The 48,555-nt window shown below is 72.6% G+C and carries 49 protein-coding genes; 28 read left to right on the forward strand and 21 right to left on the reverse strand.

The features are described from left to right. From RBJ77_RS01410 to RBJ77_RS01420, 3 genes are all read left to right on the forward strand, one after another. Positions 1-424 (forward strand): PucR family transcriptional regulator (locus RBJ77_RS01410; RefSeq protein ID WP_372343274.1); only part of this gene is annotated, 424 nt, incomplete at its 5' end. 90 nt (positions 425-514) lie between these two features. Then, entirely contained in the window at positions 515-1,129 is a 615-nt protein-coding gene (locus RBJ77_RS01415; protein WP_372343275.1) for an ArsR/SmtB family transcription factor, read from the forward strand. A gap of 37 nt (positions 1,130-1,166) precedes the next feature. Next, the gene (locus RBJ77_RS01420; protein ID WP_372343276.1) at positions 1,167-2,411 is read left to right on the forward strand and encodes an MFS transporter; all 1,245 of its coding nucleotides are present in this window, start codon (positions 1,167-1,169) and stop codon (positions 2,409-2,411) included. Between the two features lie 8 nt (positions 2,412-2,419). Here the strand turns inward: RBJ77_RS01420 and RBJ77_RS01425 are convergent, their stop codons facing one another. Together RBJ77_RS01425 and RBJ77_RS01430 are read right to left on the reverse strand one after the other, a co-directional pair. Then, entirely contained in the window at positions 2,420-2,815 is a 396-nt protein-coding gene (locus RBJ77_RS01425; protein ID WP_372343277.1) for a VOC family protein, read from the reverse strand. Positions 2,816-2,846: 31 nt separating this feature from the next. After that, positions 2,847-3,482 carry a TIGR03085 family metal-binding protein gene (locus RBJ77_RS01430; RefSeq protein WP_372343278.1) on the reverse strand — a complete coding sequence of 212 codons (636 nt, stop codon included), beginning with the start codon at positions 3,480-3,482 and terminating at the stop codon, positions 2,847-2,849. Positions 3,483-3,565: 83 nt separating this feature from the next. On the opposite strand from RBJ77_RS01430, the gene hisI reads away from it, so the two are divergent. From hisI to lgt, 11 genes are all read left to right on the forward strand, one after another. Beyond that, the gene (gene hisI / locus RBJ77_RS01435) at positions 3,566-3,952 is read left to right on the forward strand and encodes a phosphoribosyl-AMP cyclohydrolase (protein WP_372343279.1); all 387 of its coding nucleotides are present in this window, start codon (positions 3,566-3,568) and stop codon (positions 3,950-3,952) included. A 19-nt stretch (positions 3,953-3,971) separates the two neighbouring features. After that, positions 3,972-5,462: an anthranilate synthase component I gene (locus tag RBJ77_RS01440; protein ID WP_372343280.1), complete on the forward strand. Its 1,491-nt coding sequence runs from the start codon at positions 3,972-3,974 to the stop codon at positions 5,460-5,462. Between the two features lie 64 nt (positions 5,463-5,526). Then, positions 5,527-6,180, forward strand: a complete 654-nt coding sequence (locus tag RBJ77_RS01445; RefSeq protein ID WP_372343281.1) for a TIGR02234 family membrane protein — start codon at positions 5,527-5,529, stop codon at positions 6,178-6,180. A 95-nt stretch (positions 6,181-6,275) separates the two neighbouring features. Then, complete coding sequence (locus RBJ77_RS01450) at positions 6,276-6,527, forward strand: HGxxPAAW family protein (RefSeq protein WP_372343282.1); 252 nt, start codon at positions 6,276-6,278, stop codon at positions 6,525-6,527. Between the two features lie 179 nt (positions 6,528-6,706). Beyond that, a complete protein-coding gene (locus tag RBJ77_RS01455) occupies positions 6,707-7,099 on the forward strand; it encodes a DUF2752 domain-containing protein (protein ID WP_372343319.1) in 393 nt (130 codons plus the stop codon). Positions 7,100-7,229: 130 nt separating this feature from the next. After that, complete coding sequence (gene trpC, locus RBJ77_RS01460; protein WP_255966291.1) at positions 7,230-8,039, forward strand: indole-3-glycerol phosphate synthase TrpC; 810 nt, start codon at positions 7,230-7,232, stop codon at positions 8,037-8,039. 8 nt (positions 8,040-8,047) lie between these two features. Beyond that, positions 8,048-8,236 (forward strand): tryptophan biosynthesis modulator TrpM, encoded by a 189-nt coding sequence (gene trpM, locus RBJ77_RS01465; protein ID WP_372343283.1) that lies wholly within the window; start codon positions 8,048-8,050, stop codon positions 8,234-8,236. Between the two features lie 63 nt (positions 8,237-8,299). Then, positions 8,300-9,589: a tryptophan synthase subunit beta gene (gene trpB, locus RBJ77_RS01470; protein ID WP_372343284.1), complete on the forward strand. Its 1,290-nt coding sequence runs from the start codon at positions 8,300-8,302 to the stop codon at positions 9,587-9,589. Next, positions 9,586-10,401 (forward strand): tryptophan synthase subunit alpha, encoded by an 816-nt coding sequence (trpA, locus tag RBJ77_RS01475; protein ID WP_372343285.1) that lies wholly within the window; start codon positions 9,586-9,588, stop codon positions 10,399-10,401. Before trpB ends, trpA begins: the two co-directional genes overlap by 4 nt. A 72-nt stretch (positions 10,402-10,473) precedes the next feature. Then, positions 10,474-11,250 (forward strand): DsbA family protein, encoded by a 777-nt coding sequence (locus tag RBJ77_RS01480; protein ID WP_372343286.1) that lies wholly within the window; start codon positions 10,474-10,476, stop codon positions 11,248-11,250. Positions 11,251-11,311: 61 nt separating this feature from the next. Continuing rightward, positions 11,312-12,262 carry a prolipoprotein diacylglyceryl transferase gene (gene lgt, locus RBJ77_RS01485; protein WP_372343287.1) on the forward strand — a complete coding sequence of 317 codons (951 nt, stop codon included), beginning with the start codon at positions 11,312-11,314 and terminating at the stop codon, positions 12,260-12,262. Between the two features lie 91 nt (positions 12,263-12,353). On the opposite strand, the gene RBJ77_RS01490 is transcribed toward lgt, so the two are convergent. The 10 genes from RBJ77_RS01490 to RBJ77_RS01535 are packed head-to-tail and all read right to left on the reverse strand — an operon-like array spanning position 12,354 to position 23,544. Further along, entirely contained in the window at positions 12,354-13,229 is an 876-nt protein-coding gene (locus tag RBJ77_RS01490) for a CoA ester lyase (RefSeq protein WP_372343320.1), read from the reverse strand. A 5-nt stretch (positions 13,230-13,234) separates the two neighbouring features. Beyond that, complete coding sequence (locus tag RBJ77_RS01495; protein WP_372343288.1) at positions 13,235-14,446, reverse strand: CaiB/BaiF CoA transferase family protein; 1,212 nt, start codon at positions 14,444-14,446, stop codon at positions 13,235-13,237. Beyond that, the gene (locus RBJ77_RS01500; RefSeq protein WP_372343289.1) at positions 14,443-15,798 is read right to left on the reverse strand and encodes an ADP-ribosylglycohydrolase family protein; all 1,356 of its coding nucleotides are present in this window, start codon (positions 15,796-15,798) and stop codon (positions 14,443-14,445) included. The genes RBJ77_RS01495 and RBJ77_RS01500 overlap by 4 nt, the downstream gene beginning before the upstream one ends. Further along, complete coding sequence (locus RBJ77_RS01505) at positions 15,798-16,946, reverse strand: ADP-ribosylglycohydrolase family protein (RefSeq protein WP_372343290.1); 1,149 nt, start codon at positions 16,944-16,946, stop codon at positions 15,798-15,800. The genes RBJ77_RS01500 and RBJ77_RS01505 overlap by 1 nt, the downstream gene beginning before the upstream one ends. After that, positions 16,943-18,244 (reverse strand): ADP-ribosylglycohydrolase family protein, encoded by a 1,302-nt coding sequence (locus RBJ77_RS01510; protein WP_372343291.1) that lies wholly within the window; start codon positions 18,242-18,244, stop codon positions 16,943-16,945. Before RBJ77_RS01510 ends, RBJ77_RS01505 begins: the two co-directional genes overlap by 4 nt. Further along, on the reverse strand, positions 18,241-19,341 hold the full coding sequence (locus RBJ77_RS01515) for an ADP-ribosylglycohydrolase family protein (RefSeq protein ID WP_372343292.1): 1,101 nt from the start codon (positions 19,339-19,341) through the stop codon (positions 18,241-18,243). Before RBJ77_RS01515 ends, RBJ77_RS01510 begins: the two co-directional genes overlap by 4 nt. A gap of 49 nt (positions 19,342-19,390) precedes the next feature. Beyond that, complete coding sequence (locus tag RBJ77_RS01520; RefSeq protein WP_372343293.1) at positions 19,391-20,704, reverse strand: sugar ABC transporter substrate-binding protein; 1,314 nt, start codon at positions 20,702-20,704, stop codon at positions 19,391-19,393. Next, on the reverse strand, positions 20,704-21,552 hold the full coding sequence (locus RBJ77_RS01525; RefSeq protein WP_372343294.1) for a carbohydrate ABC transporter permease: 849 nt from the start codon (positions 21,550-21,552) through the stop codon (positions 20,704-20,706). Before RBJ77_RS01525 ends, RBJ77_RS01520 begins: the two co-directional genes overlap by 1 nt. Next, complete coding sequence (locus RBJ77_RS01530) at positions 21,549-22,508, reverse strand: carbohydrate ABC transporter permease (RefSeq protein WP_372343295.1); 960 nt, start codon at positions 22,506-22,508, stop codon at positions 21,549-21,551. Before RBJ77_RS01530 ends, RBJ77_RS01525 begins: the two co-directional genes overlap by 4 nt. A 19-nt stretch (positions 22,509-22,527) precedes the next feature. Further along, positions 22,528-23,544, reverse strand: coding sequence for a LacI family DNA-binding transcriptional regulator (locus RBJ77_RS01535; protein WP_372343296.1), 1,017 nt, complete (start codon positions 23,542-23,544; stop codon positions 22,528-22,530). Positions 23,545-23,834: 290 nt separating this feature from the next. Here RBJ77_RS01535 and RBJ77_RS01540 point away from each other — a divergent pair, with 290 nt between their 5' ends. The 3 genes from RBJ77_RS01540 to RBJ77_RS01550 all read left to right on the forward strand — a co-directional run bounded on the left by RBJ77_RS01540 (position 23,835) and on the right by RBJ77_RS01550 (position 30,978). Next, positions 23,835-24,566 (forward strand): VIT1/CCC1 transporter family protein, encoded by a 732-nt coding sequence (locus tag RBJ77_RS01540; protein ID WP_372343297.1) that lies wholly within the window; start codon positions 23,835-23,837, stop codon positions 24,564-24,566. A gap of 342 nt (positions 24,567-24,908) precedes the next feature. After that, positions 24,909-29,522: a glutamate synthase large subunit gene (gene gltB, locus RBJ77_RS01545; RefSeq protein WP_372343298.1), complete on the forward strand. Its 4,614-nt coding sequence runs from the start codon at positions 24,909-24,911 to the stop codon at positions 29,520-29,522. Beyond that, positions 29,515-30,978 (forward strand): glutamate synthase subunit beta, encoded by a 1,464-nt coding sequence (locus tag RBJ77_RS01550; protein WP_372343299.1) that lies wholly within the window; start codon positions 29,515-29,517, stop codon positions 30,976-30,978. Before gltB ends, RBJ77_RS01550 begins: the two co-directional genes overlap by 8 nt. Positions 30,979-31,099: 121 nt before the next feature. Here RBJ77_RS01550 and RBJ77_RS01555 read toward each other — a convergent pair whose 3' ends face one another. The 5 genes from RBJ77_RS01555 to RBJ77_RS01575 all read right to left on the reverse strand — a co-directional run bounded on the left by RBJ77_RS01555 (position 31,100) and on the right by RBJ77_RS01575 (position 35,463). Further along, positions 31,100-31,780: a histone-like nucleoid-structuring protein Lsr2 gene (locus RBJ77_RS01555; RefSeq protein ID WP_372343300.1), complete on the reverse strand. Its 681-nt coding sequence runs from the start codon at positions 31,778-31,780 to the stop codon at positions 31,100-31,102. Between the two features lie 111 nt (positions 31,781-31,891). Beyond that, a complete protein-coding gene (locus RBJ77_RS01560) occupies positions 31,892-32,893 on the reverse strand; it encodes a hypothetical protein (protein WP_372343301.1) in 1,002 nt (333 codons plus the stop codon). Between the two features lie 31 nt (positions 32,894-32,924). After that, positions 32,925-33,434 carry a lamin tail domain-containing protein gene (locus RBJ77_RS01565; RefSeq protein WP_372343302.1) on the reverse strand — a complete coding sequence of 170 codons (510 nt, stop codon included), beginning with the start codon at positions 33,432-33,434 and terminating at the stop codon, positions 32,925-32,927. 101 nt (positions 33,435-33,535) lie between these two features. After that, a complete protein-coding gene (locus RBJ77_RS01570; protein WP_372343303.1) occupies positions 33,536-34,441 on the reverse strand; it encodes a chitosanase in 906 nt (301 codons plus the stop codon). Between the two features lie 107 nt (positions 34,442-34,548). Next, on the reverse strand, positions 34,549-35,463 hold the full coding sequence (locus tag RBJ77_RS01575) for a rhomboid family intramembrane serine protease (RefSeq protein ID WP_372343304.1): 915 nt from the start codon (positions 35,461-35,463) through the stop codon (positions 34,549-34,551). A gap of 140 nt (positions 35,464-35,603) precedes the next feature. On the opposite strand from RBJ77_RS01575, the gene RBJ77_RS01580 reads away from it, so the two are divergent. From RBJ77_RS01580 to RBJ77_RS01590, 3 genes are all read left to right on the forward strand, one after another. After that, positions 35,604-36,155 carry a HutD family protein gene (locus RBJ77_RS01580; protein WP_372343305.1) on the forward strand — a complete coding sequence of 184 codons (552 nt, stop codon included), beginning with the start codon at positions 35,604-35,606 and terminating at the stop codon, positions 36,153-36,155. Between the two features lie 87 nt (positions 36,156-36,242). Beyond that, positions 36,243-37,166, forward strand: coding sequence for an NAD-dependent epimerase/dehydratase family protein (locus tag RBJ77_RS01585; protein ID WP_372343306.1), 924 nt, complete (start codon positions 36,243-36,245; stop codon positions 37,164-37,166). A gap of 4 nt (positions 37,167-37,170) precedes the next feature. Further along, on the forward strand, positions 37,171-38,157 hold the full coding sequence (locus RBJ77_RS01590; protein WP_372343307.1) for an RNA polymerase sigma-70 factor: 987 nt from the start codon (positions 37,171-37,173) through the stop codon (positions 38,155-38,157). Here the strand turns inward: RBJ77_RS01590 and RBJ77_RS01595 are convergent. After that, a complete protein-coding gene (locus RBJ77_RS01595) occupies positions 38,138-39,031 on the reverse strand; it encodes an aldo/keto reductase (RefSeq protein WP_372343308.1) in 894 nt (297 codons plus the stop codon). The two genes, RBJ77_RS01590 and RBJ77_RS01595, sit on opposite strands and share 20 nt — an antisense overlap. Before the next feature lie 76 nt (positions 39,032-39,107). On the opposite strand from RBJ77_RS01595, the gene RBJ77_RS01600 reads away from it, so the two are divergent. Next, positions 39,108-39,509, forward strand: a complete 402-nt coding sequence (locus RBJ77_RS01600; RefSeq protein WP_372343309.1) for a MerR family transcriptional regulator — start codon at positions 39,108-39,110, stop codon at positions 39,507-39,509. On the opposite strand, the gene RBJ77_RS01605 is transcribed toward RBJ77_RS01600, so the two are convergent. Genes RBJ77_RS01605 through RBJ77_RS01615 form a run of 3 tightly spaced genes read right to left on the reverse strand, consistent with a single transcriptional unit; the run spans position 39,433 to position 42,427 of the window. Further along, positions 39,433-40,398 (reverse strand): acyl-CoA dehydrogenase family protein, encoded by a 966-nt coding sequence (locus tag RBJ77_RS01605; protein WP_372343310.1) that lies wholly within the window; start codon positions 40,396-40,398, stop codon positions 39,433-39,435. The two genes, RBJ77_RS01600 and RBJ77_RS01605, sit on opposite strands and share 77 nt — an antisense overlap. Next, complete coding sequence (locus tag RBJ77_RS01610) at positions 40,398-41,537, reverse strand: acyl-CoA dehydrogenase family protein (RefSeq protein ID WP_372343311.1); 1,140 nt, start codon at positions 41,535-41,537, stop codon at positions 40,398-40,400. Before RBJ77_RS01610 ends, RBJ77_RS01605 begins: the two co-directional genes overlap by 1 nt. Then, complete coding sequence (locus tag RBJ77_RS01615) at positions 41,534-42,427, reverse strand: enoyl-CoA hydratase (protein WP_372343312.1); 894 nt, start codon at positions 42,425-42,427, stop codon at positions 41,534-41,536. Before RBJ77_RS01615 ends, RBJ77_RS01610 begins: the two co-directional genes overlap by 4 nt. A gap of 142 nt (positions 42,428-42,569) precedes the next feature. Between RBJ77_RS01615 and RBJ77_RS01620 the strand changes: the two genes are divergently transcribed. From RBJ77_RS01620 to RBJ77_RS01650, 7 genes are all read left to right on the forward strand, one after another. Beyond that, positions 42,570-43,361 (forward strand): SDR family oxidoreductase, encoded by a 792-nt coding sequence (locus tag RBJ77_RS01620; protein ID WP_372343313.1) that lies wholly within the window; start codon positions 42,570-42,572, stop codon positions 43,359-43,361. Then, complete coding sequence (locus RBJ77_RS01625) at positions 43,358-43,966, forward strand: TetR/AcrR family transcriptional regulator (protein ID WP_372343314.1); 609 nt, start codon at positions 43,358-43,360, stop codon at positions 43,964-43,966. The genes RBJ77_RS01620 and RBJ77_RS01625 overlap by 4 nt, the downstream gene beginning before the upstream one ends. Before the next feature lie 6 nt (positions 43,967-43,972). Continuing rightward, the gene (locus RBJ77_RS01630) at positions 43,973-45,130 is read left to right on the forward strand and encodes an acetyl-CoA C-acetyltransferase (protein ID WP_372343315.1); all 1,158 of its coding nucleotides are present in this window, start codon (positions 43,973-43,975) and stop codon (positions 45,128-45,130) included. 49 nt (positions 45,131-45,179) lie between these two features. Then, complete coding sequence (locus tag RBJ77_RS01635) at positions 45,180-46,028, forward strand: SDR family oxidoreductase (RefSeq protein ID WP_372343316.1); 849 nt, start codon at positions 45,180-45,182, stop codon at positions 46,026-46,028. 103 nt (positions 46,029-46,131) lie between these two features. Continuing rightward, positions 46,132-46,761: a TetR/AcrR family transcriptional regulator gene (locus RBJ77_RS01640; RefSeq protein ID WP_372343317.1), complete on the forward strand. Its 630-nt coding sequence runs from the start codon at positions 46,132-46,134 to the stop codon at positions 46,759-46,761. Between the two features lie 144 nt (positions 46,762-46,905). Beyond that, positions 46,906-47,109 (forward strand): cold-shock protein, encoded by a 204-nt coding sequence (locus RBJ77_RS01645; RefSeq protein WP_005318814.1) that lies wholly within the window; start codon positions 46,906-46,908, stop codon positions 47,107-47,109. Between the two features lie 94 nt (positions 47,110-47,203). Next, the coding region (locus RBJ77_RS01650; protein WP_372343318.1) for a DEAD/DEAH box helicase at positions 47,204-48,555 on the forward strand (1,352 nt) is incomplete at its 3' end.

The raw sequence follows: 48,555 nt of genomic DNA on the forward strand, positions 1-48,555 counted from the left end.
GGCGCGGATCGGCGTCAGTCCGGCCGTCGACGGGCTCGCCGCGGTCGGCGGCGCCCGGCGCCTCGCCGAGACCGCCCTGCGCATCTGCCCGGCGGCGGGCGGCACCGTCCTCCTGGACGAGGAACTGCCCGCGGCCCTCGTCGCGGCGGCCCCCGTGCTCGGCGGTCTCCTCGCCGACCAGGTCCTCGGGCCGCTGCTCGCCCTGTCGCCCGCCGACCGGACACTGCTGCTCGACACCCTGGACGCCTGGCTGGACTGCGACGGCTCGGCGCAGCGCGCCGCGGCCCGCCTCTACTGCCACCGCAACACCGTCCTCAACCGCCTGCGCCGCTGCGAACAGCTCACCGGCCGCAGCCTCACCCGCCCCACCGATCTGGTGGAGCTCGCCCTCGCCCTGAGCGCGCACCGGCTGCGCCACGGCTGACCCGCACCGTTCGCGGGGCCGCCGAAGACCCGAAAGAAAGGTTGCGCAATTTATATTGCGCAACTTTTCTTTTCTGTCTACGGTCGAGACATGGCAGGCAAAGAAGCAGACAAAGAAGCAGGCAAAGAGAGAGACCGCCGCATCACCGACGTGGGCACGCTCAAGGCGCTCGCCCACCCCGTCCGCGCCCAGCTCTACCGCGAGCTGACCCTGCGCCGCGTCGCGACCGCGTCACAGCTCGCCGACCAGGTCGACGAGGCCGTCGCCCTGGTCAGCTACCACCTGCGCAAACTCGCCGAGCACGGCCTCATCGAAGAGGCCGAGCCGCAGGGCACCGACGGCCGCGAGCGCTGGTGGCAGCCCTCGTCCGACGGCGTGCAGATCCGCGACGCGGACTTCCGCGACGCCCCCGAGAAGGCCGCCGCGCACACCGCGGCCAGCCGCCTCTTCCTGGAGCAGCGCGTCGCCATGTACCGCCGCTTCCTGGACGAGCGGATCACCTGGACCGACGCCTGGGCCACGGCCCACGAGTCCTCCGAGTCGATGCTGCGCCTGACCGCGGGCGAACTCACCGAACTGGTGGGGGAGATGCGCGAACTGCTGCGCCGCTACGACGAGCGGGGCCGGGCCGCCGAAGCCGCCGGCGACACCGAGGGCCGGGAGAACGTCGCGGTGCACACGTACGCGTTCCCCTTCCACGACTGATTCCACGACTGATTCCACGACTGAGGAGGTGGCGACCATGGCGGAAACCGTCGTACGGGGAAGGACCGCCGGGCCCCCCGCCCCCGCCCACCGGGACGGCAACGTCCTGCGCTGGCTCGGCGCCTACGTCTCGTCGGCCGTCGGCGACAACGTCTACTACTTCGCCCTGTCCTGGGCCGCCGTGCAGAGCGGCACCCCCGCCCAGGCCGGCGTCGTCACCGCGGTCAGCGCCGTGCCGCGCGCCGTCCTCATGCTCGGCGGCGGCGTGCTCGCCGACCGGTACGGGCCGCGCCGGGTGGTCATCGGCAGCAGCGCCGTGCGCGCCCTGCTCGTCGTCGCGGCCGCCGCCCTGCTCCTCGCGACCAGCCCGGGACTGTGGGCGCTCGGCGCCGTGGCCGTCGTCTTCGGCGTCGTCGACGCCGTCTTCCTGCCCGCCGCCGGAGCACTGCCCGCCCGCATCACCACGCCAGGACAGCTCGCCCGCGTCCAGGGCCTGCGCGCCCTCGCGACCCGGCTCGCCAACGTGCTGGGCGGACCGCTCGGCGGCCTCGGCATCGCGCTCGGCGGCACCGCGGGCGCCTTCGGCTGCGCGGCCCTCCTGATCGGCATCTCCCTGCCCCTGCTGCTCGCCGTGCGGGTGGGCGAGCTGCCGCCCGACCAGCGGCAGGAGCGCGGCGCCGTCGTCGCCGAACTCCGGGACGGACTGCGGCACATCGCCCGCCACCCCGTCCTGCGCCCCCTCGTGCTCTGCATCGCCCTCGGCGACCTCGGCTTCGTCGGCCCGATGAACCTCGGCCTCACCCTCCTCGCCCGGGACCGCGGCTGGGGCTCCGCCGGAATGGGCCTGGTCCTCGCCGGATTCGGCGTCGGCGCCGGACTCGCCGCCCTGCTGCTCACCGTGCGCGGCCGGGTGCCCCGGGCGGGCCTGGTCACCGGCTGCGTGGCCGTCGCCGGGTCGGTGGCGATCGGGGCGCTCGCCCGGGTGCCGTCCATGGCGGGCGCCGCCGCGGTGGCCCTCGCGATCGGCCTGCTCGTCGGGCTCGCCGGAACGCTGAGCGGGGCCCTGCTCCAGGCGCACGCGGGCCCCGCCTACATCGGCCGGGTCACCTCCGCCGCCACCCTGGTCAGCTTCGGCGTCGCACCGCTGACCTTCCCGGTGGTCGGGTGGGCGGTGCAGCAGTGGGGGACGGGGCCGGTGTTCGCGGTGTGCGCGGCGGTCTGTGCCTCGGGCGGCGCGGTGGCCCTCGCCTCCCGCGCCCTGCGCACCGCCGAACTCCCTTGACGGGAGCGCTACTTGACCGTCTGCATCAGCTGCACGTAGTTGCCCACGGTGTCGTCGAGCACCGCCGTGATCACCGGCCCCTCCTCCTGCGGGCCCTGAGTGAACCGCACCCCCGCCGCGACCAGCCGCTCGTGCTCGACGGCCACGTCGTCCACCGAGAAGACGACCACCGGCAGCCCCGCCTCGCGCAGGGCCGCACGGTACGGCTCCGCGATCGGGCCCTGGCCCGGCTCCAGGAGGAGCTCCACGTCCTCCTGGGCCCCGGCCGCACCCACCGTCACGAACAGCGTGCCGTCGCCCAGGTCGATGTGCGTACGGGTCTCGAAGCCGAGCAGGTCCGTGTAGAACGCGTGGGCCGCGGCCACGTCGTCGACGTACACGCTGGTCATGGCGAGCTTGATCATGCGGGCCTTTCCGTGGTGCGTGCGCCGGGGCCTACAGGCCCAGCGCCCTGGTCTCACCGAGCCGCTCGATCGCGGCCTTGTCGCCTTCCATCTCCACGTCCGCCGCGTCCTGCCGGCCGAACGCGAACATCAGCAGTTCCGCCGGCTCACCGGTGACCGTGACCACCGGGGCGCCGCGATGGGCCACCGCCGTCTGCCCGTCGGGCCGGCGGAGCACCAGGCCGACGGGCGCCTTGCGGCCCATCACCCGCGCCATCCGCTCCAGCCGCGACCACAGCACGTCGGAGAAGACCGGATCGAGCTCGCGCGGCGTCCAGTCGGGCTGCGCGCGCCGCACGTCCTCCGTGTGGACGTAGAACTCGACGGTGTTGGCCGCCTCGTCCAGCTGCTTCAGGGAGAACGGCGAGAACCGCGGCGGGCCGGTACGGATCAGCTGGATCAGCTCTTCGTACGGCTTGTCGGCGAACTCGCCCTGCACCCGTTCCAGACGTCCGGCGAGCTGCTTGACGAGGGTGCCGCCCGCCGCGTCCGGGCGGCGCTCGCGCACCACCACGTGGGCCGCGAGATCGCGGGTGGTCCAGCCCTCGCACAGAGTGGGGGCCTCCGGGCCCGTCGCCTCCAGGAGATCGGCGAGGAGAAGTCGTTCACGCTTGGCATGGGTCGACATGGCCGCCAGCCTACGACCGCCCCCGCCGTCCGGACAGTGGACGGCGGCCGAAGTGACAGGACCGGCGCGGCACAATGGCACCCATGACCAGCGTGCCCCCGCCCCCCTCCGCCGACAGCAGCCTCGACCCGGCCATCGCCGCCCGCCTCAAGCGCGGCGCCGACGGCCTGATCCCCGCCGTCGCCCAGCAGTACGACACCGGCGAGGTGCTCATGCTCGGCTGGATGGACGACGAGGCGCTGCACCGCACCCTCACCACGGGCCGCTGCACCTACTGGTCGCGCAGCCGCCAGGAGTACTGGGTCAAGGGCGACACCTCCGGGCACTTCCAGTACGTCAAGTCGGTCGCCCTCGACTGCGACGCGGACACGCTGCTCGTGAAGGTCGACCAGATCGGTCCCGCCTGCCACACCGGCACCCGGACCTGCTTCGACGCCGACCGGCTGCCCGTCACCGGCCCCGCCGCCTGACCCCCTAGGCTTCCTCCTCATGGATCTCGAGACCTTCCGCAAGCTCGCGACCGACCGCCGAGTGATCCCCGTCAGCCGCAAGCTCCTCGCGGACGGTGACACACCCGTCGGTCTGTACCGCAAGCTCGCCGCAGAGCGGCCCGGCACGTTCCTCCTGGAGTCCGCGGAGAACGGCCGCGCCGGGTTCCTGTGGTCTCGCTATTCGTTCGTCGGCGTCCGCTCGGCCGGCACCCTCACCGAGCGCGACGGACGGGCCCACTGGCTGGGCACGCCGCCGGTCGGCGTCCCCGTCGACGGCGACCCGCTCGCCGCCCTGCGCGCCACCGTCGAGACGCTGCACACCCCGCGCTACGAGGGCCTGCCGCCGTTCACCGGCGGCATGGTCGGCTACCTCGGCTACGACATCGTGCGCCGCCTGGAGAAGATCGGCCCCGGCGAGCGCGACGACCTCAAGCTCCCCGAGCTGACGATGCTGCTCACCAGCGACCTCGCCGTCCTCGACCACTGGGACGGCTCGGTCCTCCTGATCGCGAACGCGATCAACCACAACGACCTCGACACCGGCGTCGACGAGGCCTACGCCGACGCCGTGGCGCGGCTGGACGCCATGGAGGCGGACCTCGGCAAGCCGGTCCAGTCCACCCCGGCCGCGCTCCCGGCCTCCGAGCTCCCGGAGTTCACCGCCCTGTGGGGCGGCAAGGACTACCAGGCCGCCGTCGACGACATCAAGGAGCGCATCCGCGCGGGCGAGGCCTTCCAGGTCGTCCCCTCCCAGCGCTTCGAAACCCCGTGCCACGCAAGCGCGTTGGACGTGTACCGGGTGCTGCGGGCCACCAACCCGTCGCCGTACATGTACCTGTTCCGCTTCGACGGGTTCGACGTCGTCGGCTCCTCGCCCGAGGCCCTCGTCAAGGTCGAGGACGGGCACGCCATGGTCCACCCCATCGCGGGCACCCGGCCGCGCGGCGCCACCCCGCAGGAGGACCAGGCCCTCGCCGACGAACTGCTCGCCGACCCCAAGGAGCGCGCCGAGCACCTCATGCTCGTCGACCTCGGGCGCAACGACCTGGGCCGGGTCTGCGAGCCGGGCTCCGTCGAGGTCGTCGACTTCATGTCCGTCGAGAAGTACTCGCACGTCATGCACATCGTCTCGACCGTCACCGGCCGGGTCGCCGAGGGCAGGACCGCGTACGACGTGCTCACCGCCTGCTTCCCCGCCGGCACCCTCTCCGGGGCGCCCAAGCCCCGCGCGATGCAGATCATCGACGAGCTGGAGCCGTCCCGGCGCGGCCTGTACGGCGGCTGCGTCGGCTACCTCGACTTCGCCGGGGACTCCGACACCGCCATCGCCATCCGCACCGCGCTGCTGCGCGACGGCACCGCGTACGTGCAGGCGGGCGCGGGCGTCGTCGCCGACTCCGACCCGGTCGCCGAGGACACCGAGTGCCGCAACAAGGCGGCCGCGGTGCTGCGCGCCGTCCACACGGCGAACCGGCTGCGGACGACGTGACGCACCGTGAAGTGACGCACGCCTCCGGCCCCCGGGGCACACACACCTGTACAGACAGGCGATAGTGGAGTACGTGACTGCCGTACCGCATCCCCGTACCGATGCCGCCGCCGACTCCGCCGGTTCCGCCAAGGGCGGCCGGCGCAGCCTCGCCGTCGCCCTGTTCTTCGGCGCCGTGGGAGCCGCGGTCGCGCTGCTCGCGTCCCGCCAGGAGTGGTGCTCGGGCGTCGCCGCCGTCGCGGGCGGCAAGCTGCCGCTGACCGCGAAGGGCAGCGACGTCACGGGCGTCCCCGCCGCCCTCGCCATAGTGGGCCTTGCCGCCCTCGTCGCCGTGTTCGCGGTGCGCAGGGCCGGCCGGATCCTGGTCGCCGCGCTGCTCGCGCTCAGCGGCGCGGGCGCCGTCGCCGCCGCCGTGCTCGGCGCGGGCGACAGCGCCGCCCTCGACGAGAAGGCGGCCGAGGCCTCCGGCGACGCGTCCACCACCATCGACGCGCTCACCCACACCGCCTGGCCGTACGTCGCGGCCGCCGGCGGCGCGCTGATCCTGATCGCCGGGATCCTCGCCGTCGTCTACGGCGCCGCCTGGCCCTCCATGGGCGGCCGCTACGAGCGCTCCGGCGCCCCGCGCGCCCGCCGGGCCAAGCCTGTCGACCCGGACCGCCCGGAGGACCTGTGGAAGGCCCTCGACCGCGGCGAGGACCCGACGGGCACCGCCTGACCCCGGGGTCATCGCCCACGGGCGAGTACGGGACAATGGAAACGAACGCCGTACGCCCTGCGTACGCATAGGCCATAAGCAACGAGGAGCAAGCCATGGCGGACAGCAGCCACGGACACACCCCGGCCGCCTGGACCGGTGTCATCATCGCCTTCATCGGGTTCATCGTCGCGGGCACCTTCATGGTGATGGTGAAGCCGGCCGGCTTCTGGGTCGGCATGGCTCTGCTCGCCATCGCCCCGATCGTCGGCGGCGCCATGAGCGCGGCCGGCCTCGGCAAGCCGAAGCGTGCCGAGCTGAAGCTGCCGGCCAAGGCGACCGCCCAGACGGTCGGCTCGGAGGCCTGACCGTCCCGGCATCGACCGTGTGAGGTGAAAGGGGCGGGGCGGCGACGGGATCGCCGCCCCGCCCCTTTCGCGCGTCCGGAAGGGCGGAGCGGGCGGCACCGGGGGAGAATCCACGGGTGACTGTCGACACGACCGACACCGCCCCCACCGCGCCCGCCGCACCCACGGCCAGGGCCGGCCTGCTGCGCCGGACCGCCGTCCCGCTCGGCGTCCTCGGCGGCGTCGCGGTCGCCTTCGCCTACGTCGGCGCCGTCGACCCGAACGAACCGGGCCACTACCCGGCCTGCCCCCTGCTGCGCGCGACCGGCCTGTACTGCCCCGGCTGCGGCGGACTGCGCAGCGCCCACGCGATCGTGCACGGCGACCTCACGGCGGCGCTCGGCGCCAACGCCCTCGCGGTCGCCGGCTACGCGCTCTTCGCGGTGCTCTGGACGGTGTGGGCGGTCCGCGCGGCGCGCGGCAGACCGCTCGGCGCCGGCCTGGGACGCGCCCATCTGTGGGTGCTCGGCACGGTCGTCCTGACCTTCACCGTCGTCCGGAACCTGCCCTTCGGTGGCTTCCTGCACCCTTGACGGACGGACCCGGCGGCTGTCCACGGAATGGGATCACCGTCAACCGGATGCGGAGCCTTCGCCCACCTCCGGATACCATCACAGTGACCAGTCGGTTGCCCAGTGAACTGTCAGAAGGGAGTCCGCTCGCGTGAGTGTGCTCGACGAGATCATCGACGGAGTCCGTGCCGACCTCGCGGAACGGCAGGCGCGCGTCAGCCTCGACGAGCTCAAGGAGCGCGCGGCCAAGGCTCCCGCGGCCAAGGACGGGGTCGCGGCCCTGCGCGGCGACGGCGTCAAGGTCATCTGCGAGGTCAAGCGGTCCAGCCCCTCCAAGGGCGCCCTCGCCATGATCGCCGACCCGGCCGCCCTCGCCGCGGACTACGAGGCGGGCGGCGCGGCCGTCATCTCGGTCCTGACCGAGCAGCGCCGGTTCGGCGGCTCCCTCGCCGACCTCGAAGCGGTCCGCGCCAAGGTCGACATCCCGGTCCTGCGCAAGGACTTCATCGTCACCTCGTACCAGCTGTGGGAGGCCCGCGCGTACGGCGCCGACCTCGCCCTGCTGATCGTGGCCGCCCTGGACCAGCCCGCCCTGGAGTCCCTCATCGAGCGCGCCGAGTCCATCGGCCTCACGCCGCTCGTCGAGGCGCACGACGAGGACGAGGTGGAGCGCGCGGTCGACGCCGGGGCCAAGGTCATCGGCGTCAACACCCGCAACCTCAAGGATCTCACCGTCGACCGCGGCACCTTCGAGCGCGTCGCCCCGGACATCCCGGACCACATCGTCAAGGTCGCCGAGTCCGGCGTGCGCGGCCCGCACGACCTGATCGCGTACGCCAACGCGGGCGCGGACGCCGTCCTCGTCGGCGAGTCCCTCGTCACCGGCCGCGACCCGAAGTCGGCCGTCTCCGACCTGGTCGCCGCGGGCGCCCACCCGGCCCTGCGCCACGGGCGGAGCTGACCCGACCCATGCCGATCTCCGCCCGCCTCGCCCCCGGCTGCCGCCCCCGCGGCTGCCGGGCTCCGGCGCGGCGCGTGCGGGGCCGCAGGGTGCGGTACCACATCGGCGCGGAGCCCGGCCAGATCAACGGCATGCGATGGCAAGCGCCCCTTCAGGGGGCGCGGAGCACGGCGCGAGCGACGACACCCAGCTGGTAGCCGAGTCACCACAGGCGCCCCACGGCGATGAGTCAGCATCCGATCCCACCGTGAGGTTCACGCATGCCCAGCGACTACTTCATCCCTGACCCGGACGGTCAGATCCCGAGCGCCGACGGCTACTTCGGCGCGTTCGGCGGCAAGTTCATCCCGGAGGCCCTCGTCGCCGCCGTGGACGAGGTCGCCGTCGAGTACGACAAGGCCAAGAACGACCCCGAGTTCGCCCGCGAGCTCGACGACCTCCTGGTCCACTACACCGGCCGCCCGAGCAGCCTCACCGAGGTGCCCCGGTTCGCCGAGCACGCCGGCGGCGCCCGGATCTTCCTCAAGCGCGAGGACCTGAACCACACCGGCTCGCACAAGATCAACAACGTGCTCGGCCAGGCCCTGCTCACCAAGCGCATGGGCAAGACCCGCGTCATCGCCGAGACCGGCGCGGGCCAGCACGGCGTCGCCACGGCCACGGCCTGCGCGCTGTTCGGCCTCGACTGCACCATCTACATGGGCGAGATCGACACCCAGCGCCAGGCCCTGAACGTGGCCCGGATGCGGATGCTGGGCGCCGAGGTCATCGCCGTGAAGTCCGGCAGCCGCACCCTCAAGGACGCCATCAACGAGGCGTTCCGCGACTGGGTCGCCAACGTGGACAGGACCCACTACCTGTTCGGCACGGTGGCCGGGCCGCACCCCTTCCCGGCCATGGTCCGCGACTTCCACCGGGTCATCGGTGTCGAGGCCCGCCGGCAGATCCTGGAGCGCGCCGGACGGCTGCCCGACGCGGCGATCGCCTGCGTCGGCGGCGGCTCGAACGCCATCGGCCTGTTCCACGCGTTCATCCCGGACGCCGACGTCCGCCTCGTCGGCTGCGAGCCGGCCGGCCACGGCATCGAGACCGGCGAGCACGCCGCGACGCTGAGCGCGGGCAACCCGGGCATCCTGCACGGCTCCCGCTCCTACGTCCTCCAGGACGAGGAGGGCCAGATCACCGAGCCTTACTCGATCTCGGCCGGTCTGGACTACCCCGGCATCGGCCCCGAGCACGCCTACCTCAAGGACAGCGGCCGCGGCGAGTACCGGGCGGTCACCGACGACGCGGCGATGCAGGCCCTGCGCCTGCTCTCCCGCACGGAGGGCATCATCCCGGCGATCGAGTCCGCGCACGCCCTCGCGGGTGCGCTGGAGGTCGGCAAGGAGCTGGGCAAGGACGGGCTGATCGTCGTCAACCTCTCCGGGCGCGGCGACAAGGACATGGACACGGCCGCGCGCTACTTCGGCCTGTACGACGAGGGCACCGACGCCGAGGTGGCGGCCGACTCCGCCGACCTCGCCGAGATCGAGGGGGACGCCAAGTGAGCGGCAACATCCAGCTGTTGAACGACACCCTGGCGAACGCCAGGGCCGAGGGCCGCGCCGCCCTCATCGCCTACCTGCCCGCGGGCTTCCCGTCCGTGGACGGCGGCATCGAGGCCGTCAAGGCCGCCTTCGACGGCGGCGCCGACGTCGTCGAGGTGGGCCTGCCGCACTCCGACCCCGTCCTCGACGGCCCGGTCATCCAGACCGCCGACGACATCGCGCTGCGCGGCGGCCTGAAGATCAAGGACGTCATGCGCACGGTGCGCGAGGCGCACGAGGCCACCGGCAAGCCGGTCCTCGTCATGACGTACTGGAACCCGATCTACATCTACGGCGTCGAGCGGTTCACGACCGAGCTCGCCGAGGCGGGCGGCGCGGGCTGCATCCTGCCCGACCTGCCGGTGCAGGAGTCCGCCGAATGGCGCCGGCACGCCGAGAAGAACGGCCTGGGGACGGTCTTCGTCGTCGCCCCCAGCAGCCGGGACGAGCGCCTGGTCACCATCACGGCGGCCGGTTCCGGCTTCGTCTACGCCGCGTCCCTGATGGGCGTCACCGGCACCCGCGAGTCCGTCGGCAACCAGGCGCAGGACCTCGTCCGCCGCACCAAGGCCACCACGGACCTGCCGGTCTGCGTCGGCCTCGGCGTCTCGAACGCCGTGCAGGCCAAGGAGGTCGCCGGCTTCGCGGACGGCGTCATCGTCGGCTCCGCGTTCGTGAAGCGGATCCTGGACGCCGAGGACGAGAAGGCGGGCCTCGCCGCCGTCCGCGAGCTCGCCGCCGAACTGGCCCAAGGGGTCAGGGGTAACGCTTAGTCACGTAACCCATATGGGTGGTATGTGGACCGGGGAGGCACGCTCGTGCCTCCCCGGTTCGTTGGCGCGGGTGTGAGTGAGAAGAACCGTGAGGGAAAGCGCGCGGCCCGCGAGCGGCTTGCCGTGGAGCGCGAGAAGCAGAAGGCCGCGGAGAAGCGGCGCCGGACACTGATCGTGGGCGCGGCCGTCGTCTGCGTGCTCGGCCTGGCCGCCGTGATCGGCGTCGTCGCGGCCAATTCCGGCGACGACAGTTCCAGCGACACGTCGGGCGAGGTCGTCCCCCCGAAGGGAGCGACCGGCAAGGACGACCTGGCGATCCCCGTCGGCAAGGACAGCGCCAAGTCGACGCTCACGGTGTGGGAGGACTTCCGCTGCCCCGCGTGCAAGTCCTTCGAGGACACGTACCGGCCGACGATCAACGAGCTGACCGACTCCGGAGCGCTGCGGGTCGAGTACCACACGGTCACCCTGATCGACGGGAACATGGGCGGCAGCGGCTCCCTGCACGCGGGGAACGCGGCGGCGTGCGCGCAGACCGCCGGCAAGTTCCGCGACTACCACGACGTGCTGTTCGAGAACCAGCCGGAGGAGACGGACGACGCCTTCGCCAAGAACAGCAAGCTGATCGAGCTCGCCGGGAAGGTCGACGGCCTCGTCACCGACACCTTCACGTCATGCGTCGACGACGGCACGCACAACAGCTGGATCGCCAAGTCCTACAAGGCGTTCCAGGACGCCGGCCACTCGGGCACGCCGACCGTCCTGCTCAACGGGAAGAACATCCTGGGCGACAACACCCTGACCCCGGACAAGCTGAAGAAGATGGTCGAGGACGCGAACAAGTCGTAATGGAGCCGTTGCCGGGCTGCCCGTCGTCCCCGTGGCCCGGCACGGTAGCGTCGACCCTGCCATGGAACTTGCCTACATTCCCAGCCCGTCGCGCGGGGTCATCCATCTCGGACCGATCCCGCTGCGCGGCTACGCGTTCTGCATCATCATCGGCGTCTTCGTGGCCGTCTGGCTCGGCAACAAGCGCTGGATCGCCCGCGGCGGGCGAGCGGGCACGGTCGCCGACATCGCGGTCTGGGCGGTGCCGTTCGGCCTGGTCGGCGGTCGGCTCTACCACGTGATCACGGACTACGAGCTGTACTTCAGCGCGGGCCGTGACTGGGTGGACGCCTTCAAGATCTGGGAGGGCGGCCTCGGCATCTGGGGCGCCATCGCGCTCGGCGCGGTCGGCGCCTGGATCGGCTGCCGCCGGCGCGGCATCCCGCTGCCGGCGTGGGCCGACGCCCTGGCACCCGGCATCGCCCTCGCGCAGGCCGTGGGCCGCTGGGGCAACTGGTTCAACCAGGAGCTGTACGGCCGCGAGACCGACGTGCCGTGGGCCCTGAAGATCACCTCGGACACGGACGGGCGGGTGCCGGGCCTCTACCACCCGACCTTCCTGTACGAGTCGCTGTGGTGCATCGGCGTCGCGCTGCTCGTCATCTGGGCGGACCGCAGGTTCAAGCTCGGGCACGGGCGGGCCTTCGCGCTGTACGTCGCGTCGTACTGCGCGGGCCGGTTCTGGATCGAGTACATGCGCGTCGACGACGCGCACCACATCCTCGGCCTGCGGCTGAACAACTGGACGGCGCTGCTGGTCTTCGTGCTCGCCGTGGTCTACCTGGTGGTGTCGGCGAAGGTGCGGCCGGGCCGCGAGGAGATCGTGGAGCCGGTCCCCGCCGGGGAGGCGCAGGAGGAATCCGCCGCGGCGGATGGTTCCGGCGACGGTGAGGATGACGGTGCCGTGAAGTTGGACAAGTCCGAGGACGCGGATACCGGGGCCAAGGACGAGGCCGGGGCCAAGAAGACCTGAGGGTTTGTGGTCGTACGGGGACGAGGGCGCTGAACCAGTTGGTTCGGCGCCCTCGCTTCGTGCAGAGGGCAGGACGTGCCGCCCGGGGCCGTCAGCCGACTGCGAGTCCGTTGTGGCTGGTCGCGCAGTTCCCCGCGCCCCCTGCAAGCCCACCCGGCCTGGAGGCCAGCGCCAGCGTCCGCTCTGCGGCCGCGACCACGGCCGCGTCCACGAAGCGGCCGTCCGGGAGTGCCAGCGCACCCGCGTCGGTGGCCGCCGCTGCGACGATCTCCTCGGCCGCCGTGATCTCGGCCGCCGTCGGGCGGAACGCCTCCTCGATCACCGGGAGCTGGCGCGGGTGGATCGCCGTGCGGCCCAGGAAGCCGAGGGCGCGGCCCTCGGCGCAGGAGCGGGCCAGGCCCGCCGTGTCCCGGACGTCCGGGTAGACGGACTGCGGCGGCGGAGGCAGCCGGGCCGCACGGGCGGCGACCACCGCGCGGCCGCGCACCCAGGCGAGGCCCGCCGCGTCCGCGATGCCGAGGTCGGCCCGGAGGTCCGCCTCGCCGAGCGCGATGCCGTGCACGGACGGGTGGGAGGCGATCGCGTAGGCCTGCTCGATGCCGAGGGCCGACTCCAGCAGGGCGTACAGAGGCGGCACTTCGACGGCCCAGTCGGCGACCCCGGCCAGGTCGGACGGGTCGTGGACCTTGGGCAGGCGCAGTGCGTCGAGGCCGGGGAGCGGGGCGAGGCGGCGTACCTCGTGCTCGGCGAGGGGGCCGTCGAGCGCGTTCACCCGGACGTGCACCGGCACGCCGTGCCGGTCGGCGAGCAGGTCGGCCGTCGCGTCGAGCGCGTACGCCTTGCGGTCGGGGGCGACCGCGTCCTCCAGGTCGACCAGCACCACGTCGGCGCCCGAGCCGAGGGCCTTGGCGACCACGTCGGGGCGGTCCCCCGGCACGTACAGCCAGGTGACCCGCACAGCATCCATGGTGCTCATACCGCACCAGCCTCCCTCAGCGCGGCGATGTCCGCCTCCGACAGACCCAGGCCGTGGAGGATCTCGTCGGTGTCCGCGCCGTGCGGGCGGCCCGTCCAGGCGATGGCGCCCGGGGTCTCGGAGAGGCGGAAGAGCACGTTCTGCATCTTCACCGTGCCGAAGTCGGGGTCGGGGACCTCGGTGACCGAGTCCAGGGCCCGGTACTGCTCGTCGCGCAGCACGTCCCGGATGTCGTAGATCGGGGCGATGGCCGCCTCCGCCTTCTCGAAGGCCGTCACCACCTCGTCCCGGGTGTGGGCCGCGATCCAGCTGCCGACCGCCTCGTCCAGCTCGTCCGCGTGACCGGCCCGGCCCGAGCCCGTCGCGAACCACTCCTCGTCGATGAACTCGGGGCGGCCCACCAGGCGCATCACCCGCTCCGCGATCGACTGGGCCGAGGTGGAGACGGCGACCCACTTGCCGTCGCCGGTGCGGTACGTGTTGCGGGGCGCGTTGTTCGTGGAGCGGTTGCCGGTGCGCGGCTGGACGTAGCCGAGCTGGTCGTACCAGGTGGCCTGCGGGCCGAGGATCGCCAGCATCGGCTCGATGATCGCCATGTCGACGACCTGGCCGCGGCCCGTCGCGTCCCGGCCGCGCAGGGCCGCCATCACCGCGTACGAGGTGGCCAGGGCCGCGATGGAGTCGGCCAGTCCGAACGGCGGCAGCGTCGGCGGTCCGTCGGGCTGCCCGGTGATCGCGGCGAACCCGCTCATCGCCTCGGCGAGCGTGCCGAACCCGGGGCGGTGCGCGTACGGGCCGAACTGGCCGAAGCCGGTGATCCGGGCCAGCACGAGGCGGGGGTTGGCGGCGCTCAGCTCGTCCCAGCCGAGGCCCCACTTCTCCAGGGTGCCGGGGCGGAAGTTCTCGATGACGACGTCCGCGTCCGCCACGAGCCGGAGCAGGACGTCACGGCCGCCGGGGGAGGAGAGGTCGAGCGTGAGGTTCTTCTTGTTGCGGCCGAGCGTCTTCCACCACAGGCCGACGCCGTCCTTCGACGGGCCGTGGCCGCGGGACGGGTCGGGCCTGCGCGGGTGCTCGACCTTGACGACCTCGGCGCCGAAGTCACCGAGCATCGTGGCGCACAGCGGGCCCGCGAAGAGGGTGGCCAGGTCGAGGACGCGCAGTCCGGTCAACGGGCCCTGCGGTGGGATTGATCGAGGGGTCGTCATGTGCGGGCCTCCAGGGTGAGCCGGGCCAGTTCGTCGAAGCCGATGCCGTCGAAGCCGGCCACCGTCGTGGCGAGCCGGTTCTTCAGCGGAGCCGTCCACCGCTCGCCCAGCGCGTCCGGGTGCCCGGCGAGCAGGCCGGCGATCGAGCCCGCCGTCGCCCCGTTGGAGTCGGTGTCCCAGCCGCCGCTCACCGCACGGCAGACGGAGCCCGAGAAGTCGCCGTCGGCGTGCGTGAGGGCGGCGGCCAGCAGCGCGGCGTTCGGCAGTACGTGCACCCAGTGGTGGTCGGCGTACTCGGCGTGCAGGGCGTCGACGACGGTGTCGAAGTCCTCGTGCGCACGGGCCAGTTCGACGCCGGTCCGGACGGCCCGCGCGTAGCGCGAGCGGGGCGGTACGACGGTCAGGCCCGCCTCGATCGCACCGTGCACGTCCACCGTGCCGGAGGCGGCGGCCGCGACGGCGGCGGCCGTGAACATCGCCCCGTACACGCCGTTGGCGGTGTGGGTCAGCACGGCGTCGCGGTGGGCCTGCTCCGCGGCGCGCGCCGGGTCGCCCGGGTTGGTCCAGCCGAAGACGTCGGCGCGGATCTGCGCGCCGATCCACTCCCGGAACGGGTTGCGGTGCACGGCCGCCGCGGGCGGCTCCAGGCCGTCGAGCAGATTGCGGTACGCGACCCGCTCGGCGGTGAAGGTGCGGCCTGCGGGCAGCTCGTCGAGCCAGAGCCGCGCCACGTCCTGCGTGGTGAAGCCGGGGCCGTACCGCTGGAGCAGCAGCAGGGCGAGCAGCGGGTAGTTGAGGTCGTCGTCCTCCGGCATCCCGTCGATGTTCTCGGCGAGCGAGGTGGGCGCGCTGCGCCTGTTCCACGGGTACGCGGCGGCGAGTTCCGGGTCGAGGCCGATCTCCGTGAACCAGCCGGCGAGCGGCCAGTTGCCGGTCGACCGGGCGAGGGCGCGGATGCCGGCGAGGGGCAGCTTCTCGACCGGCTTGCCGAGGAGACAGCCGGCGGCCCGGCCCAGCCACGCCGCGTGCAGGGCGTCGTACGAGGCGGGGCGCGGCCTGCCGGCGTGGTGCGGCCAGGTCGCCCTGATCGCGGCCGGATCGGTGGGCTCGTCGGCGGCGAGCGGCGACGGCAGCGCCGCCAGCTCGTCGAGCAACTCCCCGGCCAGCGCCCGCAGTTCGGGCGTCGCCGGTGTCGCCGACGCCCCGGCCCGGTCCGGCGCCAGATGGCCGCCCGCGGCCACCCAGCGCCGCTCGACCGCACCGACCGCCGCCGCGTCGCGGCCGTCCTGGGCCGCCTGCCGCAGCTCGTGGCCGATCAGGTCCTCGGCCTGGACCCAGGTCAGACGCAGCATCACAGCCCCGCGACCGACGCGAACGCGGCCTCGTGGGCGCGGCGGCGCTCCAGGTCGCGGCCGTACACCTCGCGCGTGACCCGCGCGAGCGACGTCGCGGGGCCGTGCAGATCCAGCTTGCTGGCCCGCGCGATCTCGGCGCTCCACTCCTTGGGCACCGCGCCCTCCCCGTACAGCGCCCCCACGATCGCGCCGCTCATCGTGGCGATCGAGTCGCAGTCGCGGCCGTAGTTGACCGAGCCGAGCACCGTGTGCCGGAAGTCGCCGCGGCCCACGAGCAGCATGCCGAGCGCGACCGGGAGCTCCTCGATGGAGTGCAGCCGCGAGGGGCGGCGGGCGCCCAGCGACGGCTTGCGGTACTCCGGGCCGACCGTGTCGAAGGGGGCCACCGCCTCGCGCAGCGGCTTGAGTGCGTCCTCGAAGTCGTCGTACCGGGCGGCCACTTCGCAGACCGCCTCGATCGCCGCCTTCGTGCCGTCCTTGGCCAGCTCCAGCACGTCGTCGACGACCGACTCGGGCGTGGCACCCGGCTTGTACGCCGCCGCGACCGCCGCCGCGAACACTCCGGCGGCCTCGCGGCCGTACGAGCTCTGGTGCGCGCCGGCCACGTCCAGGGCCTCTTCGTACGCCTTGAGCGGGTTGCCCGCGTTGACCGCGCCGACCGGCGCCATGTACATCGCCGCACCGCAGTTGACGATGTTGCCGACGCCCGCCTCGCGCGGGTCGACGTGCCCGTAGTGGATGCGGGCGACGATCCACTTCTCGGCGAGGAAGATCCGCTGGAGGGGGAGGGCCTCCGCCTCCAGCTCCGGGATCCAGCGCGGTGTCGTGATCAGGTCGGGGACCAGGTGGTCGGCGACGGAGTACGCGTCGAGGTGGTCGCGGACCTTCTCGTAGACGCGGACCAGCGCGTGCGTCATGAGGGTGTCGTCGGTGACGTGCCCGTCGCCCTTGTGGTACGGCGCGATCGGGCGGGCGGTCTTCCAGTCGTCCTTGTAGAACGGCTCCACGATGCCGCGGACCCGGCCGCCGTGCCGCTCCGCGATGGCCTCAGGCGTCCAGCCCTCGACCGGTCCGCCCAGCGCGTCGCCCACGGCCGCGCCGACCAGGGCGCCGGTGGTGCGGTCTTCCAGTGAAACGGTGCTCATGCCGAAGTTCCTTCCGTGGCGGGGGAGTTCGAGGTGGTGCGGGCGAGCCGGTCGGCCAGCTCGGTGAGGTCGGTGCCGGCCAGCCGCGGCAGGGCGCAGCCCGCGAGGGTCCGGCAGGCGTCCCGCCAGGTCTGCGGCAGGGCCTCCGCGCCGCCGAGCGCGCCGGTCAGCGCGCCGGCCAGGGCGGGGGCGCTGTCCGCGACGCGGGAGAGGCAGGCCGCGGTGGGCACCGCCTCGGTGACGGCGCCCGCGGCGGCCGTCGCCACGGCGAGCGCCACGGGCACGGTCTCGGCCGCCGCGATGCCGTAGCTGTAGACGTGGTCGACGATCTCGTGCTCCAGGACGGGCACGAGGGCGAACGCGTTGCCCGGCAGGCCCGGGCGGGCCGCGGCCGTGGTGCGGCCGAGCTCCACCGCGCGGTGCGCGTTGCGGTGGATCTCCGTGCCGGGCGGGAGCTGGGCGAGCGCCGCGTCCACGCAGGCGTCGACGGGGGACCCGCCGAGCGCCGCGGCGATCGCCGCCGCCATCGCCCGCGCGCCGTGCACGCCGTCGCCGTCCTGGGTGTAGCGGGCGTCGAACTCGGCCAGTTCCGCGGCGAGTTCGGGCTCGCCGGGGTGGACGATCGCAAGCACGGCGGCCCGTACGCAGGCGGCGTCGTCGAAGTAGTGCGGGTTGTCGTGGCCGGTCGCGGGCGGGCGCAGGCCCGCCGCGAGGTTGCCGAGGCCCGCGCGTACGGAGATCCGGGCGCGCAGCGGGATCCGGGCGGACTCGATCTCGTCGGCGCGGGCCGCCGCCGCGGCGATCTCGTCGGCCAGGGTGTTCCAGGCGAGGGCGAGGGCCGAGCGGACGCGCTGGTCAGGGGGGAGGTCGCCGAGGCCGTCGGCGTAGGCGTCGAGCACGGCGTGCGCGGTGAACGCGGCCCACTCGGCGTCGTCGGACGGGCCGAGGCGCAGCGGCTCCGGCGGCTGGTTCAGGGCGATCGGGACGGGGAGGGTGGTCGTCGCGTTCTGTTCGGCGAACGTGTCCAGTTCGCGGGTGAGGCGGCGGGTCCAGTCAGGGAGGCGGGCCGCGCGGTGTCGTCCCGACGGCCACCCGGCCGCGTCTCCCGCGGCGATTCCCAGGAGGAGGCCCTCGATGCGGGTGGGGGGTGCCGTTGCCGGGGCTGGTGCTGTTGCGGCGGATGGTGCTGCGGTCGCGGGGCTCTGCCCCGGGCCCCGCTCCTCAATCGCCGGAGGGGCTTGGTGTGCGCGGGTGTCTGCCGTGCGCGGGTTCGCCCCCGGGGGTTGTCCGTTTCTCATGCGACCGCTCCCGTTCGGTCCGGTGGGGGTGGGGTCAGGCAGTCCGCCACGTCCAGGACGTGGCGGCCCGCCATGGAGGGGAGGCAGCTGCCCCGGACCGGGCCGATCGCCGAGGCCCAGGCCCCGGGGATCGCCGTCTCGCCGCACAGGGCTCCCGCCAGGGCGCCCGCGACCGCCGCCGTGGTGTCCGCGTCGCGGCCCATGTTGACCGCGGTGAGGACCGATTCGCGGAAGTCGCCGCGGGCCACCGCGAACGCGCCGAACGCCAGGCCGACCGCCTCGGGCGCCAGGTCCGTCCACGGGTAGCCGCCGATCACGACCGCCTTGCGGACCGCGCGCTCCATGGAGAGCTGGGTGCCGTCGGGGTCGCGGCGGGCCAGCCGGGCCGCCGACACCGCGCGGTGCAGGGAGCGCGCCGTCCAGGAGTCGTCGGGCACCACGGACAGCGCGGCCTGCACGACCGCGTCCGGGTTGTGGCTGACCATCGCGGCCGCCACTCCCGCGGCCACCGCCCGGCCGCCGTGGATGCCCTCGCCGTCGTGCGACACGGTGCCGTCGATCGCGACGAGCCGGGCCGCCTCGGCGGGCCGCCCGGCCGCGTGGACCCCGAAGGGCGCCGCGCGCATGGCGAGTCCGTCGCTCCAGGCGTGGCGGTGCTGGGCGGAGATGGGGGCGGCGAGGCCGCGGCGGAGGTTCTCCAGGGTGCCGCGCTCGCTGAAGCCCGCACCCTTGAACGGGCCCTCGTCGCGGTCGGCGATCCAGGTGTGCCAGGCCGACTCGACGTGCTCGACCGTCAGGGCGGCGCCGTGCTCCGCGAGCAGCAGGCCGGAGAAGATCGCGTACTCGGTGTCGTCCGTGCCGGCCGGGTCGGCGGAGACGAACCCCTCGATGCGGCCCCACCGTTCGCGGATCTGGGACGGCTTCATGTTCTCGGCGGGCGCGCCGAGCGCGTCGCCGACGGCGAGTCCGAGGAGCGCGCCGCGGGCGCGGTCCCGCAGGGAGATCATGCCCGGCGGCTGGGGGCACGGGACCGTGCGGAGTCTGCGGGGGCCCGCGGTGCCGTCCGCGGGAGGATCCGGGTCGACGCTGACGCTCATGGTGTGCTCGTGCTCTTTTCTGGGGTTGTGCGTGGGGCTCGCGCCCGGTTCAGCGCTGGTAGCGGTCGAGGATGCGGTTGCCGTCGCCCGCGAGCCGCTTGCGGAGTTCGGCGACGCCGAACGCGCCGTTGTAGTACTCCTGGTAGGCCGGAGTGGCGATCTTGTCCTTCCACTCCGCGTAGCCGCGCACCCCGAGCACGGGGGACGGGCGCAGCGCCGCCGCTATGTCGGCGCCGGTCTTCCAGCCGTACTCGTCCGTGGTGAGTGACGGGTCCTTGAGGGCCTTGGTGCTCGTGGGCAACAGCCAGTCGCCGCGCGCCAGTTGCACCTGGTGCTCGGCCTGGGTGAGGTACGCGATGAAGTCGGCCGCCTGCTGTTTGTGCCGGCTGTCCTGGGACACCGAGAGGGTCTGCGGGGCGGTGCCCTGCGCCGATCCGCCGGCGCCGGACGGCATCGGCAGGACCGACCACTCGAAGCCCTCGGGCGCCTGCTGCCGCACCTGCTGGCGGTAGGAGAAGTTGAGCGGCAGCATGGCGTAGCGGCCCGCGAAGAAGCCGGGCAGGGTGTCCGAACCCGACATGCCCAGGCCGGACTTGGGGGCGGTGCGGTCCTTGTTGACCTGCCGGTTGATGAGCTGCGCCACCGCGGAGTCCGCGGCGCCGTACCGGATGTCGTTCTTGCCGTCGGCGTCCTTGTAGAAGATCCGGCCGCCGGTCGACAGGGACAGGTTCACCGACTGGCTCACCGGTTCCTTCATCGACCAGGCGACGCCGTACTGATCGGTCCTGCCGTCCTTGTCCTTGTCCCGCGTCAGCTTCTTGCTGACGCGCTCGAACTCGTCCCAGGACCACGGGTGTTCGGCCGTCGGGATGCGGACGCCGGCCGCCTTGAGCAGCTTGGTGTCGGCGATGAGGACCCGCGGCTCCTGGAGGAAGGGGACGCCGTACGTCTTCCCCTCGTACGCCGTGGTGTCCCACGACGCCTTCGGGATGTCCGCCTTCAGGGACGCGGGCAGGTACGGGGAGAGGTCGGCGAGGTAGCCGCCGTTGGCGAAGTCCGTGAGGTCGGAGGCGTCGTCGTGGAAGATGTCCGGCGCCTCACCGCCCTCGAAGGAGGTGAGGAGCTGGTCGTGGATGTTGTCCCAGCTCCCCTGCACGTACTTGACCTTGACGTGGGGGTGGGTGTCGTTCCACTGCTTCACCAGCGCCTTGTTGGCGTCGACGGACTCCTTCTGCCAGGCGAGGCTGAGGAATTCGAGGGTGACCGTGCCGTCGGCGGCGTCGGAGTCCGGGCCGCCGCAGCCCGCGACGAGGGCGAGGGAGAGGGCCGCGGCGGCGCTCGCGACGATTCGGCGGGTGCGCATCAGCCCTTCACCGCCCCGCTGAGCATGCCGCCCACGAGCCGGCGCTGGAGCAGCGCGAAGAAGACGAGGCTGGGGATCGTGGCGAGGACCGAGGCGGCCGCGAGCGGGCCCAGGTCGGCGACGCCCTCGGCGCCGAGGAAGCGGGTGAGGATGACCGACATCGTCTGGTTCTCCGGGGACTTGAGGAGGACGAGGGCGAAGAAGAACTCGTTCCAGGCCGTCACGAAGCTGAACATCAGGGTCGCCACCAGGCCGGGTGCCAGCAGCGGCAGCACCACGCCGGTGAGCGTGCGCAGCCGGCCCGCGCCGTCCATCGCCGCGGCCTCCTCCAGGGAGCGCGGCACCGACTTGACGTAGCCCTGGAGCATCCAGAGGGAGAAGGGCAGGTTCCAGACGACGTACACGATGATCAGGCCGAGCAGGCTGTCGATCATGTGCAGGTTCTTCAGGACCAGGAACAGCGGGATGATCACCAGGACGAACGGGAACATCTGGCTGACCAGGATCCAGACCGTGCCCGCCTGGCTGACCCGCGACCGGTACCGGACCATCACGTACGCCGCGGGGACCGCGATCGCCACCGAGATCACCGAGGCGCTGACCGCGACGACCAGGCTGTTGAGCGCCGAGTGGAGCAGCGGCTGCGCGTCGAAGGCCGCCCGGTAGTTGTCCAGGCTCGGGTGCCGGGGCAGCCACGTCGGATCGATCGAGCCGAGCTCCTGCGGGGACTTGAACGACGTCGAGACCAGCCACAGGAGCGGGAAGGCCAGGAAGACCAGGTAGCCGAGGAGCGCCAGGTACTGGCCCGCCCGGCCCGCGGCGCGGGGGAGTGCGGTGCTCGCGCTCATGCGGTGTCCTCCTTGAGCTTGTTGCGCAGGAACAGCGTCAGCAGCACGGCGATCACCGCGACCATGACGAGCCCCATCGCGGCGGCGTAGCCGAACTGGCCGTACTTGAAGGCCTCTTCGTAGGCGAAGAGCATCGGCAGCCGGGTCTGGCCGCCGGGGCCGCCCTGCGTGAGGACGTAGACCAGGCCGAAGGAATTGAAGTTCCAGATGAAGTTGAGCGCGGTGACGGCCAGGACCACCGGCTTCAGCGCCGGCCAGGTGACCGTCGTGAAGCGCCGCCACAGTCCCGCACCGTCCAGCTGGGCGGCCTCGCGCAGCTCGTGCGGCACGTTCTGCAGTCCGGCCAGCAGCACCACCGTGGTCTGCGGCATGCCCGCCCAGACGCCGACCACGATGACCGCGGGCAGCGCGTAGGACAGGTCCGCGAGCCAGTCGACGTTCTCGTGGAGGACACCGAGCTGGGTCAGCGTCTTGTTCAGGATGCCCGCGTCCGAGTGGTAGACGAGCCGCCACATGATGCCGACGACGACCTCGGGCATCGCCCACGGGACGAGCGCGAGCGTGCGGGCCAGCCAGCGGAAGCGCAGGTTCTGGTTGAGCAGCAGGGCGAGGCCGAGCGCGAGCACGAACTGCAGTGCCGTCACGCACACCGCCCAGACGAGCCCGATCCGGAACGACTCCCAGAACAGCGAGTCGTGGCGCAGGTCCAGGAAGTTGTCCGCGCCGACGAACTGCGTGGGCGACGTGCGGCCCGCCTGCGAGTCGGTGAACGCCAGCGCGACTCCGTACAGGAGCGGACCCACGCTGAGGACCAGGATCGGGATCAGGGCGGGCAGCAGCAGGAACCACGCGCCCCGGTCCAGGCCCAGCGCGCGCTTGCGCTGTCCCGGCGTACGGGGCGGCGGTGTGCCGCGGTCGCCCGGGACGGCTCTGTCCCGGGAGGCGGTGAGACTCATGGTGCGAACCTCGTGACTCTCAACTGTCGGTCGCCGCCGGGCCGGTGGAGGCGCGGACGACGAGGCGGGGAGGGGCGGTGGTGCTGCTGGGCGTGGCGGCCCCCGGCGTGTCCAGACGCCGGAGCAGGAGATCGGCGGCGCGCCGGCCGCGCTCGGTGGAGCCCAGGTCGACGCTGGTCAGCGGGGGCCAGCCGGCCTGCGCGAGCACGCTGTCGTCCATCCCTGCGACGGCGACGTCCTCGGGTATCCGCAGGCCGCGGGCGTGCAGGGCGCGGGCGGCGCCGAGCGCCAGCTGGTCGTTGGCGCAGAAGACGGCGTCGGGCCGGGCGGCCAGCAGCCGGTCGGTGGCCTCGGCCCCCGACTCGATGCCGAAGTCGGTGTGCACGACGAGGCCGGGGTCGTACACGAGGCCGCAGTCGTCGAGGGCGGCCCGGTAGCCCGCGTCGCGGTTGCCGCCGGGGACCGTGTCCGAGGGGCCGTTGACGAAGGCGATCCGGCGGCGCCCGGTCTCGTGCAGGTGCCGTACGGCGAGCGCGGCACCCGCGACCGAGTCGGCACGCACGCTGTCCACCGGGACTCCGTCGGGCAGCGAACCTATGACCACGACCGGGCCCGCCGCGGTGCGCAGCGCCTCGACGTGGGCGTCGGTGATGCGGATGGGGCAGATGATCAGGCCGTCGCTGGTGCGGTCGCCGAGGCTGCGCAGCACGGCCAGCTCGTCCTCGACGACGGCGTCCGTGGAGTGCAGCAGCAGCCGGTAGCCGGCGGCCTTCGTGACGGCCTGGATGGCGCGGACCATCGCCACGTACACCGGGTTGCCGATGTCGGGCATCGCGAAGGTGAGCTGCCGGGTGCGGCCGCCCTTCAGGGAGCGGGCCACGGCGTTCGGCACGTAGCCCAGCTCGGCGGCGGCCCGCTCGACCCGCTCGACGGTGTCGCGGCGGGCCCCCACGCCGTTCAGGACCCGCGAGACCGAGGCGATCGAGACACCCGCGCGCTCGGCGATGGAGAAGATCGTCGGCTGACCCGCGCCCATCCTTTTACCCCCATGCATCCGTGAAAGGTCCGCTTGCTGTAAACGTTTCCCGCAACTGGAAACGTTTACGGATGTTGCAGCCATGTTTCCCAGGCCGTCAACGGACCGATCACGTGATCCATCTCACGGGTGAGTTCGGGAAGGTCCAGGTCAGCCTCCGCCGTGGTCGTTGCGCAGGGCGCAAAACCGCAGGTAAGTACGGCCTTCCTTGCTAGCGGCGGTGATTCTTCGCGCGTAATTTCGAGGGCGTAGGAAGCGACACCGCACACCAGGGGACGGGGATCACCGGCATGGCCATCATCGAGACCGAGGCGACACTCCACGACGCGCACCGGGACAACCACACCCACCGCGACGTCAACGGGGGCTGGCTGCGCCCGGCGGTGTTCGGTGCCATGGACGGACTCGTCTCCAACTTCGCGCTCATGGCCGGTGTCGCGGGCGGCGCCGTCTCGCAGCAGACCGTGATCATCACCGGTCTGTCGGGACTGGCCGCGGGCGCCTTCTCCATGGCCGCGGGCGAGTACACCTCCGTCGCCTCCCAGCGCGAGCTGGTCGAGGCCGAACTGGACGTCGAGCGCCGGGAGCTGAGGAAGCACCCGGCCGACGAGGAGCGCGAGCTCGCCGAGCTGTACGCGTCCCGCGGCGTCGAGCCCGAGCTGGCCCGCGAGGTCGCCCGGCAGCTGTCCAAGGATCCCGAGCAGGCCCTGGAGATCCACGCCCGCGAGGAGCTCGGCATCGACCCGGGCGATCTGCCGTCGCCGACCGTGGCCGCCGTCTCCTCCTTCGGGGCGTTCGCGCTCGGCGCGCTGATCCCCGTCCTGCCCTATCTGCTCGGAGCCAGCGCGCTGTGGCCGGCCGTGATCCTGGCGCTCATCGGGCTCTTCGCGTGCGGCGCCGTGGTGGCCAAGGTGACGGCGCGGTCGTGGTGGTTCAGCGGATTGCGGCAGTTGGCCCTCGGTGGCGCCGCGGCGGGTGTGACGTATCTCCTGGGCAGCATCTTCGGCACGGCGATAGGTTGACGGCCCGCCGGTCACGGCCGGATGATGGCTATACAGGGCCTTGCATAAGTAGTCGTTACTGGACGGTTTCGATTACTTGACCACGGGGCATGAGCCGTAAGCGCTGTGGGCAATGAGGCCCGCGGCGCACACCCGCAGCACCCCGCCCCCCGGTCATCGATCTGCCCGGCGAGGCCTCTTCCGCCGCCACCCGCGGTGTCCGCATGTTGGAACGAAGTATCCGGTTCCCGAGAATCGCTCCATCATGTAACCTGCACGAAATTTTGCCGCAGCACGTATTTCGCAGAGGGCCAACGTCGTCCCTCGGCATGCACCTTTGCCACGACGACGACGGGAGAGCCGATGCGTACGCCGCGCCAGCCGTCCCAGCATTCCAACAGCGGCCAGAACTGGTCGCACATGGATGCTCGCCCTGCCGCCCAGGGCATGTACGACCCGCGCAACGAGCACGACGCCTGTGGCGTCGGCTTCGTGGCCACCCTCACCGGTGAGGCGAGCCACACGCTGGTCGAGCAGGCGCTCACAGTCCTGCGCAACCTGGAGCACCGCGGTGCCACCGGCTCCGAGCCCGACTCGGGTGACGGCGCCGGCATCCTGTCCCAGGTTCCGGACGCGTTCCTGCGCGAGGCGGTCGACTTCGACCTGCCCGAGGCCGGTGCGTACGCCGTCGGTATCGCCTTCCTGCCCGGTGCTGACGCCACCGAGGAGGCCGAAAGCGCGGTCTCGCAGATCGAGACGATCGCCGCCGAAGAGGGCCTGGACGTCCTCGGCTGGCGCGAGGTCCCGGTCGCCCCCGAACTGCTCGGCGCCACCGCCCGCTCGACCATGCCGGCCTTCCGGCAGGTCTTCGTGGCCGACGGCGCGTCGAAGGACATCGTCCTCGACCGCAAGGCGTTCGTGCTGCGCAAGCGTGCCGAGCGCGAGGCCGGGGTGTACTTCCCCTCGCTCTCCGCCCGCACCATCGTCTACAAGGGCATGCTGACCACCGGCCAGCTGGAGCCCTTCTTCCCCGACCTGTCCGACCGCCGCTTCGCGTCGGCCGTCGCGCTCGTCCACTCGCGCTTCTCCACGAACACGTTCCCGTCGTGGCCGCTCGCGCACCCCTACCGCTTCGTCGCGCACAACGGTGAGATCAACACCGTCAAGGGCAACCGCAACTGGATGCGGGCCCGCGAGTCGCAGCTCGCCTCCGAGCTGTTCGGCACGGAGAAGCTGGAGCGGATCTTCCCGATCTGTACGCCGGACGCCTCGGACTCCGCGTCCTTCGACGAGGTGCTCGAACTGCTGCACCTCGGTGGGCGTTCGCTTCCGCACAGCGTCCTGATGATGATTCCGGAGGCGTGGGAGAACCACGACTCCATGGACCCGGCCCGGCGCGCCTTCTACCAGTACCACTCCACGATGATGGAGCCCTGGGACGGCCCGGCCTGTGTCACCTTCACCGACGGCACCCAGGTCGGCGCCGTTCTCGACCGCAACGGTCTGCGCCCCGGCCGGTACTGGGTCACCGACGACGGCCTCGTCGTCCTCGGCTCCGAGGTCGGCGTCCTGGACATCGACCCGGCGAAGGTCGTCCGCAAGGGCCGCCTCCAGCCCGGCAAGATGTTCCTCGTCGACACCGCCGAGCACCGCATCATCGAGGACGACGAGATCAAGGCCGGCCTCTCCGCGGAGCAGCCGTACGCCGACTGGCTCGAAGCCGGTGAGATCGAGCTCTCCGACCTGCCCGAGCGCGAGCACATCGTGCACACGCACGCCTCCGTCACGCGCCGCCAGCAGACCTTCGGCTACACCGAGGAAGAGCTGCGCATCATCCTCGCGCCGATGGCCAAGGCCGGTGCCGAGCCGATCGGTTCAATGGGCACGGACACCCCGATCGCGGCTCTCTCGCAGCGCCCGCGCCTGCTCTTCGACTACTTCACCCAGCTGTTCGCGCAGGTCACGAACCCGCCGCTGGACGCGATCCGCGAGGAGCTCGTCACCTCGCTGCGCTCCTCGCTCGGCCCGGGCAGCAACCTGCTGGAGCCGACGGCCGCTTCCTGCCGGTCCGTGACCCTGCCGTTCCCGGTCATCGACAACGACGAGCTGGCCAAGCTCATCCACATCAACGCCGACGGCGACATGCCCGGCATGAAGGCCGTGACCCTGTCCGGCCTGTACCGGGTCTCCGGCGGCGGCGACGCGCTCGCCGCCCGCATCGAGGAGATCTGCGCCGAGGCCGACGCCGCCCTGGAGGCCGGCGCCCGGCTGATCGTCCTCTCGGACCGGCACTCGGACGCCGAGCACGCGCCGATCCCGTCGCTGCTGCTCACCGCGGCCGTCCACCACCACCTCATCCGCACGAAGCAGCGCACCGAGGTGGGCCTGCTCGTCGAGGCCGGTGACGTGCGCGAGGTGCACCACGTCGCGCTGCTGATCGGCTTCGGTGCCGCGGCCGTCAACCCGTACCTGGCGATGGAGTCGGTCGAGGACCTGGTCCGCGCCGGCACGTTCCTGCCGGCCGACGAGGACGGCGGCGCCGAGACGGCGATCCGCAACCTGATCTACGCGCTCGGCAAGGGCGTCCTCAAGGTCATGTCCAAGATGGGCATCTCGACCGTCGCCTCCTACCGCGGCGCGCAGGTCTTCGAGGCCGTCGGCCTCGACGAGGCCTTCGTCGAGAAGTACTTCAACGGCACGGCCACCAAGATCGGCGGCGCCGGTCTCGACGTCATCGCCGAGGAGGTCGCCGCCCGGCACGCCAAGGCGTACCCCGCCTCCGGCATCGCCCCCGCGCACCGTGCCCTCGACATCGGCGGCGAGTACCAGTGGCGCCGCGAGGGCGAGCCGCACCTGTTCGACCCGGAGACGGTCTTCCGCCTCCAGCACGCGACGCGCTCGCGCCGCTACGACATCTTCAAGAAGTACACGGGCCGGGTGAACGAGCAGTCGGAGCGTCTGATGACGCTGCGCGGCCTGTTCGGCTTCAAGAGCGACCGCGAGCCCATCTCGATCGACGAGGTCGAGTCGGTCTCCGAGATCGTCAAGCGGTTCTCGACCGGCGCCATGTCGTACGGCTCCATCTCGCGCGAGGCCCACGAGACCCTCGCCATCGCCATGAACCAGCTGGGCGGCAAGTCCAACACCGGTGAGGGCGGCGAGGACCCGGAGCGCCTGTACGACCCGGCGCGCCGCTCGTCGATCAAGCAGGTCGCCTCCGGCCGCTTCGGCGTGACCTCGGAGTACCTGGTCAACGCCGACGACATCCAGATCAAGATGGCCCAGGGCGCCAAGCCCGGCGAGGGCGGCCAGCTGCCCGGCCACAAGGTCTACCCGTGGGTCGCCAAGACGCGTCACTCGACGCCGGGCGTGGGCCTCATCTCCCCGCCGCCGCACCACGACATCTACTCCATCGAGGACCTGGCCCAGCTGATCCACGACCTCAAGAACGCCAACCCGTCGGCCCGCATCCACGTGAAGCTGGTCTCCGAGGTCGGCGTGGGCACGGTCGCCGCGGGTGTCTCCAAGGCGCACGCGGACGTCGTCCTCATCTCGGGTCACGACGGCGGCACGGGCGCCTCGCCGCTCACGTCGCTGAAGCACGCGGGCGGTCCCTGGGAGCTCGGCCTCGCCGAGACCCAGCAGACGCTGCTGCTCAACGGCCTGCGCGACCGCATCGTCGTGCAGACCGACGGCCAGCTGAAGACCGGCCGCGACGTCATCATCGCCGCGCTCCTCGGCGCCGAGGAGTTCGGTTTCGCGACCGCGCCGCTCGTCGTCTCCGGCTGCGTCATGATGCGCGTCTGCCACCTGGACACCTGCCCGGTCGGCATCGCCACGCAGAACCCGACGCTGCGCGACCGGTTCGCGGGCAAGCCCGAGTTCATCGTGAACTTCTTCGAGTTCATCGCCGAAGAGGTCCGCGAGCTCCTCGCGGAGCTGGGCTTCCGCTCCATCGAGGAGGCCGTCGGCCACGCCGAACTCCTCGACACCGAGCGGGCCGTGGACCACTGGAAGGCGCAGGGCCTCGACCTGGAGCCGCTCTTCTACGTCCCCGAGCTGCCGGACGGCGCCGTCCGCCACCAGCTGATCACGCAGGACCACGGCCTGGAGAAGGCGCTCGACAACGAGCTGATCAAGCTCGCCGCCGACGCCCTCGCCGCCGGTGACCAGGCCGACGCCCAGCCGGTGCGCGCCCAGGTCGCCATCCGCAACATCAACCGCACGGTCGGCACGATGCTCGGCCACGAGGTGACGAAGAAGTTCGGCGGGGCGGGTCTGCCCGACGACACGATCGACATCACCTTCACGGGCTCGGCGGGCCAGTCGTTCGGCGCGTTCGTGCCGCGCGGTGTGACGCTGCGCCTGGAGGGCGACGCCAACGACTACGTCGGCAAGGGCCTCTCCGGCGGCCGGATCATCGTCCGCCCGGACCGCGGCGCCGACCACCTCGCCGAGTACTCGACGATCGCCGGCAACACCATCGCGTACGGCGCGACGGGCGGCGAGCTGTTCCTGCGCGGCCGCACCGGCGAGCGCTTCTGCGTCCGCAACTCCGGTGCCACGGTCGTCTCGGAGGGCGTGGGCGACCACGGCTGCGAGTACATGACCGGCGGTCACGCGGTGGTCCTCGGCGAGACGGGCCGCAACTTCGCGGCCGGCATGTCGGGCGGCATCGCGTACGTCATCGACCTGGACCCCCACAACGTGAACGTCGCCAGCCAGGCGGCGGTCGGGGCCCTCGACGACACCGACAAGCAGTGGCTGCACGACGTCGTGCGCCGCCACGCGGAGGAGACCGGCTCCACGGTCGCCGAGAAGCTCCTCGCCGAGTGGTCCACCGCGGTGGAGCGCTTCAGCAAGATCATTCCCAGTACGTACGAGGCAGTGCTCGCCGCCAAGGACGCCGCCGAGCGAGCCGGTCTCTCGGAGACCGAGATCACCGAGAAGATGATGGAGGCGGCGACCAATGGCTGATCCCAAGGGCTTTCTCAACCACGGGCGCGAGGTCGCCACGACCCGTCCGGTCGGCGAGCGGCTCAGGGACTGGAACGAGGTCTACGTTCCGGGCTCCCTGCTCCCCATCATCAGCAAGCAGGCGTCCCGCTGCATGGACTGCGGCATCCCGTTCTGCCACAACGGCTGCCCGCTGGGGAACCTGATCCCCGAGTGGAACGACTTCGCGTACCGCGAGGACTGGTCCGCCGCGCAGGAGCGGCTGCACGCGACGAACAACTTCCCGGAGTTCACCGGGCGGCTGTGCCCGGCTCCGTGCGAGTCGGCGTGCGTGCTCGGCATCAACCAGCCGGCCGTGACCATCAAGAACGTCGAGGTCTCGATCATCGACAAGGCGTGGGACGCGGGCGACGTCGCCCCGCAGGCCCCGGAGCGCCTGTCCGGCAAGACGGTCGCGGTCATCGGTTCGGGCCCGGCCGGTCTGGCCGCCGCCCAGCAGCTGACGCGGGCCGGTCACACGGTCGCGGTGTACGAGCGAGCGGACCGCATCGGCGGTCTGCTCCGCTACGGCATCCCCGAGTTCAAGATGGAGAAGCGCCACATCAACCGCCGCATCGAGCAGATGCGCGCGGAGGGCACCAAGTTCCGTACGGGTGTGGAGATCGGCCGCGACATCGACGCCGCGAAGCTCCGCAAGCGCTACGACGCGGTCGTCGTCGCGGCGGGCGCCACGATCTCCCGCGACCTCCCGGTCCCCGGCCGCGAGCTCAACGGCATCCACTTCGCGATGGAGTACCTGCCGCTCTCCAACAAGGTGCAGGAGGGCGACTTCGTGCAGCCCCCCATCACCGCCGAGGGCAAGCACGTCGTCGTCATCGGCGGCGGCGACACCGGCGCGGACTGCGTGGGCACTGCCCACCGCCAGGGCGCGGCCTCGGTCACGCAGCTGGAGATCATGCCGCGCCCGAACGACGACCGGAACCCGGTCTCGCAGCCGTGGCCGACCTTCCCGATGCTCTACAAGGTCACCTCGGCCCACGAGGAGGGCGGCGAGCGCGTCTACTCCGTCTCGACGACGCACTTCGAGGGCGACGAGGACGGCAACGTCCAGTGGCTGCACCTCACCGAGGTCGAGTTCGTCGACGGCAAGCTGACGCCGCAGCCGGGCACGGAGCGCAAGATCCCCGCCCAGCTGGTCACCCTCGCCATGGGCTTCACCGGCACCGACCAGGAGAACGGTCTCGTCTCCCAGTTCGGTCTCGACCTCGACGCGCGCGGCAACATCGAGCGCGACGCCGACTTCCAGACCAACGTCCCCGGTGTCTTCGTCGCCGGTGACGCGGGCCGCGGCCAGTCGCTCATCGTCTGGGCGATCGCCGAGGGCCGCTCGGCCGCCCGCGGCGTCGACGCCTTCCTGACCGGCGCCTCCGAGCTCCCGGCCCCGATCCGCCCGACGGACCGCGCACTGGCGGTCTGACCCCACGGTCCTGACGGACCGTCAAAAGACGTCCCGTACAACGGCGTACGGAACTGAGCGCGACGCTCGCCCCAACTGTCCCCGACCGGACGCGTGGGCGGGCGTCGCGGTGCGTCCGGGCTCAGTCGCGGTGCGCCCGCTCCCAGGCGTCCCGCACGGCCACGCCGATGCGGCCGCGCGGCGGGACGTCGTACCCGTTGGCACGCGCCCAGGCGCGGATCTGGGCCGAGTCGACCGGCGGGCTCGGCTCGGGCAGCGGCGGACACCACTGGTCAAGGCGGGACGGCTCGAAGCCGACGCCGTCGGCCGCCAGGCCCTTCGGGAACTGGGGGACTTCCGTGGTCCCGCTCAGGACCGCGACGAGGAACCGGGTCAGGCCGCCGTCGAAGACGAACCACCGTGGCCCACGTGCCTCGTTGACGGCGACCTGCCAGGCGTCCGGGCCGGCCCGGGGGTCGGCGATCCAGAAGAGGACCTCGCCGTTGTCCGTGCCGCCGCAGGGCAGCAGGAGTTCCGGGTCGACCGGTGAGGGACAGATCCCCCGGGCGTGGTCCGAGCGCATCTGCGCGCGGATCCGGTCGGCGGCCGGTCCGGCCAGCCGCACGTGCACCGACGTGTGGCGGGGGTCGTGGACCCAGAAGAAGTCGGCCAGGCGGCCGGGGTCGTAGGCGGCGGTGAACTGCCGGTAGTCCTGCGGCAGTCGTGTCCCGAGGGCCGCCTCCACGCCCGCCCAGTCCACCGGGGGCTGCACGGGGGCGGGCGGCGGACACAGGTCGGTGAGTCGGTCGAGCGGTGTGCTCACGGGCTTCCTTCTCCCGGGCGGGGCGGCGCCGTCATCGGTGCGGGCCGGGTCCGCTCCATGCTCTCGTGACCGTGCGCCGGGGCGGCGGCGGACCACGCGGTCACGTCACGCTCACGCCAGGTGCCAGCGCCGGACGACGTCGTCCTCCACCGTCAGCCACGTGCCGTCGCCGAGGGCGAGTGGGTCGGGTGCGTGCGTGCCGGGGTAGTCGAGTTCGGTGAGTGGGGCCAGCGTGTGGGCGTCCAGGAGCAGGTGGGTGTTCTCGGGCGAGTCCTCCTCCTCGGCGACCGCGGCGAGCACCAGGTTCTTGTCGAGGAAGCCGGTGCGGGGTCCGACGAAGCGGAAGTCCTGCGGGAGCACGTCCTCGGCCTCCACCAGGACATCCGGCCGTCCGGGCGCGTACCGGCCGAGCCACTCGCCGCCCACGTCCAGGTGGAGGAAGGCTCCGTCCAGGCCCACGCCCGCGGTCAGTTCGGTGGGCAGGCCGACCGGGGTCGCCGTGAGCCGGTCGGCGGGCGCGTCGATCGCCAGCGCGAAGAACGTGTCGCCCTGCGCCGCGTCGAGGAAGAGCTGCGCCGGGTGCGTCAGGGACTGCTTGAAGGCGTAGCCCGCCGCCGCGGACGGCAGTTGGACCTGTCCCCTGGGGCGGCCGTCGGCCAGGTCGAGTGCCAGGCACAGGTCGCCGGGGTAGGGGCGGGCCGTCTGGTCCGGCCCCGGCGCCGTGACGAGGAGGCGGCGGCCGGCCGGGTCGGCGGCGCAGGCCGGGCTCGCCCCGGCGCCGCCGGTCCATGCCGCCGACTCCCGGGTCCAGCGCACCCGGGAGTCCGCCCCGTACACGGTGACCAGCCCGTCGCCGGTCACCGCGAGGCCGCCGTCCGGCAGCGGGGAGACGTATCCCCGCCCGGCGCCCGGCCGTTGTACGCGCCTCACCTCGTCGAGGACCCGGGTGTCCCGGGCGGCGACACGGCCCGCCGTGACGGTGTCGCCGGTCCACGCGACCAGCCAGTTCGCGCCGTCCCGGGTGAGGAACGCGTCGTACCAGGAGGAACACGCGCCGTACCCCGCGAACTCCTCCTCGGCCAGCAGTCCGACCGTGGGGCGGGGTGGTGCCATGGGGCTCTCCTGGTGCGCGGGGCGGGACCGGTCAGGCGTGGAAGCCGATGTACCCGTTGCCGTCGCGGTCGTTGCCGGACTTCGTGTACTTGTGCGTGTCCGCGTGGCTGCCGGCCGGCTTGTAGAGGTAGATCGTGTCGCCCGCGTTGTTCCAGAGGAAGTTGCAGTTGTTGCGGTAGACCACGTTCTTCGCGTCCGAGTCCGTGCCCCGGCCGCCGCGCAGCCGGACGTAGTCGCCGGGCTGGAGGCTGTGGCTCCTGGTGAACGTGAACGTGTTGCCGGTCGCGTCCTTGACCACGTACCCCTTGAGGTTCACCGTCGCGGTCCTGGAGTAGTTCTTGATCGTCAGGTACTCCTGCGCGGTGTTGCCGCCGGAACAGCGGTTGTCGTCCCGGCCCGGCGCGTCGTACTGGACCCCGCGGACCTTCAGCGCCGAGCTGTACTCGGCCGCGTACGCGGGGGCCGCGCCCAGCAGGGTGACGGCCGCCAGAGCGGAGACGGAGAGCGCCGAGGCAGCGGCCAACGTGGTGCGTATGGTCATGTGTTGTCCCTTTGGGGCAGGGCGGTGCGCACGCGGGCACCACGAATTCGACACGCCATCTTCACAGACGGGTGGATGCCCGCGGGCGGAATCTCCGTGAATCACGGCACCCGGAACGTTTCGCCGTATACCTGCCACGTGAGCGGCGCCTTGAGCGCGAGGTTCCCGTCGTAGAGGAAACGGCGCTGCGCCGTGTCGATGCGCGTCGTGTCCCGGTCCGGGTTCTTGGCCTTCATCGCCTTGCGGCGGATGTCCAGGAAGATGTCCAGGTACGCCTTCTCCTTGCCGCCCTGCGCCGGGGTGTCGGCCTCCTTCATGGCCTGTTCGCGCAGGCCGTAGAAGCCGGTCGGGCCGATGCCGGGGCCGTGCAGCACCATCGCGTCGTAGTAGACGAACTGGCCGAGCGTGCCCAGGCCGTCGAGCTTGGCGAGGCGGACCGCCGGGTTGAAGTAGACGCGGTCGCGCTCGGTGTTCTGGGCGTCGCGGAAGGCCTTGACGCCGGCCTCCTTCTTCCAGGCCGCGGTGAAGCCGGGGTCGAGGCCCTCGTGGGAGTCGGAGCCGTCGACCTCGCGCAGGGCCGGGAGGTACTTCTTCAGGCCGTTGTCGGGGTGGGCCTTCGTGTAGCGCTCGACCAGGGTCAGCAGGTCGTGGGTGCCGGTGCAGAACCCGATGATGCCCGCCGTGTAGCCCTGGCCGTCGGCTATGTCCTCGATGTAGCCGTACTGGCCGCGCCAGTCGAGCGTCGAGTTCTCGGCGCTGGCGACGATCTGCTGGGCCAGCTCCTTCTTCTCCGGGGCCGCGAGACCGGGCGGCAGGCTCGCGATCAGCTTGTCGTCGGCCTCGCGCTCCGTGGCCGACTTGCCGTCGTCGTAGCCGGCGCTGGCCGACGACTTCGGCAGGGCCGGGGAACCGTCGTTCTCGCCGTCGGGGGACAGGAAGAAGACCGCCGCTGTGGCCAGGGGGGCCGCGGCGATGAAGGAGAGGACCAGACAGCCTGCGCGTTTCATGCGGGACAGAGTAAGGGGACGGACGTACGGGACTGCTACGGGTGTCCGGTCCGTGGGCCGGCCCGTGGGACTGTCCGTGGGCCTGCCCGTGGGCCTGTTCGTGGGGCCTAGGTGAGGGCCGCCACCTTCAGTGCCGCCAGGAGCAGCGCCAGGGCCACCACGCCCACGCACGCGACCACCTGCACGGTGTCCCGCCGTCGGCGCGGCGCGTACACGAGGGCCGCCGTCACCAGACCGCCCGTCAGCAACCCGCCCAGGTGCCCCTGCCACGACGTGAATCCGGCCGAGATCAGCATCCACAGCAGGAAGTACGCCATGAACCGGTTGACGCCCCGCATGTCCGCGCCGAGCCGCCGCGCGATCACGTAGTACGCCGCGCCGAGCCCGAAGATGGCGCCGGACGCCCCGACCGTCGGGGCCTCGGGGGCGATCAGCAGCACCAGGACGGAGCTGCCGAGCGCCGAGATCAGGTACAGGGCGAGGTAGCGGACCCGGCCGAGCTGGGACTCGACGATCCGGCCCAGGTTCCACAGCGTCCACATGTTCAGGGCGATGTGCAGGACGCCGAACAGGCCCTCTGTGGGCGGCAGGTGGAGGAACGCGCCGGTCAGCAGCCGGTACCACTCGCCGGTCGCGACCCCGTCGGTGTGGTAGTCCGGGGTGAACACGTCCTGGTAGACGTACCGCCCGCCGTCCGGTCCGACGAGGCCGATGCCCACCATCTGGAGGCGCTCGACGATGCCGGGGAAGACCGTCTCGCCGAGGTAGGCGAGGATGTTCACCGCCATCAGCGCGTACGTCACCAGCGGCACGGCCGAGATCCGGCCGCCGGCCACCGTACGGGCCTGCCGCACCGAGCGGCTGCCCTCGTGCACGCACTCCGGGCACTGGAAGCCGACGGCCGCGTCCCGCATGCACTGCGGGCATATCGGGCGCTCGCAGCGCGTGCAGCTGATGTGCGTCTCGGTGTCGGCGTGCCGATAACACGTCGGCGTCGTGGCGGACTGGGGCGTGGGCTCCACGGCCGGCTCCTGGAGGTCGTCAAGTGCGAGATCGTCACGTACGTGCGAGATCGTCACGTACAGGGGGCGGCGAACAAAATAGCGAAGTGGGCGGGGCCGGGGCGGCCCGGGTGGGTCACGGTCGCGTACCGTCTGCGCCCATGAACCACCAGGTCGTCGTCCGTCCGCTGCCCGCCGCTGCCCGCACCGCGGTCCCCTGGAAGAACGGCGGCGGGGTGACGCGCGAGATCGCCGGTTCGCCCGAGGGCGCCGGCACGGCCGACTTCCGGTGGCGGGTCAGCCTCGCCGAGGTGGCGGGGGACGGACCGTTCTCCGCGTTCCCCGGCGTCGACCGGACGCTCACCATGGTCGAGGGCGACGGGATGGAGCTGACCGTCGCAGGCCGGCCCCGTCTCGTCGAATCGCTGTACGAGCCACGGGACTTCGCCGGTGACGTGGCCACCGACTGCCGGCTCCTCGGCGGGCCGGTCGTCAACTTCAACGTCATGTGGCGCCGGGACGCCGTCGCCGCGCCGCCCGCCGTCGCCGTCGTCCGCGGCGCCCTGCCCGTGGCGGACGCCCTCGTCGTCGCCCTGTCCGACGCGGGCGCGGAGCTCGGGGGCCGGACCCTCGGACGGTACGACGCCGCCTTGGTCGACGGCCCTGCGCACCTGGTGGCGAAGGGGCCGGTCGCCGTGGTCACCGGTATGTGACACGGGTCACTCCGGGGTGTGTCACGTTCCGGGCGGCCCGGCAGTCCCATGGCCGACCGCACGGACCGACGGACTCTGGAGGACACCATGAAGGTTCTGCTCGCGGGCGGCAGCGGCACCCTCGGCACCCTCGCCACCGACGCGCTGCGCGCCGACTGCCACGAGGTGACCAGGCTCGGCCGGGGCGCCGCCAACGACGCCCGCGCCGACCTCCTCGACCGGGACGCCGTCCTGCGCGCCGTCGACGGACACGGCTTCGACGTCGTCGTGCACGCCGCGACCGCCATCGGCGGCAAGTCCATGACGCGCCATCAGGACATGTATCCCACCGACGAGTTGCGCACCACCGGCACCGTCAACCTGCTCGCCGCCGCCCGCGCCACCGGCGCCCGCCGCTTCGTCGCCGAGTCGATGATGTTCGGCTACGGCTACGGGGACCACGGCGGCGCCCCCGTCACCGAGGACGGCACCCCCTTCGGGCCGCGCGGGCGCACCGCCCCGCTGGAGCGCCACGTCGGCGCCATGCGGATCAAGGAGGAGCTCACCTTCACCGCCGACGGCATCGAGGGGATCGCCCTGCGCTTCGGCCTGTTCTACGGCGGCGGCACCACCGACACCCACATGGTGCCGCTGCTGCGCGCCCGCAGGCTGCCCACCGTCGCCGACCGCGGGCGGGCCCAGTCGTGGGTCGAACTCGCCGACGCCGCACGGGCGGTGGCCGCCTCGGTCACCGGCGGCCGGGCGGGGGAGGCGTACAACGTCTGCGAGGACGAGGCCGTCTCCTTCGGCACGCACCTGCGGACGATCGCCGAGGCGTTCGGCACACCACGGCCGCTGACCGTCCCGGCCTGGCTGCTGCGGGCCGCACCGCTCGCGCACAGCATGATGACCACCGACCTGCGCATGGCCAACGCCAAGGCCGCCGAGGGGCTCGGCTGGCGGCCCACGTACCGGAGCAGCGTCGAGGGCGTCCGCGCACTTGCCGCGCGCGCCGGGGCGCTGGCAGCCTGACCGCGTGATCGAGAAATCCGGCGACACGGGTGGCATGGGTGACACGGACGACACGGACGACACGTGCGCCGACGGCACCACCGGCACCACCGGCGATGACGTCTTCGTGACGCACCGGCGGCTGCTGTTCGGCACCGCCTACCGGATGCTCGGCAGCGTCGCCGACACCGAGGACGTCCTCCAGGACGCGTGGATCAAGTGGGCGGCCGTGGACCGGTCGACGGTCGGCAACCCGCGCGCGTATCTCGTCCGGATCGTCACCAACCTCTGCCTGACCCGGCTGACGTCGGCCCGCGCCCGGCGCGAGACGTACGTCGGCCCCTGGCTCCCCGAGCCCCTGCTCACCGGCACCGGCACCGGCCTGGGTACCGGCCTCGGGAGCGAACCGGACGCTGCCGAGGAGGTGGAGACCGCCGAGTCGGTGTCGCTGGCGATGCTGGTGGTCCTGGAGTCGCTCTCCCCGCTGGAGCGCGCCGTGTTCGTGCTCCGCGAGGCGTTCGGCTTCTCCTACGCGGAGATCGCCGACGCCACCGACCGCGCCGAGGCCACCGTGCGGCAGACCGGCCACCGGGCCCGCTCCCACGTCCAGGCACGCCGCCCCCGCTACGACACGGACGACGGGGCGCGCCGCGAGATCACCGAGAAGTTCCTCGCGGCCTGCACCGGCGGCGACCTGAACGCGATGCTGGAGCTGCTCGCCCCCGACGTGACCGCCTGGTCGGACGGCGGCGGCAAGGTGACCGCCGCGCGCCGCCCCCTGTACGGCCCCGACCACGTCGCCCGCTGGTTCCTCGGCGTCCTCGCCAAGCCCGGCCTGGAGGCGGTGCGCGGCGAGGCCGCCGGGATCAACGGGCAGTCCGGCGTGCTGTTCACGGTCGACGGGTACCCGGTCGGCGCGCTCGCCCTGGAGGCGGTCGACGGCCGCATCCAGGAGCTGCGCTTCCAGGTCAACCCCGACAAGCTCGCCGGGCTCACCCGTCGATCTGCCTGAACTGCTCGTCGGACAGGGCGAGTCGGAGGGCGCCGAGGTTCTCCTCCAGGTGGGCGGGGGACGAGGTGCCGGGGATGGGCAGGATGTTCGGGGAGCGGTGCAGCTGCCAGGCCAGCGCCACCTGCGACGGCGTCGCCCCGATCTCCGCGGCCACGGCCGCCACCGGGCTGTCGGCCCCGGCGTGCGCGCCCATCGCGATCGGGAACCACGGGACGAAGGCGATGCCGCGGGCCGCCGTGTGCTCCACCACCGCCTCGTGGTCGCGGGTCTGCAGGTTGTAGAGGTTCTGGACGCTCGCCACCGGTGTGATCGCCTCGGCCTCCTCGATCTGCTCGACGCTCACCTCGGACAGTCCGATGTGCCGCACCTTCCCCTCCTCCTGGAGCCGCTTGAGCGCGCCGATCTGGTCCGCGAGCGGGTACTGCGGGTCGACGCGGTGCAGCTGGAGCAGGTCGATGCGCTCCACCCGCAGCCGCCGCAGCGCCAGTTCGGCCTGCTGGCGCAGATAGGCCGGGTGGCCGAGCGGCACCCACTCCGTGGGCGAGGGCCGTACCACCCCGATCTTCGTGGCCACCGCGACCTGCCCCTCGTACGGGTGCAGCGCCTCGGCGATGAGCTCCTCGCTCGCCCCGAGGGCGTAGGCGTCGGCCGTGTCGAAGAGGGTGACGCCGAGCTCGGCCGCCCGCCGCAGCAGGGCGATCGCGGCGGTCCGGTCGGTGGGCCCGCGCCAGATGGGCGCGGCCGAGCCGTAGCGCTCGGCGGGGGCGTCGGCGAGGCGCATCGTGCCGTAGCCGATGCGGGAGACGGGAAGGTCGGAGCCGAGTGCGAAAGTGGTGGTCGTCGCGGCGGTCGTCGTGTTCGCTGTGGTCGTCATGACGGGAACGCTATGAACTCACATCGATGTGAGGTTCAAGGGACTGTGGCGCACATCACTCGTGGGGGGATGCGGGATGAAGATCGGTGAGCTGTCGAGAGTGACCGGTGTCGGGGTGCGGCTGCTGCGCTACTACGAGGAGCAGGGCCTGCTCACTCCCGGGCGCACCGCGGGCGGGCAGCGCGTGTACGACGCGGAGGCGCCGCGCACCGTGCGCCGCATCCGCGCGTTCCTCGACGCGGGGCTGCCCACCCGGGTCATCGGCGAGATCCTCACCTGCGTGTGCGGCAGCGAGGCCGAGGTCGAGCCGTGCCTGACGCCGATGCTCCTCGACCAACTGCGGGACATCGAGGAGCGCATCGACCGGCTCCAGGGATCGCGGGCCTCCCTCACGGACATCCTCACGGCGACCCGGTCACCCGAGCCCGGCACACCGCCGGAGACCCCCACGCGTCCCGCAGCGGGCGTGCCTTCCTGAGCCACAGGGACAGGTCGAGCTCCTCCGTGTACCCCACGGCCCCGTGCAGCTGGAGGGCCGCACGGGCCGCCGCGTACGCCGCGTCGCCCGCCGCCGCCTTGGCCGCCGCGATGTCCGCCGACGTCATCGACAGAGCCGCCCCGAACAGCAGCGGCCGGGCGAACTCCAGGCCGATGAGCGCGTCCGCGAGCCGGTGCTTGACCGCCTGGAACGAGCCGATCGGCACCCCGAACTGCTCCCGCTGCCCGGCGTACTCGACGGTGCGGCGCAGCAGTTCGAGCCCGGTGCCGAGCGCCTGCGCCGCCGTCAAAAACGTCGCCAGGTCCGCCGCCCGCGCCACCGCCGCCCGCACCTCGGGGCCGCGCGCCAGCACGTCGCCGCCCTCGGCCGCGAACAGCCGGCGCGCCGGGTCGGCCGACTCGCGCAGCGGTCCGTGCCCGGCGGCGGTCCGCAGCGTGTCGCCCGCCGCCACGAACACCGCGTCCGCAGCGTCCGCGTCCAGCGCGTACGCCCCCGCGGCCAGGGTGACCACGGCGTCCCCGCCCGCGATCCGGGGCAGCCACTCCTTCGCGACCCCCGAGCCGTCCGGCAGCGCGCCGAGCAGCACCGCGACCGCCGCCGTCTCCACCACCGGGCCCGGCACGGCGTGCCGGCCCAACTCCACGTACGCCACCGCGAGTTCCACCGGGAGCAGGCCGAGGCCCTCGTGCGCCTCGGGGACCGCGAGCGCGAACACCCCGGCCTCCGCGAGCCGCGCCCACAGCGCCCGCCCGGGACCGAAGCCGCCGCCCGCCCACGCCCGCACCGCCGCCGGGGTGTCCGCCGCGCCCAGCATCCGGTCGAGCGTGCGGCCGAACTCGGCCTGCTCCGACTCCAGCAGGAACCTCATCAGCGGCGCCCCTTCGGCAGGCCGAGCAGCCGCTCGGCGATGATGTCGCGCTGGATCTCGTTCGTCCCCGCGTAGATGGGCCCCGCGAGCGAGAACACATACCCCTCGGACCACTCCCCGTCCGCCAACTCACCGTCCTCGCCGAGCAGTTCGAGCGCCGTCTCGTGCAGCGCGATGTCGTACTCCGACCAGAACACCTTGTTCAGGCTCGACTCCGCGCCGATCCGCTCACCGGCCGCGAACCGGGACGCGTTGGCGTACGTGAACAGCTGGTAGGCCCGGGCGCCGATCAGCGCGTCGGCCACCCGCCCCTGGAGCGCCGGATCCGCGCCGCGCTCCCGCCACAGCCGCGCGAGCCGGTCCGCCGCGGCCAGGAAGCGGCCGGGGGAGCGCAGGGTCAGCCCCCGCTCGTTGCCCGTCGTCGACATCGCGATCCGCCAGCCGTTGCCCGGCTGTCCGATCACGTCCTCGTCCGGCACGAACACGCCGTCCAGGAACAGCTCCGCGAACGCCGGCTTCCCGTCGAGGCGGCCGATCGGCCGGACCGTGACACCGGGCGCCTTCAGGTCGAACATCAGGTACGTCAGCCCGTGGTGCGGCTTCGCCGCCTCCGGGTCCGTACGGAAGATGCCGAACGCCCGGTCCGCGAACGCCGCCCGCGACGACCACGTCTTCTGGCCGTGCAGCAGCCAGCCGCCGTCCGTGCGCACCGCCCGCGCGCGCAGCGACGCCAGGTCCGAGCCCGCCTCCGGCTCCGACCACGCCTGCGCCCAGATCACCTCGCCGCTCGCCATCGACGGCAGCACCCGGGCCCGCTGCTCGTCCGTGGCGTGGTCGAAGAGGGTCGGCGCCAGCAGATTGATCCCGTTCTGCGAGACGCGGCCCGGCGCGCCCGCCGCGTAGTACTCCTCCTCGAAGACCAGCCACCGGAAGATGTCGGCGCCGCGCCCGCCGAACTCCTGCGGCCAGGACACCACCGACCAGCGGTCCGCGTGCAGTTCGGCCTCCCACGCGCGGTGCGCGGCGAAGCCCTCCCCGGTCTCCAGGGAGGGCAGCGGCCCGGCCGGTACGTGCGCCGCCAGCCACTGCCTGGCCTCCTCGCGGAACGCGTCCTCCTCCGGCGTGAAGTCCAGGTTCATCGCGTGCCCGCCTCCTTCATGGCCCGGACGTCCATGCCGCCGAGCGGGTCGGCCGCCGTCTCCGCGTTGTGCGCGTGGGCCAGGTGGTGCAGGCCGAAGACCGAGTCCATGCCCGCGTGCAGGCCCTGGAGGTCCTCCGCCTGGTTCACCGCGCGCTTGGTGAGCGCCAGGCCGAGGCGCGGCATCTCGCCCACCCGGTCCGCCAGGTCACGGGTGGCCGCCGCCAGTTCGTCGCGCGGCACCACCCGGTTCACCATCCCCACCTCGTACGCGCGGCGCGCGCTCATCCGCTCGCCGGTGAACAGGAACTCCTTCGCGATCCGCGGCGGCATCACCCACGGGTGCGCGAAGTACTCGACGCCCGGTATCCCCATCCGCACGACCGGGTCGGCGAAGAACGCGTCCTCGCTCGCCACGATCAGGTCGCACACCCACGCCAGCATCAACCCGCCCGCCACACACGCCCCCTGGACGGACGCGATCACCGGCTTCGGCAGCTCGCGCCAGCGCCGGCACATGCCGAGATAGACCTCCGACTCGCGCGCGAACCGCGACTCGGCGCCCCGCCGGTCGCAGTGGTCCCACCACAGCCCGGCCCGCCGCTCGAACGGCAGGTGCGCGTCGCGCTCCGGCGTCCCGATGTCGTGCCCCGCCGAGAAGTGCTCGCCCGCGCCCGCGAGGACGACGGCCTTCACGTCCGCGTCGTCCGCCGCCCGGTAGAAGGCGGAGTCGAGGGCGTACGTCATCGCCGAGTTCTGCGCGTTGCGGTACTCCGGCCGGTTCATCGTCACGTACGCGACCGAGCCGCTGACCTCGTAGCGGACGGGCCGCGGTGCGGGCTGTCCTGCGGACTCTCCTGCGGACTGTCCTGCGGGCCGTTCTGCGGGCATCCGAACCGTCCTTCCCTAACAAGTGTTTGGTAGGTTAGCTTATGGGCATGGACAGCGTCGAGGACTTCCCGGCCGGCTCCCGCGGCCGGCCGGAGCGGGAACTCCGCGGCGAGCAAGCCGAGTCGAGAGAAGAGGCGTGCGCATGACGAGGCCCACCGCTCCCGAGTACGTCCCCGGCCACCGGCTGCTCGACGGACGCACCGCCGTCATCACCGCGGCCGCCGGCGCCGGGATCGGCGGCGCCACCGCGCGCCGCTTCCTGGAGGAGGGCGCCCGCGTCGTCATCAGCGACGCGCACGCCCGGCGCCTCAAGGAGAGCGAGCAGGCGCTCGCCGCCGAGTTCGGCGCCGACCGGGTCGCCGCGCTCGCCTGCGACGTGACCGACGAGGAGCAGGTCCAGGCACTGTTCGCGCAGGTCACGCAGTGCCACGGCGGACTCGACATCGTCGTCAACAACGCGGGACTCGGCGGCACTTCGGCCCTCGTCGACATGTCCGACGAGCAGTGGGGGCGCGTCCTGGACGTCACGCTGAACGGCACCTTCCGCTGCGTGCGCGCCGCCCTGCGCGCCTTCCGTGACTCCGGCCGCGGCGGCGTGATCGTCAACAACGCGTCCGTGATCGGCTGGCGCGCCCAGGCCGGGCAGGCGCACTACGCCGCCGCCAAGGCCGGAGTGATGGCGCTGACCAGGACCGCCGCGATCGAGGCCGCCGAGTACGGCGTGCGGGTCAACGCGGTGGCGCCGAGCCTCGCCATGCATCCGCACCTGGTGAAGGTCACCTCCGCCGAACTCCTCGCCGAACTGACGGAGAAGGAGGCGTTCGGCCGGTACGCCGAGCCCTGGGAGGTGGCCAACGTGATGGTCTTCCTCGCCTCCCGCTACTCCTCGTACATGACCGGCGAGGTCGTCTCCGTCAGCAGCCAGCACGCATGAGCCCCTCGCCCGAGCGGCGCCGCGAACTCCTCGCCACGGCGGCCGGGGTGTTCGCGGCGCACGGCTACGACGCCACCACCGTGCGCCGGATCGCCGACGCCGCGGGCATGCTCGCGGGCAGCCTCTACTACCACTTCGACTCCAAGGACTCGATCGTCGAGGAGATCCTGCGCGGCTTCCTCGACGAGCTGTGGGGCCGCTACGACACGGTGCTCGCCGCCGGGCTCGGGCCGCGGGACACGATGCGGGCCCTGGTCACCGAGTCGTTCCGGGAGATCGACCGGCACGGGCCCGCCGTCGCCATCTACCAGAAGGAGTCGAAGGCCCTCGCGGCCAGGGAGCGGTTCGCGTTCCTCGCCGCGTCGCAGCGCAAGTTCGAGCAGACCTGGCTGACCACCCTCCAGGAAGGGGTGGCGGCCGGGGCGTTCCGCGCCGACCTCGACATCCGGCTCACGTACCGGTTCGTCCGCGACACCGTGTGGGTCGCCGCGTCCTGGTACCGGCCGGACGGCAGACACAGCCCCGAGGAGATCGCCGGCGAATACCTGGCGATGGTCCTCGACGGGATAGCCAAGCCCCCTCACCCCCAGCACGTCAGGAGTTGAAGCACCATGGCCGAGGCCTTCATCGTCGACGCGGTCCGCACCCCCGTCGGGCGCCGCAAGGGCGGACTCAGCGCCGTCCACCCCGCCGACCTGGGCGCCCACGTCCTCACGGCGCTCGTCGCCCGCACCGGCATCGACCCGGCCGCCGTCGAGGACGTCGTCTTCGGCTGCCTCGACACCGTCGGCCCGCAGGCCGGCGACATCGCCCGCACCTGCTGGCTGGCCGCAGGTCTGCCCGAGGAGGTGCCCGGGGTCACCGTCGACCGGCAGTGCGGCTCGTCGCAGCAGGCGATCCACTTCGCCGCGCAGGGCGTGCTCTCCGGCACGCAGGACCTGGTCGTCGCGGGCGGCACGCAGAACATGTCGATGATCCCGATCGCCTTCGCGTCCCGGCAGGCCGCCGAGCCGCTCGGCCTCACCGCAGGCCCGTTCGCGGGCAGCGAGGGCTGGCGCGCCCGCTACGGCGACCAGCCCGTCAACCAGTTCCACGGCGCCGAACTCATCGCGCGGAAGTGGGGCATCACCCGGCAGGACCAGGAGGCGTGGGCGCTGCGCTCCCACCAGCGGGCCCTGCGGGCGATCGACGAGGGCCGGTTCACGAAGGAGACCGTCGCCCACGGGGACGTCACCGTCGACGAAGGACCGCGCCGCGACACGACCCTGGAGAAGATGGCCGGGCTGAAGCCCGTCGTCGAGGGCGGCACCATCACTGCCGCCTGTTCCTCGCAGGTCTCCGACGGCGCGGCCGCGATGCTGATCGCCTCCGAGCGGGCCGTACGGGAACACGGGCTTACGCCCCGCGCCCGCATCCACCACCTCTCCGTACGCGGCGAGGACCCCATCCGGATGCTGTCCGCGCCCATCCCCGCGACCGCGTACGCGCTGAAGAAGACCGGCCTCACCATGGACGACATCGACCTCGTCGAGATCAACGAGGCGTTCGCCCCGGTCGTCCTCGCCTGGCTCAAGGAGACCGGCACGGACCCGGAGAAGGTCAACGTGAACGGCGGAGCCATCGCCCTGGGCCACCCCCTCGGCGCGACCGGCACCAAGCTGATGACGACGCTGCTGCACGAACTGGAGCGCACCGGCGGCCGGTTCGGCCTCCAGACCATGTGCGAGGGAGGCGGCCAGGCCAACGTCACGGTTATCGAGCGCCTGTGACCGAGGCCGCGCGGAGCAGGCGCAGGAAACCGAGGGGAGGCGTACGCGGATGAGCGAGGGACAACCGACGGGGCTGACAGGACCTACGGGACCGGCAGGCCCGGCGGGACTGGCGGGACTGGCGGGACTGGCGGGACTGGCGGGAAAGGTCGCCCTGGTGACCGGCGCGGCCCGCGGCATGGGCGAGGCCGTCGCCCGCGAGCTCGTGGCGGGCGGGGCACGGGTCGTGCTCGGCGACGTGCTCGTGGCGGAAGGGGAGAAGGCCGCCGCCGGACTCGGTGACGCGGCGCGCTTCGTGCGGCTGGACGTCACCGACGCGGCGTCCTGGACGACTGCGGTCGAGACCGCCGTCACCACGTTCGGCCGGCTCGACGTGCTCGTCAACAACGCGGCGATCTACACCACCGCACCGATCGTCGACGAGGACCCGGCGCAGTTGGCCCGGATCCTCGAGGTCGACCTCGTCGGCCCGTTCCTCGGCATCCAGGCCGTCGTCCCCGCCATGCGGGCCGGCGCGGCGGGCGGCTCGATCGTCAACATCTCCTCGCAGGCCGGCCTCCAGGGCATCTGGGGACACGGCTCGTACGGCGCCGCGAAGTGGGGGCTGCGCGGCCTCAGCCGGACGGCCGCCCTCGAACTCGGCGGCGACGGCATCCGCGTCAACGCCGTCTTCCCCGGCGCCATCGACACGGCGATGACCGCGCACCTCGGCACCACCGACCACCCGGCCGCCGCGCTCGGCCGCATCGGAAGGCCCGACGAGGTCGCCCGGCTCGTCGCCTTCCTCGCCTCGGACGGCGCCTCCTACCTCACCGGCGCCGAGGTCGCCGCGGACGGCGGCGCGTCCGCCGGCCGGATGCCGGCGCGCGGGCCGCGCGACCCGGGGGAGCGGACGTGACCCGCCCCGACGCGCACGGCCGCCGCACGCCCCGCACGCCGCGCACCCCGGGACCACCGGGCCCTGTCGCTGTGAGCCCGGCCACGGGGACCACAATGGGCCCGTGCCTACGAAGCCTGCGAAGCCCCCGAAGAAGTCCCCGTCGACGACCACCGCCGCCCCGGAGCGGCGCGGCGAGCTCCTGCACACCGCGGCCGAGGTCTTCGCCGAGCAGGGTTACAACGCGACCACCGTCCGTAAGATCGCGGACCACGCGGGCATGCTCGCGGGCAGCCTCTACTACCACTTCGACTCCAAGGAATCGATGCTGGAGGAGATCCTGCGCACGTTCCTCGACGAGCTGTGGTCCGGCTACGACACCGTGCTCGACGCGGACCTCGGCCCGCGCCAGACCCTGGAGGCCCTGGTCACCGAGTCCTTCCGGGAGATCGACCGGCACCGCTCCGCCGTCGCCATCTACCAGCGTGAGGCGCGTGCCCTCGTCGCACAGGAGCGCTTCGGTTTCCTCGCCGAGTCCCAGCGCCGCTTCGAGAAGACCTGGCTGACCACGCTGGAGCGGGGCGTCGCCGACGGCGTCTTCCGCACCGACCTCGACATCCGGCTCACCTACCGGTTCGTGCGCGACACCGTGTGGGTCGCCGCGTCCTGGTACAGGCCCGGTGGCCAGCACAGTCCCGAGGAGATCGCCCGCCAGTACCTGACCATGGTGCTGGACGGAATCGCCGCACGTTGAGAGATCGTGCTAGGCTTGCTGACGTTGCAGTTTTGGTACCCATAGACTTTATGTGCGCCTGACGGGAATGTTCCTCAGGCGCATTATTGTTTTTTGCCGGGGCGTTTCCGGAATGGGGGCTGCTACCTGTTCAAGGAGAATGACATGGCCACCGGTACCGTGAAGTGGTTCAACTCGGAAAAGGGCTTCGGCTTCATCGAGCAGGACGGCGGCGGCGCCGACGTCTTCGCCCACTACTCGAACATCGCCACCTCGGGCTTCCGTGAGCTCCAGGAGGGCCAGAAGGTCACGTTCGACGTGACGCAGGGCCAGAAGGGCCCGCAGGCGGAGAACATCCTCCCCGCCTGATCACAGCATCACCGGGCCGGGGCCCGCACCTTCACGGTGCGGGCCCCGGCTCATGCTGTCCCCTGTCTTTGGAAGTCCCCGGAAGGCATGCCGCATGGCCAGCTCAGCCCGCCCGTCCCGCCGCCGCGCCCCCCGTCCCGCAGAGGGTGGCAAGCGTCGCGCCCCCGAGCAGCGGCGCAGGCAACAGCCCACCCCGCCGCGTGAGTTCACCATGCCGGAGAACACCTCTCCCGCGCTGCCGCCGGTCGACACCTTCGACGCACTCGACATGCCCGCGGCCCTCCTGAAGACCCTGGCCGCGCAGGGCGTCACCGCGCCCTTCCCGATCCAGGCCGCGACGCTGCCCAACTCGCTCGCCGGCCGCGATCTGCTCGGCCGCGGCCGCACCGGCTCCGGCAAGACCCTCGCTTTCGGGCTCTCGATGCTCGCCCGCACCGCCGGTGCGAAGGCCGAGCCGAAGACGCCGCTGGCGCTCGTCCTCGTCCCCACGCGCGAGCTCGCCCAGCAGGTCACCGACGCCCTCACCCCGTACGCCACCTCGCTGCACCTGCGGATGGCCACCGTCGTCGGCGGCATGTCGATCTCCCGGCAGGCGGGCCAGCTGCGCCGCGGTGCCGAGGTCGTCGTCGCCACCCCCGGCCGCCTCAAGGACCTCATCGAGCGGGGTGACTGCGACCTCGCGCAGGTCCGCATCACCGTCCTCGACGAGGCCGACCAGATGGCCGACATGGGCTTCATGCCGCAGGTCACCGCGCTGCTCAAGCAGGTCGCGCCGGGCGGTCAGACGATGCTGTTCTCGGCGACGCTCGACCGGAACGTGGACCGTCTCGTCCGGCAGTTCCTCACCGACCCCGTCGTGCACTCCGTCGACCCGTCCGCGGGTGCCGTCACGACCATGGAGCACCACGTCCTGCACGTCCAGGACGAGACCGACAAGAAGGCCGTCACGGCCCGGATCGCGGCCCGCGACGGCCGCGTCATCCTCTTCGTCGACACCAAGCGCTCCGCCGACCGGCTCGCCAAGCGGCTCCTCGCCGACGGCGTCTACGCGGCCCCGCTGCACGGCGGCCGCAGCCAGCCGCAGCGCAACCGCACCCTGGAGCAGTTCAAGGACGGCCGGGTCACCGCCCTCGTCGCCACGAACGTCGCGGCGCGCGGCATCCACGTCGACGACCTCGACCTCGTCGTGAACGTCGACCCGCCCACCGAGCACAAGGACTACCTGCACCGCGGCGGCCGCACCGCCCGGGCCGGCGAGTCCGGCAGCGTCGTCACGCTGGTCCTGCCCGAGCAGAAGCGGGACGTGCAGCGCCTGATGCGCGACGCCAAGATCCAGCCCCGGACGACGCAGGTCCGCTCCACGGACGAGGAACTGGTGACGATCACCGGTGCCCGCGAGCCGTCCGGCGTTGCCGTCACCATCGCCGTGCCCGAGCCGACCGCGCC

It is taken from the genome of Streptomyces sp. KL116D (assembly GCF_030766975.1).
Classification (GTDB): domain Bacteria; phylum Actinomycetota; class Actinomycetes; order Streptomycetales; family Streptomycetaceae; genus Streptomyces; species Streptomyces longispororuber_A.

Bases quoted from the DNA above. Each gene is read 5' to 3' on its own strand.
- RBJ77_RS01415 (WP_372343275.1), top strand. From the start codon at position 515: ATGGCAGGCAAAGAAGCAGACAAAGAAGCAGGCAAAGAGAGAGACCGC.
- RBJ77_RS01620 (WP_372343313.1), top strand. From the start codon at position 42,570: ATGACGAGGCCCACCGCTCCCGAGTACGTCCCCGGCCACCGGCTGCTC.
- RBJ77_RS01630 (WP_372343315.1), top strand. From the start codon at position 43,973: ATGGCCGAGGCCTTCATCGTCGACGCGGTCCGCACCCCCGTCGGGCGC.
- RBJ77_RS01550 (WP_372343299.1), top strand. From the start codon at position 29,515: ATGGCTGATCCCAAGGGCTTTCTCAACCACGGGCGCGAGGTCGCCACG.
- RBJ77_RS01495 (WP_372343288.1), bottom strand. From the start codon at position 14,446: ATGACGACCCCTCGATCAATCCCACCGCAGGGCCCGTTGACCGGACTG.
- RBJ77_RS01525 (WP_372343294.1), bottom strand. From the start codon at position 21,552: ATGAGCGCGAGCACCGCACTCCCCCGCGCCGCGGGCCGGGCGGGCCAG.
- RBJ77_RS01565 (WP_372343302.1), bottom strand. From the start codon at position 33,434: ATGACCATACGCACCACGTTGGCCGCTGCCTCGGCGCTCTCCGTCTCC.
- RBJ77_RS01420 (WP_372343276.1), top strand. From the start codon at position 1,167: ATGGCGGAAACCGTCGTACGGGGAAGGACCGCCGGGCCCCCCGCCCCC.
- RBJ77_RS01535 (WP_372343296.1), bottom strand. From the start codon at position 23,544: ATGGGCGCGGGTCAGCCGACGATCTTCTCCATCGCCGAGCGCGCGGGT.
- RBJ77_RS01520 (WP_372343293.1), bottom strand. From the start codon at position 20,704: ATGCGCACCCGCCGAATCGTCGCGAGCGCCGCCGCGGCCCTCTCCCTC.
- RBJ77_RS01585 (WP_372343306.1), top strand. From the start codon at position 36,243: ATGAAGGTTCTGCTCGCGGGCGGCAGCGGCACCCTCGGCACCCTCGCC.
- RBJ77_RS01645 (WP_005318814.1), top strand. From the start codon at position 46,906: ATGGCCACCGGTACCGTGAAGTGGTTCAACTCGGAAAAGGGCTTCGGC.
- RBJ77_RS01540 (WP_372343297.1), top strand. From the start codon at position 23,835: ATGGCCATCATCGAGACCGAGGCGACACTCCACGACGCGCACCGGGAC.
- RBJ77_RS01505 (WP_372343290.1), bottom strand. From the start codon at position 16,946: ATGAGCACCGTTTCACTGGAAGACCGCACCACCGGCGCCCTGGTCGGC.
- RBJ77_RS01605 (WP_372343310.1), bottom strand. From the start codon at position 40,398: ATGAGGTTCCTGCTGGAGTCGGAGCAGGCCGAGTTCGGCCGCACGCTC.
- RBJ77_RS01610 (WP_372343311.1), bottom strand. From the start codon at position 41,537: ATGAACCTGGACTTCACGCCGGAGGAGGACGCGTTCCGCGAGGAGGCC.
- RBJ77_RS01635 (WP_372343316.1), top strand. From the start codon at position 45,180: ATGAGCGAGGGACAACCGACGGGGCTGACAGGACCTACGGGACCGGCA.
- RBJ77_RS01490 (WP_372343320.1), bottom strand. From the start codon at position 13,229: ATGGATGCTGTGCGGGTCACCTGGCTGTACGTGCCGGGGGACCGCCCC.
- RBJ77_RS01515 (WP_372343292.1), bottom strand. From the start codon at position 19,341: ATGAGCGTCAGCGTCGACCCGGATCCTCCCGCGGACGGCACCGCGGGC.
- RBJ77_RS01450 (WP_372343282.1), top strand. From the start codon at position 6,276: ATGGCGGACAGCAGCCACGGACACACCCCGGCCGCCTGGACCGGTGTC.
- RBJ77_RS01595 (WP_372343308.1), bottom strand. From the start codon at position 39,031: ATGACGACCACAGCGAACACGACGACCGCCGCGACGACCACCACTTTC.
- gltB (WP_372343298.1), top strand. From the start codon at position 24,909: ATGCGTACGCCGCGCCAGCCGTCCCAGCATTCCAACAGCGGCCAGAAC.
- RBJ77_RS01430 (WP_372343278.1), bottom strand. From the start codon at position 3,482: ATGTCGACCCATGCCAAGCGTGAACGACTTCTCCTCGCCGATCTCCTG.
- RBJ77_RS01570 (WP_372343303.1), bottom strand. From the start codon at position 34,441: ATGAAACGCGCAGGCTGTCTGGTCCTCTCCTTCATCGCCGCGGCCCCC.
- RBJ77_RS01425 (WP_372343277.1), bottom strand. From the start codon at position 2,815: ATGATCAAGCTCGCCATGACCAGCGTGTACGTCGACGACGTGGCCGCG.
- RBJ77_RS01615 (WP_372343312.1), bottom strand. From the start codon at position 42,427: ATGCCCGCAGAACGGCCCGCAGGACAGTCCGCAGGAGAGTCCGCAGGA.
- trpB (WP_372343284.1), top strand. From the start codon at position 8,300: ATGCCCAGCGACTACTTCATCCCTGACCCGGACGGTCAGATCCCGAGC.
- lgt (WP_372343287.1), top strand. From the start codon at position 11,312: ATGGAACTTGCCTACATTCCCAGCCCGTCGCGCGGGGTCATCCATCTC.
- RBJ77_RS01530 (WP_372343295.1), bottom strand. From the start codon at position 22,508: ATGAGTCTCACCGCCTCCCGGGACAGAGCCGTCCCGGGCGACCGCGGC.
- RBJ77_RS01500 (WP_372343289.1), bottom strand. From the start codon at position 15,798: ATGCTGCGTCTGACCTGGGTCCAGGCCGAGGACCTGATCGGCCACGAG.
- hisI (WP_372343279.1), top strand. From the start codon at position 3,566: ATGACCAGCGTGCCCCCGCCCCCCTCCGCCGACAGCAGCCTCGACCCG.
- RBJ77_RS01510 (WP_372343291.1), bottom strand. From the start codon at position 18,244: ATGAGAAACGGACAACCCCCGGGGGCGAACCCGCGCACGGCAGACACC.
- RBJ77_RS01625 (WP_372343314.1), top strand. From the start codon at position 43,358: ATGAGCCCCTCGCCCGAGCGGCGCCGCGAACTCCTCGCCACGGCGGCC.
- RBJ77_RS01560 (WP_372343301.1), bottom strand. From the start codon at position 32,893: ATGGCACCACCCCGCCCCACGGTCGGACTGCTGGCCGAGGAGGAGTTC.
- RBJ77_RS01600 (WP_372343309.1), top strand. From the start codon at position 39,108: ATGAAGATCGGTGAGCTGTCGAGAGTGACCGGTGTCGGGGTGCGGCTG.
- trpM (WP_372343283.1), top strand. From the start codon at position 8,048: ATGCCGATCTCCGCCCGCCTCGCCCCCGGCTGCCGCCCCCGCGGCTGC.
- RBJ77_RS01440 (WP_372343280.1), top strand. From the start codon at position 3,972: ATGGATCTCGAGACCTTCCGCAAGCTCGCGACCGACCGCCGAGTGATC.
- RBJ77_RS01580 (WP_372343305.1), top strand. From the start codon at position 35,604: ATGAACCACCAGGTCGTCGTCCGTCCGCTGCCCGCCGCTGCCCGCACC.